Below are 56,111 nucleotides of genomic sequence, written 5' to 3' on the forward strand. Positions count from 1 at the left end.
TCCGGTCCCGGAAGTGCCGCTTGACCTCACCGGTGATGGTCGGCACCGCGTAACTCTCGAAGGCACCCCGCGAGGGATCGAAACGGTCCACGGCCCTGACCAGACCGAGCGCGGCGACCTGGCGCAGGTCCTCGATGTTCTCGCCGCGGTCCCGGAAACGGCCGGCGATGCGATGCGCCATGGGCAGCCAGGCGGCCACCAGTTCGTCGCGCAGGGCGTCCCGTTCGGGACCGTCTTCCAAAGCGGCGAGCCGGGCGAAGAGGGACGCCGTGTCGGGCGCGTCGTCGTGGCCGTGCCGGGACGCCGGACGAACGGCGTGCGTGGGGTGGCCGGGGGTACGGGGGCGGCTGTTCGACAAGTCGGTGAGCATGCGGAATCGCTCCTGAACTGTGGGCTCCAGGGCATCACCGGAACGGGGTTCCGGGAGTCGACCCGAACTGCGGTGTCAGAGTCGCCGCGGGAGCACCGCCCGGACCGCTCTGCGGGCCGGGGGGCGAGAGAACCGCTCCCACTGGCGCGCGCCTCCGGTCCGAAGCACGACAGTCCGCCTGCCCCTTGGTTCTCGACGCAAACACACCGCGAGGAGAACTTCGGCTCGCCGGGTCAGCTCAGCGACACGACCGCGGTGATCCGCTTGCCCCCGCGGGGCAGTCCGGCGACCTCCACGTCCCGGGCCAGCCGGCAGACGATGGGCCAGCCCCGGCCGCCGGGCCGGTCACGCCCGTCCGGGACCTGCTCGGCCACGGGCAGAGCGTCACTGCGGTCACTGACCGACACGCGTACCGCGCGTCCGTCGACGTCCACGTCGAAGCCGGTGATCCCGCCGCCGTGCAGGATCGCGTTGGTGGTCAGTTCCGAGGTGACGAGCAGGGCGTCGTCCAGGGCCCCGGCGGCGATCGGCACGGTCTGCCGGGCGACCGCGCCGCGGACCGCACTGCGGGCGTCGGCAGGCAGCAGGAACGGCCGGCGGGAGTCGGGTGGTACCACTACTGATTCGGTCCGGAACTTCTCGCGCATCCCTTCGCTCCCTGAATGGTGGACCGGCGCTCCCTGAATGGTGGACCGGTCGGGTCGACCGGCCCGTCCGCACGGGTCTCTTCCTTTCGCCTCACCGGTCGGGGCGCTGCCAAACGCATCGAGGGGCGGCAAGGGCTTCCCGGAGTGAAACGGGTCACGTAGCCTGTTCCCGGGTACCGGAAACGACCGCGGATGGTTTAGCGTTCATCCACAAGTGGTCGAGGAGTTGACGTCAGGTCCTCCCCGGGCCACCGTTTGACGGCCCTGGCTGGCCTCCCCCGTCCAGCCAGGGCTTTTTCATGTCCGGACGGGTGCGGGCACGCGGTTCTCACACTCTTCGAGGTGCCCGGCGCGGCGCCAGCGGCTGAAATGGGCGTAGGGAAAGCCCCCGTACCCTCGCCGGCGAGGAGCCCCGCGCCATGACCAAAGCCATCAAACTGCTGACCGCCCTGCCGCAGGCGCAGCGCGCGCGCCTCATGGAACTGGCGGAGGAGGTCTCCTTCCCCGAGGACACCCGCATCTTCGAGGCCGGCGGCACCGCGGACCGCTTCTGGGTGATCCGCTCGGGGGCGGTCAACCTGGACCAGGAGGTCACGTCCCGTAAACGGGTCACCGTCGCCACCCTGGGCGCCGGCGACCTGCTCGGCTGGTCATGGCTGTTCCCGCCGTACGCCTGGGACTTCGGGGCGGTGGCCTTCAGCCAGGTGCGGGCCTACGAGTACGACGCCGCGGCCGTGCTGGCGCTGTGCGTGGAGGATCCGCTGCTGGGGCTCTCGCTGGTACGGACCGTCGCCGAGATCCTCGCCAGCCGGCTGGAGGCCACCCGGGGCAAGCTGCTGGACGCGTACGTGGGGCGGCGGCCCGCGTAGGGGGTCAGACGCGGTAGCGGCGCAGCGCGGGTGCGGCCGCCGCCAGCACCAGCATCACGGCCACGACCAGCAGTCCTCCGCCCGCAACGGCCGCCCGCGCTCCGAACACGGACCCCATGGTGCCGTGCAGGACGTCGGCCAGGCGCGGGCCGCCCGCGACCACCACCGTGAACACGCCCTGCATCCGGCCGCGCATCTCGTCGGTCGCGGCGGACAGCAGGATCGCGCCCCGGAAGACCATCGAGACCATGTCCGCGACCCCGGCCGCGGCCAGGAAGGCGACCGCCACCCAGAGGTTGCGGCTGAGCCCGAACCCGGCGACGGCCGCTCCCCAGCCTACGACCGCGCCGATCACCATCCAGCCGTGCCGGCGCGCCCGCGAGAACGTGCCGGAGAAGAGCCCGCCGAGCACCGCGCCGACGGGGATCGCCGCGAACAGCAGACCGAGCGCCAGCCCTTCGCCGTAGGAACCGTAGGTCTCGGCGGCCAGCTGCGGAAAGAGGGCGCGGGGCATGCCCAGGACCATCGCGATGATGTCGGCCAGGAACGACAGGAGCAGCACCTTGTGCATCGAGATGTAGCGGAACCCCGCCACGATCTCCCGCAGCCCGGCCCGGCGTGCCACCGCGCGTGCCAGCGGCGGCAGCGCGGGCAGCCGGTAGACCGCCCACACCGTCACGCACAGCGCCAGCGCGTCGATCAGATACAGCTCGGGCAGGCCGATGACCGGGATCAGGGCACCGGCCAGCAGCGGGCCGATCACCTGCCCGGTCTGCATGACCGTCGAGCCGAGGGCGTTGGCCGCGGGCAGTTGCCCCTCGGGGACCAGCCGGGCTATGGAGGCCGTGCGGGCCGGGGCGTTCAGTCCCCAGAACGCCTGCTGCAGGGCGAGCAGGACCATCAGCGCGGCCACGGATTCGAGACCGGTGACGGCCTGGAGCCAGAACAGCAGCGAGGTGACGGCGATACCGCAGTTGGTGATCAGCAGCAGCTTGCGGCGGTCCATCGCGTCGGCGACCGCGCCGCCCCAGAGCGCGAACACGACGAGCGGCAGCAGTCCGGCGAGGCTCGCGGCACCCACCCAGGCCGAGGACCCGGTGATGTCGTAGATCTGCTTGGGCACGGCCACCGCCGTGAGCTGGCTGCCGACCGAGGTGACGATCGTCGAGGTCCACAGCCGGCGGTAGGCCGGGACGGCCAGCGGGCGGGTGTCCATCGCCCACCGGCGCCAGCCTCGCCGGGGCGGGGGCAGGGGCGCCGTGGTGTCCTCGGGGGGCTGTATGCCGGACTGGGTGCCGCTCTCGCTGGTGTCCACGGAGTTCCTGGTGTCCTGGTCCTCTTGGTGCTCGCTACATCTTTCGACCGCGGGATCACTATCCCAGCAACTTCTGTGACCGCCGAACCGGCTGTCTCAGGATGCGGCCGCAACCGGGTTCGGGGACGTCAGGATCCGGCCACGAGCATCAGGCCGAGCCCCACCATGGTCAGGGCCACCAGTGCGTCCAGCACCCGCCAGGCGGCCGGCCCGGCGAGGTACCGGCCGAGCAGCCGGCCGCCGAAGCCGAGCGCGGCGAACCAGCACAGGCTCGCCAGGGCGGCGCCCAGACCGAAGGTCCAGCGCAGGTCGCCCCGGTCGGCGGCGAGGGAGCCGAGCAGGAACACGGTGTCCAGGTAGACATGCGGGTTCAGCCAGGTCATGGCGAGGCAGGTGAGCACGGCCCGGCGCCGGGACCCGGCCGTCTCGCCCTCGGTGCGCAGACCACCGGTGCCGGGCCGCAGAACCCGGCGGGCGGCCAGGACGCCGTAGCAGAGCAGGAAGGCACCGCCGACCAGGCCGACCGCCCGCACCGCGCCCGGCCACGCCACCACCAGCGCGCCCACCCCGCCGACGCCGAGGGCGATGAGGGCGGCGTCGGACAGGGCACAGATGCCGACGACGACCAGGACCGCGTCCCGGCGGACCCCCTGGCGCAGGACGAAGGCGTTCTGGGCGCCGATGGCGACGATGAGCGAGAGGCCGCTGCCGAAACCGGCGGCAGCGGCGGCGAGAGTGCTGGACATGTCCTCGACGGTAGGAAGGCGATCTCCGTACGTACAGCTAAAGATTCTTACGTACCCTTAGCGCGACTGCAGACGGGAGCGGAACGGTGGAACTACCTCTCGACCAGGTGCGGACGCTGCTGGCGGTGGTGGACGAGGGGACGTTCGACGCGGCGGCCGTGGCCCTGCACGTGACACCGTCGGCGGTCAGTCAGCGGGTGAAGGCGCTGGAGCAGCGGACGGGACGGGTCCTGCTCCAGCGCACCAAGCCGGTGCGGCCGACCGAGTCGGGCGAGGTACTGGTGCGGTTCGCCCGGCAGCTGGCCCGGCTGGAACGCGACGCGCGCGGCGAACTGGGCATGAGCGGCGCCGGGGAGCCGACCCGGGTGTCGGTCGCGGTCAACGCGGACTCGCTGGCGACATGGTTCCTGGAGGCGTTGACCGGTCTTCCCGACGTCTTCGTGGAACTGCGCCGGGAGGACGAGGAGCACACGGCCGCGCTGCTGCGGGAGGGGCTGGTGATGGCGGCGGTGACCTCGTCGCCGGACGCGGTGCCCGGCTGCTCCGTGCGGGCGCTGGGACGGATGCGGTACCTGCCGGTGGCCGCCCCGGTGTTCGCGGCGGCGCACCTCACCGGGCCGCTGCCGGACGCCCTGGCCGCGGCACCGGTGATCGTGTTCGACCGGGTGGACGACTTCCAGGACGCGTTCCTGCGACGGCTGGGCCGGGACGGGGCCAGTTCGCTCCGGCATTACGTGCCCACCTCGGAGGGGTTCGTGGAGGCGGTGACGGCCGGGCTGGGGTGGGGGATGGTGCCGCGGGCGCAGGCGGAGCCGCGGTTGCGGGAGGGGCGACTGGTGCGGCTCGCGGGGCCGAGGCTGTGGGTGGACACGCCGTTGTACTGGCAGCAGTGGAAGCTGGACTCGCCGGCGCTGGGGGCGGTGGCGGAGGCGGTGGTGAGGACGGCGAGGGGTGCGTTGCGCCGGCCGTAGCGGGTCAGTTCACCGGACGGCGGCTGCGGGTGCGTGGGGGCCGCTTGCGCGAGTCCCCGCGCCCCTGACGGGGCTCTGCACTCACCAGGAGCATCTCCAGTGCTGTCGGATAGGCACTGGTCACCATGCGTTTCGCCAGAAGGGGGGCCGCTTCCGCGATGCGCGGGTGCGTCGTGGGCGACACCTGGGCATAGGTCGACTGCCACTTGGCCTCGTCCGCCCGCTGGGAGTCCGCCGGCAGGGTCAGCGAGGCCGCGTCCAGGGCCGCGAAGGCCAGGGTCTGGTCGATGAAGGCGTGGTAGACGCGGACCGTCTCCGGCAGCGAGAAGCCCGCCGTGCGCAGGACGTCGAGGATCGCCTCGTCCGCCGCCAGCTCCTGCGCCCGGCCCGTCACCCGGTTCGCCGTCAGCAGGGCCGCCTGCGGATGGGACACGTACCGCGCGTGGATGCGCAGGCCGATCGCGCGCAGGTCCGTGCGCCACTCCCCCGTCGGTGCCCAGCCGGCCAGCGCCTCACCGATGAGGGCGTCGCCGATGGCCAGGGTCAGCTCGTCCATGCCCCGGAAGTAGCGGTAGAGGGTGCTCGGGTCGCAGTCGAGGGCGAGGCCCAGACGGCGGGCGGTGAGACCCGCGCTGCCGTGCTCGCGCAGCAGCCGCAGGGCGGTGTCGACGATCAGCCGCTCGGACAGCACGGTGCCGCCGCGGGTCGGGCGGCGCCTGCGCCTCCTGTCCTCCGGCACGACCTGTTTGGGCACCGCGCTCTCCCTTGTCCGTTCTTATGCCAACGCCATTGACCTTATGCGACGGCCGGGCGTTTGATTCCGGCCAAGGCGCCCCGTACCCGACCCCGTGTTCTGTTCGAGAAGGAGATTTGGCCATGCGTGTACTGCTCGTGGGAGCCGGAGGTGTGGGCACCGCCGTCACCCGGATCGCGGCCCGCCGTCCGTTCTTCGAGGTGATGGTGGTCGCCGACTACGACCCGGCCCGCGCCGAGGCGGCCGTGGCCGCCGTCGGCGACGACCGGTTCCTCGCCGAGCGGGTCGACGCCGGTGACGAGAGGGCCGTGGCCGGCCTGCTGGCCCGGCACGGCTGCGACGTGCTGCTCAACGCCACCGACCCGCGCTTCGTGATGCCGCTGTTCCGGGCCGCCCGCGCGGCCGGTGTCGGCTACCTCGACATGGCGATGTCGCTGTCCCGGCCGCACGCCGAGCGGCCCTACGAGGAGTGCGGGGTGAAGCTGGGCGACGAGCAGTTCGCGCGGGCCGGTGAGTGGGCGAAGGCCGGCGCGCTGGCGCTGGTCGGGATGGGTGTGGAGCCGGGGCTCTCGGACGTGTTCGCGCGGTACGCGGCCGACGAACTCTTCGACGAGATCGAGGAGATCGGCATCCGCGACGGTGCGGACCTGACCGTGGACGGCTACGCCTTCGCGCCCTCGTTCAGTATCTGGACCACGATCGAGGAGTGCCTCAACCCGCCCGTCGTGTACGAGAAGGAGCGTGGCTGGTTCACCACCGCCCCGTTCAGCGAGCCGGAGGTGTTCGACTTCCCGGAGGGCATCGGACCGGTGGAGTGCGTCAACGTCGAGCACGAGGAGGTCCTGCTCGTGCCCCGCTGGGTGAACGCGCGGCGGGTCACCTTCAAGTACGGGCTCGGCCGCGAGTTCATCGACACGCTGAAGACGCTGCACCTGCTCGGCCTCGACAGCACCGCGCCGGTGACCGTGCCGGGCGCCGACGGCCCGGTCGCGGTCTCGCCGCGGGACGTGGTCGCCGCCTCGCTGCCCGACCCGGCGACGCTGGGCGACCGGATGCGCGGCAGGACCTGTGCGGGCACCTGGGTGCGCGGCGTCAAGGACGGGCAGCCGCGCGAGGTGTATCTCTACCACGTTGTCGACAACGAGTGGTCCATGACGGAGTACGGTAGTCAGGCCGTGGTGTGGCAGACGGCCCTCAACCCGGTCGTCGCCCTCGAACTCCTGGCCACCGGCGCGTGGTCGGGCTCGGGCGTCCTCGGTCCGGAGGCGTTCCCGGCCCGCCCGTTCCTCGACCTGCTGACCGAGTACGGCTCGCCCTGGGGCCTGCGCGAGCAGTGACCGCCCGCGATTTTCCCGGGACTTGGCCGTTTCGACGGCGCCCGCTCCGGTGACCCGGACCGGAGCACGCATACGAAACGGCAGAGTCGACTTGGATCGCAGGTGACTTCGATGGACGACTGGCGAGACCACGCCGAGTGCCGCGAGGAGGACCCCGACCTCTTCTTCCCGATCGGCACCACCGGACCTTCGCTGTACCAGACGCGGCGCGCGAAGGCCGTCTGTGAGCGTTGTCCGGTCCAGGAACCGTGCCTGGACTGGGCGATGGACACCGGGCAGACCGTAGGCATCTGGGGCGGTACGACCGAGGCGGAGCGCCGGCTGCTGGCCCGGCGCAGGCAGCGGGCCGCGCGCCGGTTCAGCTGACGTCGGCCGGTACCGGGGCGGCCGGCAGCCGCAGGGTGAACTCGGCTCCCTTGCCCGGCTCGCTCGCGGCCTCGACGGTCCCGTCGTGGGCGGCGACCAGATGACGCACGATCGGCAGCCCGAGCCCGCTGCCGCCGGTCCGGCGGCTGCGGGACTTCTCGGCGCGCCAGAACCGCTCGAAGACGTGCGGCAGATCCGCGGGGGCGATGCCCTTGCCGGTGTCGGTGACGGTGAGCCGGACCTCGTCGCCGGCCCGGCGGGCGGCCAGCGTCACCGTGCCGTCGGCGGGGGTGTGCCGGATCGCGTTGGAGACCAGGTTGCCCAGCGCCTGGCGCATCCGCACCGGGTCGGCGTCGAGCCAGGCCGTGCTGTCGGCATCGGTCAGCAGGGTGACCCCGGCCGCGTCCGCGGCCACCCGGTGGGCGGCGGCGACCTGGTCGAACAGGTCGGCGGCGCCGACCGGTTCGCGGTGCATGCGCAGGGTGCCGGCGTCGGCGGCCGCGAGGTCCTGGAGGTCGTCGATGATCCGCTGGAGCAGCAGCGCCTCCTCGTGCAGCGAGGCCAGCAGCGCCGGGTCGGGGTCGACCACGCCGTCCCGGGTGACCTCCAGCCAGCCCCGGATGTTGGTGAGCGGGCTGCGCAGCTCATGGGCGATGTCGCTGACCATCGCCTTGCGCTGCTCCTCCAGGCGTTCCCGGCGTTCGGTGAGGTCGTTGAACGCCTCGGCCAGCAGCCCGGTCTCGTCCCGGGTCCGCACCGGCGCCCGCGCGTGCAGTTCGGGCGGCTGGCGTACCGTGACGGTCAGCGCGCGCAGCGGCCGGACCAGCCGGGTGGCGATCACGGCGGTGACGGCGACCGTGAAGGCCAGGACCAGCCCGGCCGCGCCGACGATCTTCGCCTTGTTGGTCCGGGACATGTCGAACCGGGGCACGGTCTGGTCGCCCAGGCCGAGGAAGAGTTCGGCCGGCGGGGCGGCGTACGGCTCCAGTTGGGTGCGGCGCGCGCTGGTGACGCAGTTCTTCGCGACCTGGTCCGTGTGCGCCTGGTCACGCCTGGCCTTCCTGGTGGTGACGACGAAACCGCCGGTGACCGGGTTGCGTCCGGTCTGGTCGAAGGTGAGGTACAGCTGTCCGGCGATGTCCAGGTCCTTGGCCTGCAGACAAGGGCGGACCAGGTCCGTCAGCGTGGCGAGGGCCTTCGTCTCGGTGCGGGTGACACCGAGGAACCCCTTCTTCATCGCCATGAGGGGATCGCCCAGCCCGCCGCAGCCGACCGAGCGGAACGCCGAGGCGTCCGTGCCGTCGTCGTCGACGAGGTAGGGCCGCCCGCTGGGCGTACGGGCGACGGTGGTGCGGATGCCGTAGGCGTTGTAGCAGGCCCGCTCCTTGTCCGCCACCGTGTCCAGCTCTCCGCGTTCCTTCGCCGTGAGCCGGTACGGGCCGACCACCCGCGGGTCGATACCGCTGAGCTGCGCGCCGGACTCGGTGTAGGTGTCGGTGTGCAGGGGGTCGATGGCGGCGGCCGGCCGGGGCGGCAGCCCGGTGCCCCGTGCCGCCGAGTCGGCGATCAGCGTGCGGTCGGCGGTGGTCAGCGCGATCCTGCGGCCGGTCTGCACGGCCAGCGTACGGACCGTGCGCTGCACCCCGCTCCAGTCGGAGTGGTCCGCCGCGTACCCGCTGAGCTGGGCGAGGATCTTGTTGTCGGCCGCGAGGTCCTGGCCCTGCTCCTCTTCCAGCGCGCTGGTGGTGGTCGTCACCGCGAGCCAGGCGGTGGCGGCCACCGAGCACGCGGCGATCAGCACCGAGGCGAACAGCAGCCGGACCAGCAGCCGCTTGCGCCAGGGTATCCGGGTTCTCACGGCCGGCCGCCGCTCAGCTTGTAGCCGACGCCGAACACGGTCAGCAGCCGTCGCGGCCGCCGGGGGTCGGCCTCGATCTTCCGGCGCAGGTTCATCACGTGGACGTCGACGGCCCGTTCGGTCGAGGCCCGGTCGAAGCCGCGGGTGCACTGGAGCAGCTGCCGCCGGGTGAACACCCGGTCGGGCTCCCCGGCCATGGCGAGCAGGATCTGGAACTCGGCCGGGGTCACCTCCACCGGCGCCCCGTCGCAGCGCACCTCGTGCCGCACCGGATCCACACTGATCCCGGCCGCGGTCACCGCCGGTTCCTCCCGCACCGCCGTGACGCGCCCGCTGCGCCGCAGTACCGTCCGGATCCGGGCCATCAGCTCACGCGGGCTGTACGGCTTGGTCATGTAGTCGTCGGCACCCAGCTCCAGGCCGAGCAGCACGTCGTCCTCCTCGGCCCGGGCGGTGAGCATCAGCACCGGGATCTCCGGGTCGCCGCCGCGCAGCACCCGGCAGACGCCGAAACCGTCGATCACCGGGAGCATCAGGTCGAGGACGACCAGGTCGGGCCCGAGCCGCCGGGCCGCGTCCAGCGCGGCGGCGCCGTCGTGGACGACCGTCGCGGTATGGCCCTCGGCCAGCAGGGAGCGCCGGATCAGCTCGGCCTGCATCTCGTCGTCCTCGGCGACCAGCACATGTGCGCACACAGGTTCGGATCCTAAGCGGTCTTCCGGCGGCTACCGGGCGAGCCAGTCGGCGTACCCCATGACGACGACCGGATGCCGGTCCGGGTCCAGGGTGCGCAGCAGCTGCCTCATGTGCGCCTTGGCGACGCTGACACAGGCGTGCGTCGGACCGCCGTGGTCCACGTGCAGCCAGACACCGCCGCCGCGCCCGGCTCCCATGGGGCGGGTCCAGTCGAGGGGCGAAGTGCCGGGCTGCCGGTTGTAGTTGATGGCGACGACGTAGTCGAAGGAGCCTTCCAGCGGCTCGCCCTCGAAGCCGGTGCCGGGTGAGCGGAAGCCCCACCCGTGGTCGTACGGCAGCCTGCTGCCCGGGTCGGCGAGCAGGCCTCCGGCGTCGGTGAGCCCGTACACGCCGACGGGCGAGCGCAGGTCCCCGGCCATGTGGTGCTCGCTCCAGCCGTCCTTGCCGTTGTGTGCGGGCCAGGTGGCGCCGGGCTGCCAGACGTCGTCGTCGCGCTCGTACAGGACGACGCTGGAGACGGGCGAGTTCCTGCCCCGCCCCCGGGCGACGACGACCTGTTCGGCCCGCTCGGGTATCGCCGCCGCGGTCCGCGGACCCAGGCCCGGTATGCCGGTGGGCCGCGGGCTGCTGCTCTCGGATGCGGGGGCAGCCGCCGCCCGTGCCGGCCGGTCGTCGTCCGACCGGCTCGGCGCGGCCTCGGCGCCGCCCCCGCAGCCCGAGAGCAGGAGGGGGGAGGCGAGGAGGGCGACAGCTGTTCTGCGATGGATCATGAGACCGACTCTGGCCGAAAATTGTAAGAAACTCGTCAGCTTCAGATCCCCGTTGGTGGAAGCGCGCCGAAGGGGCGCTGGGGGTACCCCCGGCCGAAGGCTGGGGGAGGAACTGCGCGACAAGCCTCCTGCCGGCCCGCACTCAATTCCCTACGGCTTGCCCTTCTTGTACAACCACGTCTGGAACAAGGACCCGAGATCCTTGCCCGACTGCCCCTGCGCGAGCTTCACAAACTCCGCGGTGGTCCCGTGCCCGTACCGATGCCCACTCGCCCAGACCCGGAGAATCCGGAAGAACACCGCGTCCCCCACGGCCTTGCGCAGCTCGTGCAGCGCCATCGCGCCCCGCGCGTACACCGGCGTGCCGAAGATGTTCGCGCCACTGCCCGGGTCGGCCGGCGGATACGCCCACAACTCGTTGCTCGCCGGCTTGGCGTACAGCGCGTCGAAGGTCTTCTGCGCGCTGTCGCCCCCGTGCTGCTCCTCGTAGAGCCACTCCGCGTAGGTCGCGAAGCCCTCGTTGAGCCATATGTCCTTCCAGGAGGTGAGCGAGACGGAGTCACCGAACCACTGGTGGGCGTTCTCGTGCACCAGCGTGTCGAGGTCGGGCGCGGAGTCGTAGATCGGCCGGCCCTGCGTCTCCAGGGCGTAGCCGACGTTCGGCGCGTGGTCGACGATCGCCCCGGCCGAGCGGAACGGATAGGGCCCGAACAGCCTGCTCTCCCACTCCAGGACCGACGGCAGCTTCTTCAGCACGGCCGCGGACCCGCTCCCCTCGCGCGGGTCGACCGCGTTGTACACCTTGATCCCGTCGCGGGTGGTGTACTGCTGCACCTTGAAGTTCCCGACAGTGGCGGTGGCCAGGTAGGCGGCCATCGGCTCGCTCTGCCGCCAGCGGAAGGTGGTGCGGCCGCCCGAGGTGTGCTGCCCGAGAAGGACTCCGTTGGCGACGGCGGTGCGCCCCTTGGGGACGGTGATCGTGAAGTCGTACGACGACTTGTCCTTGGGGTGGCTGTTCGCCGGGAACCAGGTCATCGCGCCCTGCGGCTCGCCGGCGACGAACGCGCCGTCGTCGGTGCGGATCCAGCCGTCCGGCGAGCCGTCGGGGTCGGTGACCTGCTTCGGGGTGCCGTTGTAGGCGACCGCGACCCGGAACTGACGGCCCTTGGCGAGCGGGCGCGACGGCGTGACGACCAGTTCCTGCCCGCTGCGGCTGAATCGGGCGGTCCGGCCGTCGACGGTGACCCGGGTGACCTTCAGGCCGCTGAGGTCCAGGTCGAAGCGGGTGAGCTTCTGGGTGGCGCGGGCCGTGAGGACGGCCTTGCCGTCCAGATGGCGGGAGGAGGTGTCGTAGCGCAGCGTCAGGTCGTAGTGGCCGACGTGGTAGCCGCCGTTGCCGCTGAGCGGGAAGTAGGGGTCGCCCGCGCCCGCGGCGCCTGCCGTGCTCGCCGAGGCCGTGCCGGCGGCGGCGAGCAGAGCCGCCACGGCGACCGGGACGGTGGCGAGGACCGCCTCGCGGCGGAGGACTGCGGTACGTCTGCTTGCACCCTGCACCTGCACAAGCGCTCCTTCGGACGGTGGCCGATGATCAGTGGCCCACAGACTAGGCGCGCGGGCGTCCGTGTTTCCCCCTCATTCTGGTCAAGCCGCGTCGCGTCGGCAGCCGGTGGGGCGGACCCGCCGCTACCCTCGCGGGACCGTCACCGAGCCGAGGGGCGCCCGACCGTGAGTGTGCGTGTCCGCAGGATCTATGAGAGTCCCGAGCCGGACGACGGGGTGCGGGTCCTGGTGGACCGGCTGTGGCCGCGCGGGATGGCGAAGGCGGACGCACACGTGGACGAGTGGCCCAAGGCACTGACGCCCTCGAACGAGCTGCGCCGGTGGTTCCACGACGGCGGTTCCTACGAGGAGTTCACCCGCCGCTACGAGGCGGAGCTGGCCGCCCCCGAGGCGGCCGGACTCCTCGACGGCCTGCGGGAGTCGGCGAGCAGGGGCCGGGTGACCCTGCTCACCGCGTCCAAGTCCCCGGACGAGAGCCACGCCACGGTACTGGCACGGCTCCTGTCCGCGTAGGGCCTGTCCGGCGGACCGTGCGGCGGACGCACCAGACCCCGCTCACCGGCGGCGACGAGGCGCCGTCGGCCTCTCGCGACCCGACCCGCCGGACAGACCCTAGGCGGTCTGCCTGGCTGCCGCGCGGCCCGCCGCGCGGCCCGAGAACAGGCAGCCGCCGAGGAAGGTGCCCTCCAGCGCGTTGTAGCCGTGCACGCCGCCGCCGCCGAAGCCGGCCACCTCGCCGGCCGCGTAGAGCCCCTCGATCGGCTGCCCGTCGGCGCCCAGGGCGCGGGATTCCAGGTCGGTCTGGATGCCGCCGAGGGTCTTGCGCGTCAGGACGTGCATCCTGACGCCGATCAGCGGTCCGGCGGCCGGGTCGAGGATGCGGTGCGGGGAGGCGACCCGGCCGAGGCGGTCGCCGATGTAGCGGCGGGCGTTGTGGATGCCCTGGATCTGGGAGTCCTTGCTGTAGGAGTTGCCGATCTGCAGGTCGCGGGCGACGATCTGGCGGCGCACCTCGGCCGCGTCCAGGAGCGCCTTGCCGGTGAGCCCGTTCATCTTCTCGACGAGCTGCTCCAGGGAGTTCGCGGTCACGAAGTCCGCGCCCTTGTCGACGAAGGCCTGCACCGGGCCCGGGGCGCCCTTGCCGAGCAGCCGGTCGCGCAGCACGGCCTTGCGGTCCTTGGCGGTGATGTCCGGGTTCTGCTCGGAGCCGGAGAGCGCGAACTCCTTCTCGATGATCTTCCGGGTGAGGACGAACCAGGAGTGGTCGTGTCCCGCGATGTCCTCGGTGGTGCGCAGGTACTTCAGGGTGCTGAGGGTGTCGTATCCCGGCAGGCAGGGGTCGGGGAGCCGGCGGCCGAGGGCGTCCAGCCAGATCGAGGACGGGCCGGGCAGGATGCGGATGCCGTGGCCCGGCCAGACGGGGTTCCAGTTCTGGATGCCCTCGGTGTAGTGCCACATGCGGTCGCGGTTGACCAGGCGGACGCCTGCCTCGGCGCTGATGTCGAGCATGCGGCCGTCCACGTAGGCGGGGACGCCGGTGACCATCTCGGCCGGGGGTGTGCCGAGGCGCTCGGGCCAGTAGCGGCGGACGATGTCGTGGTTGGCGCCGATGCCTCCGGTGGTGACGACGACGGCCTGGGCGGTGAGTTCGAAGTCGCCGATCCGGTCACGGCCGGAGGCGACACCGCGCGGCGAGTCGTCGGGGGCGAGGACCGTGCCGCGCACGCCGCGTGCCGCGCCGTCCTCGACGACGAGTCCGTCCACCCGGTGGCGGTGGTGGAAGGTGAGCAGTCCGTCGCGGGCGGCCTGCCTGGCGTACCGGACGAAGGGTTCGACGACGCCGGTTCCGGTGCCCCAGGCGATGTGGAAGCGGGGTACCGAGTTGCCGTGCCCGGTCGCGCGCAGGTCGCCGCGTTCGGCCCAGCCGACGGTCGGCAGCAGGCTGATGCCGTGGCTCTGCAGCCAGGGCCGCTTCTCCCCGGCCGCGAACTCCACGTAGGCCCGCGCCCAGCGCACCGCCCAGGAGTCCTCGTCGTCCTCGCGGTCGAACTGGGCGCTGCCCCGCCAGTCGTTCCAGGCCAGGTCGAGGGAGTCCTTGATGCCGAGGCGGCGCTGCTCGGGCGAGTCGACGAGGAAGAGCCCGCCGAAGGACCAGAACGCCTGGCCGCCGAGGTTGGCCGCGTTCTCCTGGTCGACCAGGGCGACCCGGCGGCCCGTGCTGGTGAGTTCGTGCGCCGCGACCAGGCCGGCGAGGCCCGCTCCGACGACGATGACGTCCGCGTCCATGGCGACCGTTGCCTTTCTCATACGGGGTGGGTGCTGCCGTCGGTCAGCAGCGCGGTGAGCAGTTGCTTGAGCCAGGCCCTGGCCCGGTCGACGTCCTTGTCGAGGAGCAGTTGGGTGCTCACGCCGTCGTACGCGGCGACCACGGCGTGGGCGGCGCCGTCGACGCCGCCGAGCACGGCGGGGACCGGGGTGTGGCCGCCGGCCCGGAAGAGCCGGTCGGCGACGGCCTGCCGCAGCCGGGCGCGGTGGTCCAGGAGCGCCTCGGCGACGGCCGGGTCCCGGGCGGCGTGCACCAGGAAGTCGGTCTTCACCAGCAGCCAGTCCACGTCGAGGAGCAGCACGTCGGTGACCCGGTCCACGGAGGCCGCCACGTCCAGGTCCGGGCGGTCCAGGGCGAGGGCGTCGGCGACCTGCCGGGCGATGAGGTCGGCGCGGTCCCGGTAGAGGGCGAAGAACAGCTCGTCGAGGGTGGCGAAGTTGGAGTAGAAGGCGCCTCTGCTGAACCCGGCGGCCTCGCAGACCTCCTCGATGGAGACGCGCCCGAACCCCTTGGCCGCGAACACGGTGAACGCGGCGTCGAGCAGCCGGGCCCGGGTCCGGACCCGGCGCCGGGTGACCCGCCTGGTCGCGCCGTCGGCATCCATGTCCCGACCTCCGTTCGATACAGGAACGTATCCGATACATGAACGTATCGAAAGACCTCGGCCGGAGGTCGCGCGAGACCGCAAGATCGAATGGGAACACACTTTCGATTAAGGAGTACGCTGGCTCCATGGCCACGCACCTCCAGGGCTCCCTGTTCGACCAGACCGACGAGCTGCGGCTCAACACCCTCGACGGCGTCGGCCGCACCGAGCTGGGCTCCGGCGCCTGGATCGACGTGCTGCCCGGCTGGCTGAGCGGCGCCGACGCCCTGTTCGAACGGCTGGCGGCGGACGTCCCCTGGCACGCCGAGCGCCGCACGATGTACGACAGCGTCGTGGACGTACCGCGGCTGCTCGCCTTTTACGGCTCCGCCGACCCGCTCCCGCACCCCGTCCTCGCCGAGGCCCGCACGGCGCTCACCCGCCACTACGCCGACGAGCTGGGCGAGCCGTTCAGCACGGCGGGACTCTGCTACTACCGCGACGGCCGGGACAGCGTCGCCTGGCACGGCGACCGGATCGGCCGGGGTTCACGGGAGGACACCATGGTCGCGATCCTCTCCGTGGGCGCCCCACGCGACCTGCTGCTGCGCCCGATGCGCGGCGGTCCCTCGGTCCGGCGCCCGCTGGGCCACGGCGACCTGATCGTGATGGGCGGCTCCTGCCAGCGGACGTGGGAGCACTGCGTACCGAAGACCGCGCGGGCCGTCGGTCCGCGCATCAGCATCCAGTTCCGGCCGCACGGGGTGCGGTGACCAGGGTCCCCGTCGGCGGTCACCCAGCCTCGTCTGGTTGGCTGTCCTCCGGTTCGGTCAGGATGCTGCGGGAACGTCGGAGAGATCATGCGCGCAGAGGTACACGAAGTCGGCAAGGGCATCTACCTGGTGCACGGACAGCACACCAACTGGGTGATCCTCAAGGACGGCGACGCCGTCACCCTGGTGGACACCGGCTACCCCGGTGACCGGCCGGGGCTGCTCGGCTCCCTGGCGGAGGTGGGCAGTTCACCGGAGGCGGTCGCGGCCGTCCTGATCACCCACGCGCACAACGACCACCTCGGGTCGGCCGAGTACCTGCGCGACACCCACGGCACCCAGGTCTACCTGCACGAGGCCGAAGTGCCGCACGCGCGGCGGGACTTCCTCCAGCAGGTCTCGGTGGGGGCGGTGCTGAAGAACGCCTGGCGGCCGGGTGTGGTGCCGTGGCTGGTGCACGTCCTGCGGGTCGGCGGCACCGAGCAGCACCCGGTGACGGCGCCCGAGGCGTTCCCGGTCACCGACGGCCCGCTGGACCTGCCCGGCCGCCCCGTCCCGGTGCACACGCCCGGCCACACCGACGGGCACACCGTCTACCACCTGCCCGACGCCGGGATCGTCATCTCCGGCGACGCCCTGGTCAGCGGCCACGCCACCGCGCGTCTCACCGGCCCGCAGCTGCTGCCCGACATGTTCCACCATGAGCGCTCCCGGGCGGTGGACTCGCTCGGCGTCATCGAAACGCTCGACGGCGACGTACTGCTGCCCGGGCACGGCCCCGTGCACCGGGGATCCATCGAGGCGGCCGCCCGGCTGGCCCGCGAACGCGCCGTCTAAAGTCGGGCCATGGCTTTGCAGATCAGCGCCACCAACCCGGAGCACCCCGCGCTCCTGCTGGAACTCCCCTGGGACGTCCCGCTGGAGGAGTGGCCCGAGGAGTACCTCGTACCGCTCCCCCGCGGCATCTCACGGCACGTGGTGCGCTACGCCCGGGCCGGTGACGAGGTCATCGCCGTCAAGGAGCTGGCGGAGCGCCCGGCGCTGCGCGAGTACGAGCTGCTGCGCGATCTGGACCGGCTCACCATCCCCGCGGTCGACCCGCTCGCGGTGATCACCGGACGTACCGACACGGCGGGTGGGCCGCTGGAGTCGGTGCTGGTCACCCGTCACCTGGGCGGCTCGATGCCGTACCGGTCCATGTTCGAGACGACCATGCGGCCGGCCACCATGCACCGCCTCATGGACGCCCTCGCCGTGCTGCTCGTACGGCTGCACCTGGCCGGCTTCGCCTGGGGCGACTGCTCGCTGTCCAACACGCTGTTCCGGCGGGACGCGGGCGCCTACGCGGCCTACCTGGTGGACGCCGAGACCGGCGACCTGCATCCGCAGCTCAGCAACGGCCAGCGGGAGTACGACCTCGACCTGGCCCGGGTCAACATCAGCGGCGAGCTGCTCGACCTGGAGGCGTCGGGGGCGCTGCACCCGTCGCTGGACCCGGTCGAGTTCGGGTTCGAGATCTGCACCCGGTACGGCGAGCTGTGGCAGGAACTGACCCGCACCTCGGTGTACCCGGCCGGCAAGTACCACTACATCGAGCGCCGGATCCGGCGGCTCAACGAGCTGGGTTTCGACGTGGCCGAGATGCAGATCGAGCACTCCTCCAACGGCGACAGCGTCACCTTCGTGCCCAAGGTCGTCGACGCCGGGCACCACCAGCGCCAGCTGCTGCGGCTGACCGGCCTGGACGCCGAGGAGAACCAGGCCAGGCGGCTGCTGAACGACCTGGAGAGCTGGATGGCCACCCAGGACGACTACGCGCCCGGCGACCCCCTCGCCGCCCGGCCCGAGGTACTGGCCCACCGGTGGGTGCGGGACGTCTTCCGCCCCACCGTGCGGGCCGTGCCGCCGGAGCTGCGCGGGTCCATGGACCCGGCCGAGATCTACCACGAGCTGCTCGAACACCGCTGGTACCTGTCGGAGCGGGCGCAGCACGACATAGGCCTGGACAGCGCGGTCGAGGACTACATCGCGAACGTGCTGCCCAAGGCGCGGGAGACCCTGGAGCCGGTCACTCCGGAATGACCCGGTCGTGCGGCACCACGGCCACCGGGCAGTCGGCGTGGTGCAGCACCCCGTGCGCGACCGAGCCGATGCGGGCGCCGACCGCCGTGCGGTGGGCGCGCCGGCCGACGACCATCAACTGGGCCCGTCCGGCCACCGACAGGAGCACCTGGCCCGCGCTGCCCATCTCCACGTGCTCGGCCACCGGTACGTCCGGGAACCGCTCCCGCAACGGCCGCACCGCCTCGGACAGGGCCTTCTTCTCGTAGGGCTCCAGACCGCCGGTCTCGTCCAGCAGCTTCAGCGAGCCCGGGCTGTAGGCGAAGACCGGCGGCAGGGTCCAGGCCCTGACCACCAGGACCGTCGCGCCCCGGGCCGCCGCCGTCCCGAACGCGAACTCCAGCGCGTCCGCACTGTCCTCGGGGCCGCCCTGCTGGCCCACGACGATCTCCCGCCCGGCGGCCTCGGTCGCGACCCGGTCCCCGGCGCGCACCAGGACGACGGGCCGGGCGGCCTCCGCGATCACCTGCTGGCCCACCGAACCCAGCAGGAACCCGACGACCGGACCGTGCCCGCGCGAGCCCAGGGCCAGCAGCTCGGCCCCCGCCGCCGCCTCGACCAGCACCTCGACCGCCGCGCCCTCCAGGACGTCCACGCTCACCTCGAGCTCCGGATACCGCCCGGTGACGGTCCGCACCGACTCGGTCACCCCGTCCGACACCCAGCCGCGCTGGGTCTCCCGGTCGCCGCCCAGCCCCTCCTGCTCCTCGTGGCGCCAGGCGTGCACCACCCGTAGCGGCAGACCGCGCCGCACCGCCTCCCGGGCCGCCCAGTCCAGAGCGGCGAGGCTCTCCTCCGTACCGTCGACCCCTGCCGTGATCGGGCGTGTCATGCACCGGCCTCCTCGTCGGTTCCGCGTCTGCGTGAGCAGTCTTCCGCACTGACGGGTGCCCGCTGTGCACCGGCGTACCAGAGCGGAGGCGGGCGATCGAACATACGATGGACGGGTGCGGTGGCAGCGCTCCCCCCGGAGGGCCCGCCGTACCGACGAACCAACGGCTCGGGGTGGGAGACGTATGGCACAGGCTGCCGACGCAGCACGGACCGTCATCATGACCGTGGACGACGACCCGGGGGTCTCCCGTGCCGTCGCCCGCGACCTGCGGCGCCGCTACGGCGCGTCGTACCGGATCGTGCGCGCGGAGTCCGGGGAGTCGGCGCTGGACGCGCTGCGGGAACTGAAGCTGCGCGGCGACCTGGTGGCGGTGATCCTGGCCGACTACCGGATGCCGCAGATGAACGGCATCGAGTTCCTGGAACAGGCCCTGGACGTGTACCCGGGCGCACGGCGCGTGCTGCTGACGGCGTACGCGGACACCAGCGCGGCGATCGACGCGATCAACGTGGTCGATCTGGACCACTATCTGCTCAAGCCCTGGGATCCGCCGGAGGAGAAGCTGTACCCGGTCCTCGACGACCTGCTGGACGCGTGGCGGTGCAGCGCGTACAAGCCGGTGCCGGCCACCAAGGTCGTCGGGCACCGCTGGTCGGCCAGGTCCTCGGACGTGCGGGAGTTCCTCGCCCGCAACCAGGTGCCCTACCGCTGGTACTCGGTCGAGGAGCCGGAGGGCCGGCGGCTGCTGGCGGCCGCCGGGGCCGACGGACAGCGGCTGCCGCTGGTGATAACGCCGGACGGCACACCCCTGATCGAGCCGGAGGCACCCGAACTGGCGGCGCGGGTGGGGCTCGCGACCACACCGACGGCGGACTTCTACGACCTGATCGTCATCGGCGGCGGGCCGGCCGGGCTCGGCTCGGCGGTGTACGGGGCGTCGGAGGGGCTGCGGACCGTGCTCGTGGAGCGGGCGGCGACCGGCGGGCAGGCCGGGCAGAGTTCCCGGATCGAGAACTACCTGGGCTTCCCGGACGGGGTGTCGGGAGCCCAGCTCACCGACCGGGCCCGGCGGCAGGCCGCCAAGTTCGGCGCCGAGGTGCTGACCGCCCGCGAGGTCACCGCGCTGGAGGTCAACGGGGCCGCGCGGGTGGTGCGGTTCGCGGACGGTTCCACGATCGCGGCGCACAGTGTGATCCTGGCGACCGGTGTGCAGTACCGGCAGCTGGAGGCCGAGGGCTGCCTGAACCTGACCGGCTGCGGGGTGTTCTACGGTTCCGCGCTGACCGAGGCCGCCTCCTGCCAGGGCCAGGACGTGTACATCGTCGGTGGCGCCAATTCGGCGGGCCAGGCGGCCATGTACCTGTCCCGTTTCGCCAAGTCCGTGACGCTGCTGGTGCGCGGCGCCGACCTGTCGGCCTCGATGTCGTACTACCTGATCCAGCAGATCAGCGAGGCCCCGAACATCTCGGTACGCGGCCACACGGTGGTCGACGCCGCGCACGGGACCGGCCGGCTGGAGCGGCTGACGCTCCGTCATTCAATGAGCGGGGAGACCGAGTCGGTCGAAGCGCAGTGGATGTTCGTGTTCATCGGCGCGGCCCCGCTGACCGACTGGCTCGGCGACACCGTGCTGCGCGACCGACGCGGCTTCATCCTGGCCGGCCCCGACCTGACCGTCGACGGACGGCCGCCGACTGCCTGGGAGCTGGACCGGCCGCCGTACCACCTGGAGACCAGCGTGCCCGGGGTGTTCGTGGCGGGCGACGCGCGTGCCGAGTCCGCCAAGCGGGTCGCGTCCGCCGTCGGAGAAGGAGCCATGGCCGTGATGCTCGTCCACCGTTACCTGGAGCAGTCATGAGCGGTCAGCTGATGCCGTGCAGTCCGCAGGAGGTCGGCGCGCTCTTCCTCTTCGAGAAGCTGGAGCCGGAGCAGCTGGGGCGGCTGTGCGCGGCGGGCCGGGTGGAGCTGTTCGAGCCCGGTCCGGTGTACACGGAAGGCGAACCGGCCACCTGTTTCTTCGTGATGATCGAGGGCACCGTGGTGCTCTCCCGGCAGGTCGGCGGGGACGACGTCGAGGTCACCCGGACCTCGCAGCCCGGGGTGTACGCGGGTGCCATGCAGGCGTACCTCGGGGACCGGGTGCGGCAGGCGTACAACAACTCGATGCGGGTGACCGAGCCGACACGGTTCTTCGTGCTCCCCTCGGACACGTTCGCGGAGATCATGCAGGACTGGTTCCCGATGGCCGTGCATCTGCTGGAGGGCCTGTTCTTCGGTTCGAAGAACACCCAGGCGGCGATCGGGCAGCGCGAACGGCTGCTGGCGCTCGGCTCCTTGTCCGCCGGACTCACCCACGAGCTGAACAACCCGGCCGCGGCGGCCGTCCGGGCCACCGCCACGCTGCGCGAGCGGGTGGCGAAGATGCGGCACAAGCTCGCCGTCATCGCCGAGAGCCCTTTCTCCCGCGAGCAGTTGGCCGCCCTGATCGATATCCAGGAGCGCACCGCCGAACGGGTCGCCAAGGCACCGACCCTCACGCCGCTGGAGGTGGCCGACCGGGAGGACCTGCTCACCGACTGGCTGGAGGACCACGGCTGCGACAACGGCTGGCAGGTCGCGCCCACCTTCGTACAGGCGGGACTCGACGTCGACTGGCTGGACCAGGTCGCGGCGGCCGTGGACGAGGAGATCCTGCCGAACTCGATCCACTGGCTCAACTACACCATCGAGACCGAGCTGTTGATGAACGAGATCGACGACTCCACCACCCGGATATCGAACCTCGTCGACGCGGCCAAGCAGTACAGCCAGCTGGACCGGGCGCCGTACCGGGTCGTGGACGTGCACGAACTCCTGGACAGCACGCTGCTGATGCTGTCCGCGAAGATCGGGCAGGACATCCAGGTGGTCAAGGAGTACGACCGTACGGTCCCGCCGGTCCCCGCCTACCCCGCCGAGCTCAACCAGGTGTGGACCAACCTGGTCGACAACGCCGTCTGCGCGATGAAGGACGGCGCCGGGGCCGGGCGGGGCACGCTGACGGTGCGGACCGCGCTCGACCACGAACAGCTGCTGGTCGAGTTCCGGGACACCGGGGCCGGGATCGCGCCGGAGATCAAGGACCGGATCTTCGACCCCTTCTTCACGACGAAGCCCGTCGGGCAGGGTACGGGTCTCGGTCTGGACATCTCGTGGCGGATCGTCGTGAACAAGCACCACGGAACCATGCGGGTGGAGTCGGTGCCCGGGGACACCCGTTTCCAGGTACTGCTTCCGCTGACCGCAGAGGTGACCGAGACACAGACCCCCCGAACATCCGAGGAGACGGTATGAGTGCCGACACCGCGATCGACCCGAACGTTCCACCGAGCGGTGCCGGGTGCGTGGAGTGCGACAAGGCGGGGGGTTGGTGGTTCCATCTGCGGCGGTGTGCGCAGTGCGGGCACATAGGGTGCTGCGACGACTCGCCCGCGAAGCACGCGACGGCGCACTTCCGTGACACCGGGCACCCGATCATCCGCAGCTACGAGCCGGGCGAAGGCTGGTTCTGGAACTACGAGACGGACGAAGTGTTCGAGGCCGGACCGGAGTTGGCGCCGCCGGAGTGCCATCCCGCGGACCAGTCGGTGCCGGGTCCCGCGGAGCGGGTGCCGGAGAACTGGGCGCAGGTACTGCGGGGTTGAGCGGGGCGCCGCGTGCCAGGATGGGGCACGTGTCGCAGAGATCGTTCACCACCACCGAGCTGATCGGGCGGGACGACGAACTGGCTCGTCTGGCCGCGGTGGTCGCTCGTGCCGGGAGCAGCAGCGGGCAGGCCGTGCTGGTCGCCGGGGACGCGGGGGTGGGGAAGACCCGGCTGCTGGACGAGGTGACGGCCCGGGCGGCCGCGGCCGGGGCCACCGTCGTCACCGGACACTGCGTCGATCTCGGTGACGTGGGACTGCCGTACCTGCCCTTCACCGAGGTCCTCGGGGTGCTGGCCGCGGATGCCCGATTCGCCGCGGTCGTCTCCGCGCATCCCCCCGTGGACCGGCTGCTCGGGGCCGGGTCGGACTCCGCCCGGGACGCGGACGGCCGGCTGCGGCTCTTCGAGGGGGTCGTCGGCCTGTTCGCGGATCTCGCCGCGACCGCGCCGCTGCTGCTGGTCCTGGAGGACCTGCACTGGGCCGACCAGTCCTCCCGGGACCTGTTGCGGTTCCTGCTCAGCCGGGCCGGGATCGCCCGGGGTCTCACCGTGCTGGCCTCCTACCGCGCGGACGACCTGCACCGCCGGCATCCGCTGCGGCCGCTCCTCGCCGAGCTGGTGCGGCTGCCCGCCGTGGAGCGCCTTGAGCTGCGGCCGCTCGCCGACGCCGAGGTGACGCGGCTGGTACGGGCCCTGACCGACCGGCCGCTGTCGGACACGGCCGTGCGGGGCATCGTCGAGCGGGCCGAGGGCAACGCCTTCTACACCGAGGAGCTGGTGGCCGCCGCCGCCACGCAGGGCATGCCGGACGGGCTCGCCGATCTGCTGCTCATCCGGGTCGAACAGTTGCCGGAGACGGCCCAGCAGGTGCTGCGCACCGCCGCGGTCGCCGGTCGCCGGGTGGGGCACGAGCTGCTGCGGGACGCGGTCGGGCTGCCGGAGGAGGAGCTGGAGTCGGCGCTGCGCGAGGCCGTCGGCCGCCGGCTCCTGGTCCTGGGCGACGGGGACACCTACGCCTTCCGGCACGCCCTCGCCCGGGAGGCGGTCTACGCCGACCTGCTGCCGGGGCAGCGGTCGCGGCTGCACGGCACCTTCGCCAGGCTGCTCGCAGTGGGCGGGGGCGGCGCGGCCACGGCGGCCGAGCGGGCCCACCACTACCGGGAGAGTCACGACCTGCCCGAGGCACTGGCCGCCTCGCTGGAGGCGGCCGACCACGCCCGCCGGGTGCGTGCCCCCGCGGAGGAGCTGCGGCAGCTGGAGACGGCGCTGGACCTGTGGCCGGCCGTGCCCTGCGAGGAGCGGCCCACCGGTGAGGGGCTGGACCGGGTGACCCTGACGCTGCGGGCCTCGGCGGCGGCCGCGCACGCCGGTGACGCGCACCGGGCGGTGTCCCTGACCCGGTCCGCGCTGGCCGGCACCGGACAGGACGCGGATCCCGAACTCGCCGCCCGGGTGCGCTACACACTCGCCGGGAACCTGATGACCGTCGACAACCTGGCCGCCGCGTTCGCCTACAGCAGCGAGGCGCTCGCGATGATCCCCGCGGATCCGCCCTCGCGGACCTGGGTGTGGGCGGCGGCCACCCACGTGGTGGCGGCCCGCCAGATCGGCGACGACGTCACCGCGCTGCGGGTGGCCCGGCAGGCTCTGGAGGTCGCCGAGCGGATCGGCGCCACCGCGGCCCGGGCCGACCTGCTGATCTCACTGGCCCGCCTCGAAGGCGGCCGGCACAGCCTGGAGGGGCGGGCCCGGCTCCGGGAGGCCCGCGAGCTGGCCCGGTCGGCCGGGGACGCTCCGGTGGAGATGCGGGCCCTGTTCACCCTGGCCATCGGATGCTTCGAGGCGGGTGAGTTCCAGGCGTGCCTGCCGTGGATCACCGAGGGACTCGACCGGGCGCGGCGCTCGGGCCTGCTGTCCTCGCCGTACGCCTCGGAGATGCGGTATCTGCGGCTGCTGGTGCTGTACACGCTCGGGCAGTGGGACGAGTGCGTGCGCTCGGCCGGCGCCGACCCGGTGCCCGGTTTCACCAGGGGGCCCGCCCTGTACGTGGCGCTGGCCCGTGGCGAGCCGGATGTCGTGGAGCGGGGCCGGGCCCTGCTCGGGGAACCCTTCGACTGGATGGGCCGGCTCGTCGGGGGCATCGTGCTCACCGACGCGGCGGCGCTGCGCGGCGACCCGGAGGAGGCGGTGGCGCGGATGCGGGACGCGGTCACGGCGCTGACCGACGAGTCGGGGCGGCCGCCCTACGTGACGGTCCGGCTGGCCGCGCTGGCGCTGGCCGCGGTCGCGGACCGGGCGGCCGAGGTGCGTGGCACCGGGGACGAGGGCCGCTGGAGGGACCTCGCCGGCGAACTGGTGGAGTCGGCCCGGGCCTCGGCCGGCCGGCAGGGTCCGGAGGGGCAGGCCTGGCTGGCGCGCGCGGAGGCGGAGCGGATCCGTGCGGTGTCCGGGCCGGACGTGGCGGCCTGGGAGAAGACGGTGGCCGCGTTCGCGCACGACGACGTCTACGAGCTGGCCCGGGTCCGGTTCCGGTACGCCGAGGCGCTGTCGGCCGGCGGCCGGCGCGCGGAGGCGGCGGAGCAGGTGCGGGCGGCGCGGGAGACAGCCGTGGCGCTGGGTGCCGGGCCGTTGCTGGAGCGGCTGGGCGCGCTGCCGGGCGGGGCACCGGAGGTCCGGGTCTCCCCGCTGACCGCGCGGGAGCGGGAGGTGCTGCGGCTGCTGGCGCTCGGCCGCAGCAACCGGCAGATCGGCGAGGCCCTGTTCATCACCGGCAAGACAGCGAGCGTCCACGTCTCCAACATCCTCGCCAAGGTGGGTGCGGCGAGCCGTACGGAAGCGGTGGCGATCGCCTACCGCGAGGGCCTGATCACCCCTGAGCCGACGGCCCAGGAGTGATCGGGCGCCGTGTGGGTCAGCGCGTGCAGGCGAGACTCGCCAGGTCGACGGAGTCGGCCATGGCCTGCATTCCCTTGTCGTTGGGGTGGATGTGGTCGCCGCCGTCCAGGAACGGCAGCATCCGCGCCTGGTCGTAGGGGCTGCGCAGGATCCGGTCGAAGTCGGCGGTCGCGTCGAACTCCCCGCTGGTGCGGATGAACCGGTTGACCTCCTGGCGTACGGCCTCGCCCGCGGTGTCCCACTCCGGCCAGCCCTCGAACGGGCCGACGGTCGAGGCGACCACGCACTTGCCGGCCGCGTGCGCCCGCCGGACGATCTCGCGGTACCCGGCGATCAGGCCGGCCGCGGTGACCCCGGTGTGGGCCTTGATGTCGTTGACCCCCTCGAAGAGGAAGACGGTACGGACGCCGGGCTGGCTGAGGACGTCGCGGTCCAGGCGGTGCAGGGCCGCCTGCCCGGCGCCGTCGGCGAGCACCTGGTTCCCGGAGATCCCTTCGTCGGCCACGCCCTCGACCCCGGTGTCCGCCTTCTGGAGGCGGCGGGCGAGGTAGTCGGGCCAGCGGCGGTTGAGGTCGCTGGTGGACGCCCAGCCGTCGGTGATGGAGTCGCCGAGCGCCACGACGGCCCCGGTGGCCGGGTTCGCCGGCCGTACGGAGACCGAGTCCAGGTACCACCAGGAGCCGGTGGTCCCGGTCCAGTTGGCGCCGCTCTCCTCGGCCGTGTGGTCGCCCTGGGTGACGTAGGAGGTCTGCATGGCCATGCCGTGGCCGGTGGCGGGACCGGCCGCGTCCGGGCTGTGCAGGCTCACGACCAGGTTGCTGCCGGCGGGCAGGCTGCCGGGCAGCGGGTCGCTCCAGGCGGTTGCGCCCGCCGGCACGGTGACCGTGCGGGCGCCGTCGAAGGTGAGCCGCCTGTTGCTGCCCGGTTCGAGGGCGGCGCCCTGGCGCTGCCGGCCGGCGTAGACGCTGTCCAGGGTCAGCGGCCGGTCGCCGAAGGCGTTGGACAGGCGGACCCGCAGACCGCTGCCGGCGGCGCTGGTGTGCACGACCAGCCGGTAGCCGCGGTCGGCGGCGCCCTGTCCCAGCTGGTCGGCGCTGGCTCCCCAGGTGACGACGTCGTGCCGTGCCGCGGCCGCCTGGGCCGGCCCGGTCTGGCAGGCGACCGTCGCGAGCAGGACGGCGGCGAGGCCGAGGAGCCGCCCGATCCGGCCGGTCACCGCGCGAAGTCCTTCAGGGTGACGGACCCGCCGGGCTTCAGCGTGATCGTCCGTGTCTTGCCGCCGTACGCCACGGTCGTCGTACGGCCGCCGACGCTGCGGATCCGGGCCTCGGTGGGCCGGCCGTCGCGCCAGCTCAGGTCCACGACGAAGCCTCCGCGCGCGCCCGCTCCGGTGATCTTGCCGGAGGCGGCCCAGGCGGCGGGCAGGGCGGGCAGGAGCTCCAGATGACCGGGGCGGGAGTACAGCAACATCTCCGCGATCGCGGCCGGGGTACCGAAGTTGGCCTCGATCTGGAAGATGCCCCGGCCCTGCTCGACCTCGTAGATGTCGAAGAGGTTGGGTGAGGTGCCGTTGCTGCCGTTGCTGGACGGGCGGAGGTTCCTGACGACGAGCTGGTAGGCCTTGTCGGCGTCCTTCAGCCGCGCCCAGCACAGCGAGCGCCAGGCGTTGGCCCAGCCGAAGCTGTCCATGCCACGTGCGGTGAGCAGGGCGGTGGCGCCCTTGACGATGTCGGCGGGCGTGGAGCCGTCGGGGCGGATCCGGTCGCCGGGGAAGAGGTTGATCAGCGGCGAGAGGTGGCGGTGGGTGGTCTCGCCGAGGTTGTCCGGAGACATCCACTCCTCCAGCCAGCCGGTCTTGGGGCTCACCACCGGCAGGTAGAGGCGGTCGCGGAGCTCGCCGATGGTGCCCGCGTATCCAGCATCCCTCTTCAGCTCGGCGGCCGCAGTCCGGAAGTTCCCGAACAGCGTCCACACCTGTTCCTGGGCGTAGGTGATGCCCTTGGCGTCCAGCGGTCCCTGCTCCGGCGACCAGTCGCTGTCGGCGATCAGCACGTCCCTCCCGTCGTCCAGGGTGGTGGTCAGCAGCCGCGCCTCCCAGAACTCGCAGGCGCCCTTGAGGAGAGGGTAGATCTTCTCCAGGTGGGCGCGGGACCGGGTGAACTCGTAGTGCTCCCACAGGCTCTGGCAGAGCCAGGCGTTGCCCGCCGGGTGCCACCACCAGCCGCCTCCGCCGAAGGGGTTGGTGGAGATGGCGACGGTCCAGCCGGCCACCTTGCCGCTGGAGTTGCGGTAGCGGTTGCGGGAGTCCTGGAAGAGCCGCCGGGTCAGGTCGGTCCAGGCCGGGAGCTGGTCGACGCAGTAGTCGGTGTAGGCGTCGAAGCACTGCGACAGGCCCAGCCGGTCGGACATCCAGTAGTTCATCTGGATGTTGATGTCGGTGTGGTAGTCGCCCATCCAGTCCGGGTCGTTGCCGTCCAGCCAGAGGCCCTGCAGGCCCATCGGCAGGCTGTCGCGCGACCCGGCGATCATCAGATAGCGGCCGAACTGGGCGTAGGCAGCCTCCAGTTCCGGGTCGGGGTCGCCGGTGTCGGCGCGGGCCTGGATGCGCTCCCAGGTGTCGAGTTCGCGCTGGTCGGCCGTCGAGGTGCCGAGCGACAGGTCGAACTGCCCGAACAGCGCGCGGTGGTCGGCGGCGTGGGTGCGCAGCAGCGAGTCCGCAGAGTGCCGGGCGGCCGCCTTGACCTTGGTGCGGGCGAGCGCCCGCGGGTCGAGGGACGGGTCGCGGAAGCCGGCGGCGGCGTCCGGCGCGTAGTTCGTACCACCGCTGAGTACGACCGTCAGCTCCCGGCAGTCGGTGAAGGTGACGTGCGCGCCGCTCACGCGGACGCTGCCACCGCTGCCGTACGCGTTGACGGCGGCCCCGTACTCCAGCCCGTTGGCGAAGGAGCCGGCGAACGACTCGGCCGTGCCGCCGGTCTCGTCGTGGGTGCCTTCGAGTGTGATGGTGCCGGTGTACCGGCCGCCGCCCTCCTGGCTGAAGTGCAGCACGATCACGTCGTCGGGGCGGCTGGCGAAGATCTGCCTCCGGTAGGTGACCCCGGAGCGGACGTACGACGCCGAGACCACGCCGTTGTCGAGGTCGAGGTCGCGGCGGTAACCGGAGACGGCGCCCAGGTCGTGGTCGGGGATCTCCACGGTGAGCCTGGCGAGCAGGGTGAGCGAACCGAAGTCGGCGCGGCCGTAGGGGAACTGGCCGTCCGAGTCCAGGGTGTCGTTGAGGCCGCCGGTCCACAGGGTGGCGTCGGTGATCAGGAGGAGTTCACGACCGGAGTCGTTGCTCGCGAGGGCACCGAGCCGGCCGTTGCCGACGGGCAGGCCCTGCTCGATCATCGACCCGTCACCGGCGGGCGCCTGCCACCAGAGCCGGTGGCGAGGAGCGGTGAGCGGCTCCGAGGACCGGACCGGGGCGGCGGAGGCGGTGAAGGAGGGAAGCGCGGCGAGGGCCCCGGTGGCGGCGGCCAGGGCGAGGAAGCTTCGTCTGCTGGGGTGGTTGTCCATGGGGTTCCAATCCGACGTCCGTGAGGGAGTGCCCCTTCGGGGGCGCCGGGGGTACCCCGGCGCCCCCGAAGGCTGGGGGAGGAACTGCGCGACCGGCCCCCACCGGTCCGCAGTTCCCGAACGACGCACGTGCCGAGGTGACTACCGGGGCGACTTGGGAACGTCGATCCGGTCGACGTCCGGCGCGTACCCCGACCCGCTGTCGAAGCTGATCGTGTTGGCACCGGCCTTCAGGGTCACCGGGACGCTCACCGTGGAAACGGTTCCCCAGTCACCGGTGGACGGGAACTTGTGACTCGTACCGCCCCCGGAGTTGGCCGCGATCGTGGCCGGCCGGGAGTCACCGCTGACATAGGCCACCTTCACCAGGTACGTGCCGGCCTTGTCGACCACCACGTTGTTGAAGGTCAGCTTGCCGCCCTGGTACAGGTTTCCGACCTTCTTCTGTCCGGAGCACGCGCCGCAACCGGCCACCGACGCGTTGCCGCTCAGCGTGTTCCCGCTCGCCTCGGCCTCGTACCCGGTGGACGCCAGCGCACCGCCCTTCGGCGTCACGGTGAACAGCCGCGAGCCGTGCGCGGGCAGCGCCTGGGTGATCTTGTTCGTGTAGGAACCGAGGTTCTCGCTGTTCCACACGTCCCGCACCGAGGCCTTGCCGCTGAAGCCCAGCGCGGTCCAGTCGGCGGTGACGGCCGAGGGCGAGTCCGCGAGGTTGAACAGGGCCACCGTGTAGGTGCCGTCGGCGTTCTTCGCGGCCCACACCTGCTGCGGGTCGGACGGGGTGACGGGCCGGGCCGGCGGGTTGTCGCTCTGGTCGATCGCGATGACGTCGCGGTTGGTCAGCAGGGAGACGCCGTAGTCGTCGAGCTTGGTGAGGTCGTCGCCGGTGAACAGGGGGGACTTGGCGATGGCCCAGAGGGTGGCGTAGCTCTGCCGTTCGGCCTTGGTGAGGCCGTCCATCGCGCCGTTGCCGACGTCGAGGGAGTCCAGGTCGTTCCAGCCGCCGGGGCCCGCCTTGCCGGTCCAGGCCGGGGTGTCGTCCCAGCGGTCGTCGACCGAGTTCTCCCAGCTGACCAGGGTGTTGCAGTAGCACTCGACGTCGGTGTCGATGCGCCAGCCGTTGGTGTACTTCTGCCAGTCGGCGGCGTGCCCGAAGTCCAGGGACCAGGAGGCCTCCAGGTGGATCGGGCGGCCGGTGGCGGCGATCGCCTGGTGCCAGGCGGCCACGTCGGCGACGTTGTCGTACTGGTCGCCGCTCTTGCCGGAGCCGGGGCCGACGCCGTCGAGCTTGAGGAAGTCATAGCCCCAGCCGGCGATCAACTGGGCCTGGGAGTCTATGTACTTCTGCGCGCACGGCTTGTCGAAGTCGATCTTGTACGAGCTGTCCCAGCCGTTGGTGGTGCGCAGGTCGTCGTAGACGATGTCGGCGGTGGTGCAGCCCTCGGCGTTCCAGATCGGCGTCTTGCCGTCGCCGTAGGCGCCCTTCTCCAGGCCGGCCGGGAGGTAGATGCCGGCCTTGAGGCCCTTGGCGTGGATGTGGTCGGCGACGGCCTTCATCCCGCTCGGGAAGCGGGCGGAGTCGGCCTTCTGGCGGCCGTACTGGTCGTACCCCTGCTTCCAGTTCCAGTCCATCCACCAGCCGGCGTCGATGTTGACGTAGTCGTAGCCGTACTTCTTGAGCTTGCCCGCCAGGGCGTCCGTCTGCTTGAGGACGTTGGCCTCGGTGAGGTAGCTGTAGTCGCCCTTGTCGTTCAGACCGGGGTACTTGGACGACTGCATGCTCCAGCTGGACCAGCCCATGTAGGGCTTGGCGGCGATCGGGGCGGTGGCCCCGTCGGGAGTCCGGGCCTGGGCGGCCGGCACGGCGGCCGCGAAGGCGGCGGTGAGTGCCAGCACCAGGACTGTTCTCAGTCCGCGTGCGGGCAGGACGGAGTACGAAGGTGACCGCATGGGCCCTCCTGGGTTCGGGGTCTCGGGCGGCTCAGCCCTTGCCCGTTGGGGTGGGAGAAGAGGTGATGAAGGACTGGATCGCGGTGGCCGCGGCCCCGCGCGCCCACTCCTCGAAGGGGAGCGGGCGGGTCTGTACGTCGCACTGCGCGGCGGAGCCGAAGGCGGCCGCGGTGAACGAGTCGAGGATCTGCTCGGCGAAGAGGTCGTAGGCGGCGAGTCCCTCACCGGAGATGATCACGCGTTCGGGGCCGAAGAGGTTGGCCACGGTGGCGATGCCCCGGCCGATGGCCTCGCCGGCGTTCGCGTACACCTCCCGCGCTCCGGGCACGCCTTCGTGGGCGAGGGCCACCGCTTCGGCGGAGTCGGCCACCTGACGGCCGGTCACCTCGCGCATGCGGGCGACGATCGCGGCGTCCCCGGCGATCGCCTCCACACAGCCGCGGTTGCCGCAGTGGCACAGGGGCCCGGCCGGGTCGATGGCGACATGCCCGATCTCCCCCGCCACCCCGTGCGCGCCCGCGACCAGCAGGCCGTGGATCACCAGACCGCAGCCGATGCCGGCACCGACGGTGACCACGGCGAAGTCGGAGAGCCCGACGCCGGCCCCGAACCACTGCTCGGCGACGGTCAGGGCACGGACGTCGTTGTCGACGACGACCGGCAACCCGGTGGTCATGGCGGCGATTTCGGCCAGGGGCACGTCCCGCCAGTCGAGGAAGGGCGAGTAGCGCACGGTCCCTTCGGCGCGGTCCACGTCGCCGGAGACGGCGATGCCGAGGCCGAGGACGGGGGCGCCGAAGTCCTCCGCCTCGGTGCGCAGTTCGTGGGTCAGTTCGGCGATGGAGGTCAGGACGGCCTTGGCGGCGCGGTCGGTGACCGGCAGCCGGCGGCCCAGCCGGATCCGGCAGCACAGGTCGGTGAGGACGGCGATGACCTCGTCGCCGGTCACCTTGACCCCGATGAACAGCGCCCGTCCACCGTCGACCCGCACCAGGTTGGCGGGGCGGCCGAGGGCCGGCCGGGCCTCGCCGTCGGCGTCCTCCGCGAGATACCCGGCCGCCAGCAGCGGCCGGACGGCCTTGGTCACGGCCGCCGCCGACAGGCCGGCCCGGCGGGCCGCCTCCAGCCGGGTGAGGGGGCCGTGGGACAGGACCGTGGTGAAGATCTGCGAGGCGGCCGGCGTGTGGGCCGGGAACGTCTCGGTACGGGAGGTGGAGCGCATGGCCGGGAACTTAGGTGGCTTATTTTCCGCTGTCAATAAAAGAAACAGGAATCACCCGAAGGTTGACTGCGAGGCTGCCGTGGCCTTCAAATGGCGGGTGACGTGGGGGCGTTGCCCCCTGTTCCACCGGCGGCTGCGACCCGTTCGCGCCGGGGGGACCGATCCGGGTGCCCGGCCCCCCGACAGGGCACCCGGATCAGCGGTGCGGCGTGCCCGTCAGTGGCGGGCGGCCGGCGTGTCGGCCTCGGTGACATTGACCGCGGCCCAGGCCTGGTCGACCGTGCGGTACTCGACGCCGCTCGCGCCGTAGAGGTCCCTGGCGGCCTTCAGCGTCGCGGTCCGCGCGTCGTGGAAGTCGGTCGAGGAGACCATGTACCGGGTCAGGGCACGGTAGAAGATCGCCGTGGCCTTGGCGCGGCCCATGCCCTTGACCGTGGAACCGTCGTAGGTCGGCGAGTCGTAGGTGGTGGCGCCGACCTTCTTGCGGCCGCTGCCCTCGGCGAGCAGGTAGTACGCGTGCGAGGAGACACCGGAGCCCGCGTGCACCTCGGCGTCCGCCACCTCGGGCGACCAGTAGTCGACCGCGCCTTCGAGGCGGTCGAGCGAGGGGTGGTCGAGACGGCGCAGGAACTTCTGCGCCAGGCCGAGCTTCTCGCCGAGCAGGTAGTTCGGCGGGTTCTTCGGGCTGTTCGCGGAGAACTCCACGTTCGAGCCGAAGATGTCGGCCAGCGACTCGTTGAGGGCGCCCGGCTCGCCGTACTGGTTGCCGTCGTCGTCGACACGGGTCGGTTCGAGCTTCGCGGTCGCGTCCACCACGCCGTGGGTCAGCTCGTGGCCGGTGACGTCGAGGACGACCAGCGGCTTCTTGATCTCCTGCCCGTCGCCGTCGCCGTACAGCATGCAGCCGCAGTCCGAGTCCCAGAAGGCGTTGCCGACCTTCCGTCCCCAGTGGACCATGGCGCGGGCGGGCTTGGAGTTGTTCGCTATGCCCTTGCGGCCGAAGGTCTTCTTGTAGAAGTCCAGGGTCTTGGTGATGCCGTACTGGGCGTCGGCGGCGGCGCTGCCCCGGCTGCTGGTGGCGCCGTTGCCCCAGTTGTCGGTGGTACTGGTGAACCTGGTGCCCTGGGCGAAGCTCTCGGTCTCCTTGCCCTTGGCGTCCCGGGTCTCGGTGCCGTACCGGGTGGGGTCCTTGAGCAGGAAGCTCTTGCGGGCGGTCTGCGTGGTGGTGAGCGGTACCTTGCCGACGAAGAGCGACCTGCCGAAGCCGTGCGCGGTCGCCGGGTAGCGGGCGGCGGCGGAGGCGGACGCCCCGGTGAGGGCCTGGGCGGCGATGCCGGTGACCGGGTCGAGGCTCTCGCCGCGCCGGCGCAGTGCCTCCAGCACCCTGGGCGAGAGGAACTCGTCGTTGTCCGGCGTGTTGCTCCGTACGGCGCCGGTCGTGGCGTCGACGACGACCGTCCGGGAGCCGTCCGCACCGTCGACCGTCACCTGGTAGGCGAGGGCGGAGACAGCGCCGCGGGCGTCCACCACGAGTGCGGCGGTACCCGCGTGGCCGTCGGCCGCGGAGGCGGCCTTCTCCTCGGCCTGGCGCCCCGTCAGCTTCGCCTCGGTGGCGGCGGGCGGGACGGCGTGGTCGGCCGCCCGGGTGACGCCGGTGTAGGCCAGCAGACGGGAAAGATGGACGACGAGATCGCCGCCGAGTACCGGCATCCCCCGGTGGGTGCGGACGAAACGGACATGACGTGCCCCCTCGGGGTCGATCATCACGTCCTGCGGCTGGAGTTCGTCGCCCGCGCCGACACCGGTCGCCGAGGCGTGGGCGAAGGCCGCGGTCCGCGCCGCGGTCACCACCACTCGGGCCGTCGTGGCGGCGGCCGCGGCCTGCTGCTCCACCCCCGTGGCGGGACCGGCGAAAGCCGTACCGGTCAGGCCCGTGGCGGCCGTCGTCACGGCGACGGCGACCGCCACGCTGCGTATGTGCGCGCTAGGCACTGATCAGGGTTCCTTACGTTCGAAGGCGGCCGGGATCGCTCACCGACCGCCTTGCGGCACGGCGCCGTCGAGGCGCCAAAGGGGCTGGTCGGGCCCCGGCCGCAACCCTTCCGGACGAGTCATGTCCATGTAAAGCGCAATTCACCGCTTTTCTTGCGCTTCCGGGCAATATTGTGCGAAGGCGCACCGCGTGGTGATCGCAGGGTGACCAACTGTGCGTCGACTGTGGAGAGGTGACGGGATGCGAGAGGGTTCCCCGAACCGAATGTGACCCATCTCGCATCGGAGGCAGACAGAGAGGAGCAGGGTCCTGATGGTCTCGGCAAAGGTGAGCAGAAGCGCGGTGCTCGGAGCGGTGGCGCTGTCACTGCTCGCGGTACCGGCCCAGGCGGCGCCCAGGAAGGCGGGAGCGGAGCCACGGCCGGCCGCCGCCATGCCGGCGCCGGACACCGCCGGCATGGCCGCGGTGCTGAACTCGGTGGTGGCCAAGGGGGCACCCGGCGCGATGGCGCGCATCGACGACGGCGCGAAGGTCTACAAGACGACACGGGGCGTCGCCGACCGGACCACCCGGCGTGCCATCATGACCGGCGACCGGTTCCGCGTCGGCAGTGTCACCAAGACGTTCTCGGCGGTCGTCCTCCTGCAACTGGCCGACGAGGGCAGGCTCTCCCTGGACGCACCGGTCAACCGCTACCTGCCCGGGCTGCTGCCCGACGACCGCGTCACGGTGCGGCACGTGCTCGGCCACCGCAGCGGGCTGTACGACTACACCAACGACATGTTCGCCGACAGCGTGTCGGGCTTCGAGACGGTCCGGAACAAGGTCTTCACCTACCGCCAGTTGGTGAACCTCTCCCTGCAGAAGCCGCGCACCAACGCGCCGGGCGCCGCCTACTCGTACTCCAACACCAACTTCGTGGTCGCCGGGATGCTGATCGAGAAGCTCACCGGGCACAGCGTGCGGACCGAGTACGAGAACCGCGTCTTCGAGCCGCTGGGACTGCGTGACACCTTCTACGTCCACCCCGGCACGAAGATCCCCGGGCAGCACGCCAGCGGCTATCTCACCGCGGACAGGGCGGGCGCGCAACCGGTCGACGCGACGGACCAGACGGCGTCCTGGGCGCAGAGCGCGGGCGCCATCATCTCCACCGCCCGGGACCTCGACACCTTCTACTCGGCGCTGGTCCGGGGCAGACTCATGTCGGCCGCGCGCCTAGCGGACATGGAGCGCTTCACCAGGGTCAACTCCACCACCTCCTACGGTCTGGGGCTGCGCCGCCGCGATCTGTCCTGCGGGATCTCGGTGTACGGCCACACAGGCGCCGTGCAGGGCTACTACACGTACGCGTTCACCACCAAGGACGGCAAGCGCAGCCTGACCGCGCTGGCCAACGCCTCCAACAACTCGGCCGTGCTCAACACGCTGGCGGACTCGCTGGAGCCGGCGTTCTGCGGCAAGCAGGCGGCACCGGCGAAGGGGACGCGGAGCGCCGCGACACCGCCGGAGCGGGAGGACATCGCACCGTCCGCACCCCGGGAGCAGTAGCGGCGGCCCCCGTCGGACAGCCCGGCAGCACCGGCCACGAGGCGCCGGCCACCCGTGCGGCGCCTCGGCCCGGTAGGGGAACCTCGTGCCCGGGCCGGACGTTCTACCGGCGACTTCCCCACCGGGCGCGGCGTTCGGCCCCTGACCTCACGGAGGCGGCGCGATGAGCGAGCTGGTCCCCGGGGGCAATCTGCCTCTTCCGGACGGCGCGCTGACGCTGCGGGTGCCCGGTCCCTTCGACGTCTCGGCACTGATCACCGGGGAGGGCGGCAAGGTCGGCGGCGACACCGACTTCGTCTTCTACAACCAGCCGGACGCGCCCGGTGTCCGGCTGCGCGGCGACACGCTGACCGTCGAGCCGGCCAGGCTGCGGACCGGCGCGCAGCGCGTGACCCTCACGGTCACCGGCGCCGAGCCGGGCACCCCGCTCGGCCGGCTGCCCGCCTCCACGCTGCACGTCACCGACCGCCTCGGCCGGACGCTGGCCAGGTTCGCCCCGCCGCGCCCGCAGACGGAGACCTTGCTGCTGCTCGCCGAGATATACCGCCGGGGCACCGGCTGGAAGCTGCGCGCGGTCGGACAGGGGTACGCCGACGGACTGGCCGGCCTGGCCCGGGACTTCGGGGTCGACGTCGTCGAGGACGGGCCGCCGGCCCCGGCGCCCCGCCCCACGATCCCCGCCCAGCGCACCGCGGCCGCACCGCCCCGGCCCTCGGCGGCCGCCCCCGCGGACCCGGACGGTCTGCTGGGCCTGGTCAACTCCGCGCGCGGCCGGGCCGGCCGGCCGCCCGTCGCCCCGGACGCCCGGCTCACCTCCGCCGCCCTCGCCCATGCCACCGCGATGGCCGACGCCGGCCGCCTGGTCACCGAGAGCCCCGACGGCGTCTCGCTCCACCAGCGGATCGGCCGCACCGGATTCGCGTACGTCACGGTCGGCGAGCATCTCGTCTCCGGCCCGCGCACCCCGGCCGAGTTCCTCGACCACTGCCTGCGCACCGAGGGTGCCCGGCGCACCCTGCTCGACCCGGCCTTCACCCATGCCGGCCTGGCGCACGTCCGGGGCCCGCGGGACGGGGACACCTACTGGACCGCACTGTGGGCCCGGCCCCTCACCCCGGCCGAACTGACCCGCACCCGTACCGAGGTGGCCGACCTCACCAACCGCGAGCGTGCCCGGGCCGGGCTGCGGCCGCTCACCGTGGACCCGCACCTGGCCACGGCCGCGCAGGCGTACAGCGCGGACATGGCGGCCCGGGACTTCTACTCGCACACCTCCCCCGAGGGCACCCAGCCCTGGGACCGGGCCGCCGCCGCGGGTTCCCGGCGGCGCACCATCGGCGAGAACATCGCCTGCGGTCAGCGCTCGGCAGCCGAGGTGGTGGACGGCTGGATGAACAGCCCCGGCCACCGGGCCAACATCCTCGGACCGGACTTCACCCACATCGGGACCGGCTTCGCGGGCGGCGGCCGGGCGGGCACGTACTGGACCCAACTCTTCGGTGCCTGAACCGATACGGTCCGTGATCTTGGCGGAACGGGTCCGTCCGGGACACCATGCCCGGCATGAAGGGTGATCTCTTTTCCAGTCAGCACGTGGTGGAGCCGGCCGGCGAGCCGGGCATGACGATCGAGAACGCCAAGTGCGTCCGGTACGCCGTGAACGGCGAGATGCTCGCGCGCCAGGGCGCGATGATCGCGCACCGCGGCAATCTGCGGTTCGAGCGCAAGGGCCAGGGCGTGGGCGGCATGCTCAAGCGCGCGGTCACCGGCGAGGGGCTGCCCCTGATGTCCGTACAGGGCCAGGGCGAGGCCTGGTTCGCGCACGAGGCACAGAACTGCTTCATCGTCGAGGTCGAGCCCGGCGACCAGTTCACGGTCAACGGCCGCAACGTCCTGTGTTTCGACGCCTCGCTGGCGTACGAGATCAAGACCGTGAAGGGGTCCGGCATCGCCGGCGGCGGCCTGTTCAACAGCGTGTTCACCGGACACGGCAGGCTGGGGCTGATCTGCGACGGCGATCCGCTGGTCATACCGGTGTCGCCGCAGGCACCGGTGTACGTCGACACGGACGCGGTGGTGGGCTGGACGGCCCAGCTCCAGACCTCGCTGCACCGTTCGCAGTCCATCGGGTCGATGCTGCGCGGCGGCTCGGGTGAAGCGGTCCAGCTGATGCTCCAGGGCCAGGGACACGTCGTGGTGCGCCCGAGCGAGGTGACCCCGCAGAAGGCCCAGCAGCACTGACACCCTCGCGCGGTGATCCACGCCACGCAGGCAACCCCGACGGCCGTACCGACGTCTTGATTCACAACAGTGAAGCCCTGGCCCCTGCGGTCAGGGCACATTTCGGGCGCACTATACACAGCATGTATACATGTCACGTATACACAGGGTGTATATGTGCCATGCGAGAGAGGCACGCATGTACGGCAAGGCATTCGCCCCGGAGTACCAGGGCGCGCTGACCTCCCTGTCCGTGAACTCCTCCCTGGTCGACGTGCTGACCGAGGGCGTCGAACGGCTGCGGGAGGCCGAGCGGTCCGGCCGTCTCGACGAGGAGGCGCGCTGCGGACTGGCCGTCGCCGAGGCACATCGGCGCCTCGGCCAGGTGGAGGACGCCGACCGGGCCTGGAAGGCGAGCTACCGTGCCGCGCGGGCGGCCGGGGACACGGCCGCGATGGCGTGGGCGCTGTGGAGCGGCGGCACCCTGGCCCGGCAGCGCGGCGCGTTCCCCTTGGCCCGGCGGCTGCTGGGGCTGGCGGCAGGCCTCGGCGAGCGGGGCGGGGACGTCGTCGTACGCGGCTACTCGCTGGCCGGGCTCGCCGAGACCGGCCGTATCCAGGGCGACTACGCGGCCGTGGGCCGGCTGCACGAGCAACTGCTCGCCGAGGCCCGGCGGCGCGGTGAGGCCCGGCACACCGTGTGGGCGCTGGAGGGCATCGCGCAGATGCATCGCAACACCGGCTCCTACGACCGGGCCTACGAGCTCTTCGAGGAGGCGGCGGGGATAGCGGCGCGGGCGGAGGACCGGCGCGGGCACGCCTGGGCGCTGCGCGGGCTCGCGGACATCGTGTCGGTGCGGGACGGCGACAGCGAGCGGGCCCTCACTCTGCTGTCCGAGGCGGAGCGGTCCTGCCGGACCATGAACCTGTCCAGCGCGCTGGCCTACAACCACAAGATGCGCGGCAACGTCTACTACCGGGCCGGGCGTTACGCCGAGGCGCGGACGATGTACGAGCTCGCGCTCACGGAGTTCCGCGCGATGAGCGAGCCGCGGGGGGAGGCGCTGTCGCGGCTCGGCCTGGCCAAGTCGCTGGCCCGGCTGGGCCGTGACCGCGCCGAGACGGCGGCCGAACTCGCCGACCTCGCGGACGTGCTGGAGCGGGCCGGTCTGCGGCACGCCCGGGAGATGGTGACCAGGGCCCAGGCCGAGTTCGGCGTCGCGACGGAGGCCGTCCGATGACCGTGCTCGCGCCCGTCACCGCTCCCCCGCAGGTCCTCGTCCGCTGCCGGGATCTGGTGCGGCCGGCACTGGCGACGGCGGTGGGACGGCTGCACCCCTGGGTCGGCGAGATGGCGGGGTACGCGTTCGGCTGGTGCGAGGCAGGCGGCTCCCCCGCCGCCGCCCCCTCCGGCAAGGGCGTCCGGCAGGCGCTGGCGGTGCTCGGCGCGGAGGCGGCCGGCGCACCCGCCGAGCGCGGGGTTCCGGCGGCCGTCGCGGTGGAACTGGTGCACGCCTTCTCGCTGGTGCACGACGACATCATGGACGGCGACGCCACCCGGCGCGGCCGCCCGGCCGTCTGGCAGGCGTACGGCACCGGAGCGGCCGTACTGGCCGGTGACGCCCTCTTCGCCCTCGCCGTCGAGACCCTGGCCGGCGCTCCCGGCGGCCCCGGGCCCCTGCGGCTGCTGTCGGCCGCCCTGACGGACCTGGTCCACGGGCAGGCGGACGACCTGCTGTTCGCGGCGCGGCCCTGGACCGACGTGTCCGTGCGGGAGTACCGGACGGTGGCCGAGCGGAAGACAGGCGCGCTGCTGGGGTGCGCCCTCGCGCTGGGCGCCGCGCTCGGCGGCGCGCCCGACGCCACGGTGGCCGCGCTCGACATGGCCGGACGCCATCTCGGCGTGGCGTTCCAACTGGTCGACGACGTCCTGGGCATCTGGGGCGACCCGGCCGTCACCGGCAAGCCCGTGCACGGCGATCTGCGGGAGCGGAAGAAGACGTATCCGGTGCTCGCCGCGCTCGGATCGCCCGCCGGAACCCGGCTCGCCCCACTTCTCGACACGCCGGCCCGCGCCGCGGAGGCGGCCGTGTTGATCGAGGAGGCGGGCGGGCGCGCCGCCGCGCTCGCCGAGGCCCGCCGGCACACCGCCCGGGCCGAGGCGCTGCTCGCCGGGCCGTCGCCCGCGTCGGCCGAGTTGCGCGGCCTGCTGGACTTCCTGGTGCGCAGGGACCTCTGAACCGTGTTGACCTGCGCCGTGTCCTCGGGTCAGGGTGCGAGTGGCGCGGTCTCCACCCCCGCGCCGGAAGGGTGAACCACCTTGATCGGCATCTCGGACATCGAAGCCGCGGCACAGCGCATCGCCGGGCACGTCGTACGCACGCCCACCGTCCCGAGTCCGGGGCTGACGGAACTGCTCGGCGTCCCGGTGACCGTCAAGCTCGAACTCCTCCAGCGGACGGGCTCGTTCAAGGCGCGCGGGGCCACGGCGAAACTGCTGTCGCTCACCGAGGCCGAGCGCGCGGCGGGTGTGGTGGCCGTCAGCGGCGGCAACCACGGCATCGCCCTCGCGGTGATGGCCGCGGCCCTCGACGTGAAGGCGACCGTGGTGATGCCCCGCACGGCGCCCGCCCGGTCGATCGGGCTGGTGGAGGAGGCGGGGGCGTCGGTGCGGCTCACCGACGGCATGAGCTCGGCGTTCGAGCTGGTGACGCGGTTGCGGGACGAGGGGCTGACCCTGGTCCACCCCTTCGACGACCCGGTGGTGATCGCCGCGCAGGGCACGGTGGGCCTGGAGTTCGCCGAGGACGCTGACGAGCTCACCGATGTGCTCGTCAGCATCGGCGGCGGGGGACTGATCGCGGGGGTGGCGGCGGCGCTGCGCGCCCGGCGTCCGCACGTCCGGGTGTGGGGGGTGGAGACGGAGGGTTCCGAGACCCTGTCCGAGGCGCTGGCGGCGGGCGGCCCGCTGCCGGTCGCGGTGTCGTCGATCGTGACGACGCTCAGTGCCCCGTCGGCGTCCCGGTTGACGTACGACCATGTGTCGGCGCTGGTGGAGGACGTGCTGGTGGTCCCGGACCGGGAGGCCGTGCGGGGCAGTCTGCACCTGGCCGAGCACGCCAAGGTGTGGGCAGAGCCCGCCGCCGGCTGTCTGCTGCCCGCCGCCCGGCAGGTGCTGGAGCGGGTCGGTGACGGCGCCCGGCTCGGCCTGGTGGTGTGCGGGGGCAATGTGACCCATCGCGAGATCGCGGAGTGGAGCGACCGCTTCGGGCTGCGCTGAGCGGCGGACCGCAGCCGGGCTTCTACCGTCGGTTACCCGCAGGTCGCAGACCGGCCACCGGCCGTTTTCCTCAAGTCCCGGGTAGGGGACGCCAATTGAATAAAAGGCAAGAAGGGACTTCGAGTTGCAGATTCTTTGAACAAACCCGGGCGGCTCCCGCGTACCACTGGGCAAAGACGAGGCAGGGGTTCCAGCGAGGGATGACGATGGTCAAGGCGCATGTCTCCGCACAACAGTTGGCCGCCGGCCGGTACCGGCTCCTCGAGGTCGCCGACCGCGAGCCGAACCGCATCAGCTGGTACGCGGAGGACGTGCAGACCGAACGTCCACGTCTGGTGACCCAGACGGTGCTCCCCGACGCCCTCACCGACGACGTGGTACGCCGGACGACCTCGCGCATCCTGCGGACCTCCGAGGTCCTGGGCGCGCTGCGGCCGGGCCGGGTCGCCATGGTGATCGACGCCTTCGTGGAAGCGGGCACGCTGTGGACGGTCACGGAGCTGATCGACGGCACACCGCTCAGTGAACTGCTCGTCCGGCAGACCCCGTTCGGCTTCGCGCAGGCCGCCCGGATCACCCTCGACGTGCTCGACGTGCTGGACGGCGCGCACGGCGAGGGCTACACGCACGGCGAACTCAGCCCCGGCCAGATCTTCGTCCGGGACGAGGGCCCGGTGGTGATCACCGGGTTCGGCCTGGCGGGCACGACACTGGCCCCCCGGGTCACCGCACCGTCGTACGCCTCGCCGGAGCAGGCCAGGGACGAGCGGATCGGCCCGGCCGCCGACCTGTGGGCGCTCGGCGCGATCCTCTACACGATGGTCGAGGGGCGGCCGCCGTTCCGGGACCGCGGCCGGTCCGACGCCACGTTGAAGGGCGTGGACCGGCTGCCGCTGCGCACACCGCTGCGGGCAGGTCCGCTGACCCAGGTCGTCCAGGGGCTGCTGCGCAAGAACTCCCGTGAGCGGCTGAGCCGGCCGGTGGTCCGCCAGGCTCTGACACGTGTGGTGAACGACGACCCCGGCGCGATCGGGGAGCCCGCCCCCGTGCCCCGGCTGCGCGGCGCCTATGTGGCGGCGCGGGCGTCGGGGTGGAGCCGGACCACGATGATCGGGGGGACCGCGCTGGCCGTGGTGACCGTGTCGGTCGCGGTGCTCGCCGCCACCCAGGGACTCCCGGGCGTGGACTCCTCGGGCGGCCCGGCGCCGAGCGCCACCGCGACGGCCCCGGACCCGGGCAACCGCACGGACGGCAACGCCCCCGCCGCGTCGCCCTCCCCTTCCGCCCGCGCTTCCGCACCCCCCTCCCCCTCGAAGACGGCGCCGTCGCCCTCCCCGTCGGCCACGGCCGGCGCCCTGCCCGCCGGGTTCCGCCGCTACACGGCCCCGGAGGGCTTCTCCGTGGCGCTCCCGACCGGCTGGAAGCGCCTCGACACCGCCCGGGACGACGTCGCCTATCGCGTCACCTTCGGCCCGGGCGGTGACGACCCGCGGACGCTGGCGGTCACCTACAGCACCCAGGCGGGCCCGGACCCGGTCGCGATCTGGCGGGACGACGTGGAGCCGGGGCTGGAGCAGCTGGACGGCTACCGGCGGATCGGCGGGATCGTCGCGACCGCCTACCAGGGGTACAAGTCGGCGGACATGCAGTGGCTCACCGGCACGGGCGCCGACCGGGTGCGCACCTTCGGCCGGGGCTTCCTGCTGGGCGGCGGCCGCAGCTTCTCGCTGAGGTTCACGGCCCCCGCCGCCACCTGGAACGACGCCGCGACCACCCTGGCGCAGAAGACGTTCCTGGCCACGTTTGCGCCGATATAGGCTGCCCGTCGGTACTTCAGCCCGGCAGCTTCCAGGAGTGTCCTCCGTGACCCTAGCGATCGACCCGTCCCGGACGTCCAGCGCGTCCCCGGCTCCCCTGTCCGACCTCGTGGCGCGGGACGCCCGGGAGTTCGGCGCCTATGTGCGCACCGGAGGCTGGACGTTCGGGCTGATGGTGGCCCGCAGTGTGCGACCGGGAGGGCAGGGCGCGGACGAGACGCCGAAGGTGTCGGCCAAGGAGTTCGCCGAGCTGGCCGGCTGTTCCCCGGAGCGCGTGATGCGTTACTACAGGGCCTGGGACAGGGCCGCCGACGACGGTGTGGTCCCGCACTTCGAGGCTCTCGCCCCGGGCCAGGAGGCCGAACTGCCGGACTCCGACGTCTGGCTGGACTACTACGTCTCCCGCAACAGCGCGACGTCCGAGCGCGGCACCGCGATCAGCCAGGCCGCCGAGGCCGAGGGCATCCGGCCCACCAAGGCCCTGGAGGTGGCCGAGAACCCGACCGCTCTGCGGGCCGCGATCCTCGCCGACCCCTCCACCGCCCGCGCGGCCCGCTCGGCCCTGCTGGACCGCATCAAGGAGGACCCGGACCTGCAGACGGTGCTGGCCCGTGACGTGGTGCGCACCGCCGACCTGAAGAAGGCCGTCGCCTCCGAGAGCCGCTCGGCCGACCGCATCGGATACGTCCGCCAGATCGCCGAGTCCGGACAGATCAGGACGCCCGCCGGGCAGACGGTCGAGGCCCCCGTCGAACTGCGGCAGGAGGCCGAGCGCCATCTGTCGCTCCTCGACGAGCTGGACGAGGACGAGGACACCGGCGAGTGGGCGACCGAGGCCTACGACACCATGAAGAACCTGGTCGTCGAGACGGTCGAGACGGACCCCGAACTCCGCGTCCAGGAGCAGCGCACCCGCTTCTACAGCGGTCTGCAGAAGGCGACCAGGGCGTTCGAGGAGCTGACCTTCGACGACGCCCAGGACTTCTACGAGGACGACATGGTGCGGCGCCTGGAGGAACTGCAGCGGGCCATCGGCTCCTGTCTGGCCGCACTGCGCGGAGGCAAGGGCCCCTCCTCGGTGGATTCCACAGCGGATTCCGCCGCGGAATCCGCTCACGATTGAGCGATTCTCATGTGAGAGGGGTACTAGAGGGCACCAAGCCGATCGTTCTCGGAGGTCTCTCGCGTGAACCCCATCGTGCACAGGACCCTGGTGGTGCAGCTACGCGCCGAGGGCACGACCCGCTGCCCCGTCCTCGCCCATCTGTCGTACGACGCCGAAGACCCGTTCGCCGTCACCGCGCTGTTCACCCTGGACGGCCGGGTGCTCGCCCGATGGCGACTGGACCGGCAGATGCTGAACGAGGGTCTGAGAGAGCCGGTCGGGGCCGGCGACGTACGGCTGCGTCCGGTACGGCAGGGGCGCTGGAGGGAAGTACGGATGGACTTCCTCGGCGATCCCCTGCCCGGCGGCGAACGGCACCACGCGGTGGTGTTCGCCTGGGCGCCCGCGCTGGCGTCGTTCCTGAGCGACACGTACATGGCCGTCCCGCCCGGGCGGGAGGAGATCCGCGTGGACGACCTGCTGGCGGAGATCCTCGCCACCGGCTGAGCAACCACGGTGCCCGGCTGAGTAGGCGTACTCATGCCCGGGCCCGCACGCCGCGGCCACGATGGTGCTCCCACGAGGAGGAGTCCGCCATGACCGCAGTGCACCCCGTCCCGCGCCCCGTCCCGCACCGTGTGCCGCGCCGGGTTCCGGCCGCCCTGTACGCCGGGGTGGTGGTGGCCGGCATGACCGTGTCGGCGTGGGGCGCCCGGGACCGTACGACCTGGTTCCTGGAGACGGTGTGGGTGCTGGTCGGCCTGCCGCTGGTGGCGCTGACCCGGCGGCGCTTCCCGCTGACGGGACTGCTGGCCGGGCTCCTCACCGCGCACGCGCTGGTGCTGGCCGTCGGCGGCCACTACACCTACGCCGAGGTGCCGGTGGGCGACTGGGTGCGCGACACCTTTGAGCTGTCCCGTAATCCCTACGACCGCTTCGGCCACCTCATGCAGGGTTTCGTACCGGCGGTCCTGGTCCGTGAGCTGCTCAGCCGTACCTCACCGCTGCGCGGCAGCCGCTGGCTGGCCCCGCTGACGGTGTGCACCTGCCTCGCCTTCAGCGCCTTCTTCGAGCTGCTGGAATGGCTGGCCGCCGTGATCGGCGGGCACGGCGCGGACGCCTTCCTGGCCACCCAGGGCGACGTCTGGGACACCCAGTGGGACATGTTCTGCGCACTGGTCGGGGCCACGGTGTCGGTGCTGCTGCTGAGCCGGGCGCACGACCGTCAGCTGCGGGCCCTGGAGGCGGCTCAGCGGGTGGTGTGACGGTGCCGGGACCACAGCGGCAGGCCGTACCAGCACACCAGGTACCAGGCGACGACGGCCGCGACCACCCAGGTCACATCGCTGCCGCCGGTGGCGACCCGAAGGATCAGCACCAGCGCGGAGGCCATGGTGGTCAGCAGCAGGAACAGCCCGGTCTGGGTCAGCCCGGAGGCCAGCCGCACCGCCTGCGGCTTGACCTTGCGGCCGGCGACCAGCCGGTGCAGGGAGACCGGGCCGATGAGGGCGCCGGTGGCCGCGGCGCCCAGGACGACGGTCACGATGTAGATCGTCCGGTCCACGTCGGAGAGGTCGGTGTACTTCTGCTGGAACACCACCGTGAGCAGGAAGCCGAAGAGGATCTGCACGCCGGTCTGGGCGACGCGCACCTCCTGGATGAGGTCGCCCCACATCCGGTCGGCACGCTCCTCCTCGCTCTCGTCGCGCCCCTGCCGCCGCTCCTGGTCGGTCATGGGGAGCGTGTAACCATCGGGCCCGCCGTTCAAACCGGCGGGCCCGTCGTCCCAATGACCCGGTCCGGGCTACCAGCGGCTCTCGACCTGGTCCTTGATCCGGCGGTCGTAGAGGTCGCGGATGGCGGTGACCGTCTGTGCCGGCAGCTCCGGGAGCTTGGCGGCGGCCGCGTTGCCGCGGGCCTGCTCGGCGTTGCGGGCGCCCGGGATCACCGTGGTCACACCCGGCTGCCCGATGATCCAGCGCAGGGCGAGCTGAGCCGGGGTGTACCCCTCGGGGGCGAGTGCGGCGAACTCCGCGGCGGCCTCGACGCCCGTCGTGTAGTCGACGCCGGAGAAGGTCTCGCCCTGGTCGAAGGCCTCGCCGTGCCGGTTGTAGGTGCGGTGGTCGTCGGCCGCGAAGACGGTGTCCTTGGTGTACTTGCCGGACAGCAGACCGGAGGCGAGCGGCACGCGCGCGATGATGCCGACGCCGGCCTCCTGGGCGGCCGGCAGCACCTCGCGCAGCGGCTTCATGCGGAACGGGTTGAGAATGATCTGGACGCTGGCCACGCCCGGGCGGGCGATCGCGGTGAGCGCCTCCGCGCAGGTCTCGACGCTGACGCCGTAGGAAGCGATGCGTTCCTCCTCGACCATCGTGTCGAGGGCGTCGAACACCTCGTCCGAGGAGTAGACCGGGGTCGGCGGGCAGTGCAGCTGGACCAGGTCCAGCCGGTCCACGCCGAGGTTGCGGCGGGACCGGTCGTTCCACGCGCGGAAGTTGTCCAGGACGTAGTTCTCCGGGATCTGGTCGACCCGGCGCCCCATCTTGGTGGCCACCATGACATGCAGATCGGGCCTGCCGCGCAGGAAGGCGGCGATGGTCTGCTCGCTGCGCCCGTCACCGTAGACGTCGGCGGTGTCGAAGAACGTCACCCCCGACTCGGCCGCGGCCTCCAGAACGGCCAGGGCCTCCTTGTCGTCCACGTCGCCCCAGTCGGCGCCCAGCTGCCAGGTGCCGAGGCCGACGACGGATGCCCACTGCTGCGACCTGCCGATTACACGTTCGTCCATGCGGCCAGTCTGCCACCCACCGCCGACAACGGTGTCAGGGGTCTGCTCTGCCTGGCGGAACCCGGGTCTCGGGCCGGTCACGGACCTCCCTCGCCGGCCGCTCCGCGGACCCTGACCAGGGCGTCAACTGGGCCTGGACGGCCGGGCCGTAGCGGTCGGCGAGGTCGTCGATCGCGGAGTCGCGCAGCCTTGGGCCGCGGGCTATGCCGTACATCACGCCGAGGCCGATGAGCTGGGCGACGGCGAGTTCGGCGCGCAGTCCGGCGTCGGGGCCGGTGAGCCGGGCGGTCACGCGGTCGACCACCTGGGCGCGGAAGTTGGCGCGCAGCACGTCTCCGTGGTCGCCGTGCAGGGGGGCGAAGACGATCCGCAGCAGCGGGTCGGCGCCCCGGTCGCGCTGGCCCTCCAGGACGTGCCGGACCATGTGCCGGCCGAGGTCGTCCAGGGGTGCGTCGAGCAGGGCGGCCGCGTCGGTGTCGAAGGACATCACGCGGGCGAACAGGCTGTCCTTGTTGCCGAAGTACTTGAGGATCAGGGGCGCGCTGACCCCGGCGCGTTCGGCGACGTCCTTGAGCGTGATGTCGGCGTGCGCACGCCGGGCGAGGAGGTGGCGGGCGGCCTTGAGGATGGCGGCCTTGGTGGCCTCCGCGTCGCGGCGGGCGGGGGCGGGCGCGGAACCGGCGCCGGCGTCGGGTCGGGTGCTCACGGCACTCATGCTCCCTCCAGCGCGTCGTCCCGGGCGCCCCGGGTGCGGGCCTTGGCGCGCAGGGCGTCGTCCGTGGCCTTGTCCCCGGGTATGGACAGGGCTGCGGCGCTGGCGGCGAGGGCGATGACGCCGGCCATCGCGAACGCCAGCAGATAGCCGTGCAGCGTGGGCAGCTGGGCACCGCCGACGAGGCTGGTGTGATGGGTGAGGACGGCGGCCACGGCCGCGCTGGAGGTGGCCTGGCCGATGGTCCGCATGAGGACGTTCACGCCGTTGGCGGAGGCGGTCTGGCCCGCCGGGACGGCCCGCAGGATCAGCGTGGGCAGCGCGGAGTAGGCGAGGGTGGTGCCGGTGGCGACGACGGTGGCGCCCAGGATGATCATCCAGAGGTCGCGGCTGTCGGCGATGCGCACCGCGTAGCCGCAGGCGATGACGGCGGCACCGAGGGCGAGGGTGACGCGCGGGCCGCGCGAGGCCGAGATCCGGGCGGAGAGCGGCGAGAACAGCAGCATGGTGATGCCGCCGGGGAGCAGACACAGGCCGGTGGCGACGATGGACAGGCCCAGGCCGTACCCGGTGGCCTTCGGCGCCTGCACCAGCTGGGCGGTGACCAGGGAGTTGGCGTAGAAGGCGAACCCGGTGAGCAGCGCGGCGACATGGGACAGGCCGACCCGGGGCCGGGAGACCAGATGCAGGTCGACCAGGGGCTGCTCGGTGTGCAGCTGCTGCCACCACCACAGGGCCAGGACGAGGACGGCGGCGGCGAACAGTCCGAGCACCCGCGGGCTGCCCCAGCCCCACTGGCCGCCCTGGGAGACGCCGAGCAGCAGGCAGGTCAGCGCGACGGCCAGGCCGAGCGCGCCGAGCACGTCGAACCGCCCGGGTTCGCGCACCGGTGACTCCCGCACGGCCCACCACACGGCCGACACGCCCAGCGCCCCGAGGAGGCTGGTCAGCCAGAACATGGTGTGCCAGTCGTAGTACTGCACCACCAGCGCGGCCAGCGGCAGGCCCAGCGCGGCGCCGATGCCGACGGTGGAGCTCATCAGCGCCACCGCCGATCCCCGCCGCTCGGGCGGCAGTTCGTCGCGCAGGATGCTGATCGACAGCGGTACGACGGAGGCGGCGGCGCCTTGCAGGGCGCGGGCGACGATGAGCACCGTGATGTCGGACGACAGGGCGCACATCACGGAGCCCACGGTCATCAGCGCGAGGGCCCCGGTGAGCACCCGGCGCTTGCCGTACATGTCGCCGGCCCGGCCGAGCACCGGGGTGAGCACGGCTCCCGCGAGCAGGGTCGCGGTCACCATCCAGGAGACCGCGCCGGCCGAGGAGTGGGTGAGCCTCGGCAGGTCCGGGAGCAGGGGGACGACCACCGTCTGCATGACGGCCATCAGGATCCCGCCGAAGGCCAGTACCGGGATGGTCAGCCGCTCCCGCAGCCGGGGCGGTGCGAGGGACGAGCCCGAGGGGCCGGCTGTCGGGGCGGGGTGGTCCATCGGCGCTCCTGCGTGCGGCACAGATATGAAGGTGAATACGAATTCACCCTATCGAGTGAATCGCCTTTCACCAACTCGTGCCGCCCTCAACGGGCCGCCGCGGCGCGCGCTCAGGACCGGGAGTGCAGGGCGCGCGCGGCGCGTGGCCCGGCCCACCTCTTGAACCGGCGCAACACCTCCAGCCGTCCGGCCGCCTTGTCGATCCCGTAGTAGATCTGCGGGGGCACGTACGGCAGCAGCGGCGAGTGACGCTGACCGAGCAGGGCGAACATGCGGTGCGCCGGGAGGTCGATGTAGCGGGGCAGGTTCTCGTACCACTGGGCGCTGAGCCGGGCGGCGCTCTGGGCGGAGACCAGTTCGGCCCTGCGCTGCCGTTCGTAGGCGACGAGGGCCTGCGGTACGGCCCCGTGCCTGCGCAGGGCGTCGGCGAGGCACATCGCGTCCTCCAGCGCGAGGGTGGTGCCGGCGCCGATGGAGTAGTGGGTGGTGTGGGCGGCGTCGCCGAGCAGGACGAGGTTGCCGTGGTGCCAGGTCCGGTTGGTGACCGTGCGGAAGGTGGGCCAGGCGGTCGCCGAGGAGCCGCCGATCAGCGGCCGGCCCTCCAGGATGCCGGCGAACAGCTTCTCCAGCAGGGCCAGTTGGTCGGCCTCGTTCAGAGTGTCGAGGCCGAGGCCGGTGAGGGTCCGGGGGGCGCACTCGATGACGCAGGTGCTGTGCCCGTCGTCGTAGGGGTAGCCGTAGCACCAGACCCAGCCGTGCTCGGTCTCGGCGAAGGCGAAGGTGAAGGAGTCGAAGACCTTGGCGGTGCCGAGCCACACGTAGTGGTTGCGGCCCTCGGTGGCCTCCGCGCCGAGGGCGTCGGCGTGCCGTGCGCGCAGGGCGCTGTGGATGCCGTCGGCGGCGACGACCAGGTCCGCCTCGGGGAGGTCGTCGGGCGTGATCTCGCTCTCGAACTCCAGTCGTACGCCGAGGGACCGGGCGCGGGCGGCGAGGATCTCCAGGAGGCGGTGGCGGCCGATGCCGTGGCCCGGGTCGCCGGGCCGCCGGGTGACCTGGTCGCGGACGTGGGCGACGCCCTGGTTCCAGCGCACCGAGCTCTCCTCGACGGCACGCGCCGACTCGGGGTCGTACGTGTGCAGCCGGTCCATCAGGGCACGCCAGCAGGTGACGCCCCAGCCGTAGGTCGAGCCTTCGGGGTTGCGCTCATGGACGGTGATGTCGTGGGACGGATTCTGCCGCTTGAGCAGGATTGCCAGATACAGGCCTGCGGGCCCGCCTCCGACGCAGACGACCTTCACACGCACCCCTGGAAACTACCGAATGTGTTTAATTGGCACCGCAGGGTAGCAGCGGAGGCGGGTCCGGCCGGGTTTTCGAATCACGCCAGATTGACGGCGTGAGCCACGCCACCCGGGCAGTGGATCGTTGCGAAGGATCACCGGAAACACCCTCGACCCGGCAAGGAATTCCCCGTTCCGGTACGTGTGGCCCACCCATCGCAGCAAGATCATCTTTGTTAAATCTTGTATGACATGTAGTCAATTGTCCTGATCATGGCCAACCCGGTCCGGGCGATTTCTCCCGCTCGGAAATCCGCGGATAGGCATACGGAGTCATCACCCGCACCCAGCACAGGAGCATCCGTATGCCCGAACTCACCCGGCGTCGCGCACTCACCGCCGCGGCCGCCCTCGCCGCGGCGGCCGGCACCACGGCCCTGATCGCCCCCGGCACCCCGGCCGCAGCTCACCCGCAGGAGGGAGCCCTCGAACCCTTCGACGAGGTCTACAAGGGCCGCCGGATACAGGGCCGTCCGGCGGGCACGGACGGCACGGGCGGCATGGGGAACATGGGCGGCATGGGCGGTCACCACCACGGACACGGCGCCGGCTACGTGGTGTCCGTGGACGGGGTCGAGCTGCACGTCATGCGGAATGCGGACGGCAGCTGGATCAGCGTGGTCAGCCACTACGAGCCGGTGCGCACCCCGCGTGCCGCCGCCCGCGCCGCGGTGGACGAGCTGCAGGGCGCGCCGCTGCTGCCGTTCCCCGCCAACTGACCACCCGCGCAAGGACTTCCGGAGTTCCGAAGCACATGACCATACGCAAGAACCAGGCCGGTCTGTCCGCCGACGAGAAGCGGTGTTTCGTCGCCGCCGTCATCGAGCTGAAGCGCAGCGGCCGGTACGACGACTTCGTGCGCACGCACAACGCCTTCATCATGTCCGACACCGACGAATCGGAACGCACCGGCCACCGTTCGCCGTCGTTCCTGCCCTGGCACCGCAGATTCCTGCTCGACTTCGAGCAGGCGCTGCAGTCGGTGGACTCCTCGGTGGCACTGCCCTACTGGGACTGGAGCACCGACCGCACCGTCCGTGCCGCGCTGTGGGCGCCGGACTTCCTCGGCGGCACCGGGCGCAGCTCGGACGGACGGGTGACCGACGGGCCGTTCGCCGCGGCGGGCGGGAAATGGCCGCTCAACGTCCGGGTGGACGGGCGTACTTATCTGCGCAGGGCGCTCGGGACGGGCGTGCGGGAGCTGCCCACCCGGGCCGAGGTCGAATCGGTGCTGGCCATGCCGACGTACGACATGGCGCCCTGGAACAGCGCCTCGGACGGCTTCCGGAACCATCTGGAGGGCTGGCGCGGGGTCAATCTGCACAACCGGGTCCACGTCTGGGTCGGCGGGCAGATGGCCACCGGGGTCTCTCCCAACGACCCGGTGTTCTGGCTGCACCACGCCTTCATCGACAAGCTGTGGGCCGAGTGGCAGCGCCGGCATCCGCAGTCGGCCTACGTGCCGGGCGGCGGGACGCCGGACGTCGTCGACCTGAACGAGACGATGAAGCCGTGGAACGACGTGCGGCCGGCGGACCTGCTCGACCACACGCGGTTCTACACGTTCGACGCCTGAGCGCCTCTGATCAGGCGTCCGCCGTTCGGCACTCCGGGTGGCCCCAGCTCTGCCCGTTCTTCGCGATCGGCTCACCCGCCGCGTAGGAGCGGCCGCACAGGCAGCGGCCGGGGAACTTGGCCTTGATGGTGCGCGACGAGGCGCCGCCGGCGGCGCTCCTGCGCGGTGCCGCCTTGCGGCGCGGGGCACCGGCGGAGGAGGCGGAGGTCGGCGAGGGCGGCGGTACCGGGGAGCCGAGGGCGCTGCCCGCGGCCTCCTGGGCCGTCGCCGCCTGGCTGGCCGCGCGGTCGGCGAAGTCGTTCAGCGGGTCGCCGTCCACCTGGTGGGCGGGCACGTACCGGAAGTCGACCGTGCGGCCGTCGAGGAGCGCGTCGATGCGGACCACCAGGTCCTGGTTGGCGACCGGCTTGCCCGCCGAGGTCTTCCAGCCGTTGCGCTTCCAGCCGGGCAGCCAGGCGGTGACCGCCTTCATGGCGTACTGCGAGTCCATCCGCACCTCGAGCGGCACGTCCGGGGCGACGGCCGTCAGCAGCCGCTCCAGCGCGGTCAGTTCGGCCACGTTGTTGGTGGCCTTGCCGAGCGGGCCGGCCTCCCAGCGGTCCGGAGTCGCCGCGTCGTCGGACACCACCCAGGCCCAGCCGGCCGGTCCCGGGTTTCCCTTTGAAGCCCCGTCGCACGCGGCCACCACTCGTTCACGCATGGGCCCGATCATGCCACGGCCGGCCGGGGCCCCCGGCCGTGGCCCGGGTCCGCCCTGGTCAGACGTCCTTGACCGAAGGCTGCTCGCCCTCGGTGGTGGTGATGTCGATCACGGAGAAGTTTGCGCCCTGCGGGTCGGTGAGCGCCGCGAACCTGCCGAAGGGGCTGCTCATCGGGCCGAAGCGCAGCACCGCACCCTGCTTGACGGCCTTGGCGACGGCCTCGTCGCAGTCGTCGACGGTGAAGTAGACATTGACGTACGAGGGCACCTCGGGCGGGAAGTCGTCGGTCATCCCCATCCGGCCCAGGACCGTGTTCCCGCCCACGTCGAACATCCGGAAGTCGACGTTGTCGTCCTCGACCTGCCGGGCCGTGTAGGAGAAGACGGCGGTGAAGAAGGCGTCGGCCTTCGCGGGCTCGCGGGTGAAGACCTCCGCCCAGCAGTAGGCGCCGGGCACCGCCGTGGCCTCGAAGCCCTCGTGGACGCCGCCCTGCCAGATGCCGAACACGGCGCCGCTGGGCTCGCGCGCCAGGCACATCGTGCCGAAGTCGCCGACCTGCATCGGCTCCATCAGCACCTCGCCGCCGTTCTCCCGGATCCGCGCGGCGACGGCCGCCGCGTCCGGCGAGGCGAAGTACAGACACCACTGCGACTGTCCCTCCTGGCCGGGCATGGGCGGTACGACGGCGGCGACGGCCTTGCCGTTCGCGTAGGCCCGCGTGTAGTTGCCGTACTCCGACGCCGACTCGCCGAACGTCCAGCCGAGGACCTCCCCGTAGAAGCTCTCGGCCCCCTCCAGGTCGCTGAACATGGCGTCGGCCCAGCAGGGGGTTCCTTCAGGTTGTACCGCCATGCCCGCGGCCCTTCCGATCGCACGGATTCTCCCCGGTTCCTCACGCTAGCCATCCGGCGGACCGCCCGCGCGCCGAACACCGGACTCCGGCGGACACTGGGAAGGACGACCGGGTGGCCTTCGGCGGACGGGGCACGGCATGGCGGACGTGATGCGGGCGTGGACGGTGGAGCGGCCCGGACCGGTGGAGGCGGATCCGCTGCGCCTGGTCGAGCGTGCGGTACCGGCCCCCGGGGCCGGTGAGCTGCTGGTCCGGGTGCGCGCCTGCGGGGTGTGCCGGACCGATCTGCATGTCACGGAGGGCGATCTGCCCGTCCACCGGCCCGGGGTGACGCCCGGGCACGAGGTGGTGGGCGAGGTCGCGGGCCTGGGGACCGGGGTGGCGGACTTCGCGGTGGGCGACCGGGTGGGGGTGGCCTGGCTGCGGCGCACGGACGGGACCTGCGCCTACTGCCGGCGAGGCGCCGAGAACCTGTGTCCGCACTCGGAGTACACCGGCTGGGACGCGGACGGCGGCTACGCGGAGTACACGACCGTGCCGGCGGACTTCGCCTACCGGCTGCCCGGCGCCGTGGACGACGTGGCGCTCGCCCCGCTGCTGTGCGCCGGGATCATCGGCTACCGCGCGCTGCGCCGGGCCGCGCTGCCGCCGGGCGGCCGGCTCGGCTTGTACGGCTTCGGGGGCAGCGCCCACCTGTGCGCGCAGGTGGCGCTCGCGGAAGGCGCGACCGTGCATGTGCTGACCCGGGGTGCCGAGGCCCGCCGGCTGGCCCTGGAGCTGGGCGCGGCCTCGGCCCGGGGTGCCTCCGAGGCGCCGCCCGAGCCGCTGGACAGCGCCGTCCTGTTCGCACCGGTCGGCACTCTGGTGCCGGTCGCGCTGCGCGCCCTGGACCGGGGCGGGGTGCTCGCGGTGGCGGGCATCCACCTCAGCGACGTACCGGCGCTGAACTACGAGCGGGAGTTGTTCTACGAGCGGGAGCTGCGCAGCGTCACCTCCAACACCCGGGACGACGGGCGGGAGTTCCTGGCCCTGGCCGAGCGGCACCAGGTGCGCGCGACCACCCACGCCTACCCGCTGTCCGAGGCCCCGCGGGCCCTGCGGGACCTGAAGGCCGGGCGCTTCGACGGGGCCGCGGTGCTGGTCAACGACCTTTCCTGAGTCCAACCCGCGCCGCACCCGAGCACCGGAGCGATCAACGGCGCACGATCAGGAGACACCACCTTTTCCACCCCGGACATCGGGTTTGCACAACCAAGGCGCGCAACCGCCCCTTTCACGCCGTACCCGTAGATCACCGCGGCTGTTTGGCTGGTCCTTGCGCGGCGCCACCTCGCACACCACCGACCCTCCGGGTCACCTCTGTTCGCCTCTCTGCTGGAGGGAATGTGTCCACACCGGACAGCGTCATCGGTTCCGCCGTCGACGAGCCCGAGCCGGATCCGACCACCGACGCGGAGCTCACCAGTCTGAGCACCCGGGCGGCGCGTCAGCTCGCCACGACCACCAAGTCCGAACCGCAGATGCAGGCCATCACCTCACGATGGCTGCTGAAGACGCTGCCGTGGGTGGACGTGAAGGGCGGCGCCTACCGGGTCAACCGGCGTCTCCAGCTGCGCACCGGACGCGGCCGGGTGAGCTTCGAGCAGAACGGCGGCGACGACATCCGGGTCATCCCGGGAACCCTCACCGAGCTGCCCGTCCTGCGGGGTTACGACGACCTGGACGCGCTGACCCAGATCGCCGAGCGGTTCCAGCCCCGCGAAGTACGTGCCGGCCAGGTGCTGTTCGAGGCCGGACAGCCGGTCACCGAGACCTACCTGGTCGTGCACGGCCGCTTCATCCGGTTCGCCACCGGCAAGTACGGCGAGGAAGAGGTCGTCGGAGTCGTCACGGACGGCGACCAGATGGGCGACGAGGCGGTCGGCCAGACCGACCCGCTCTGGCTCACCTCGGTCCGGGCCGAGACGGCCGGGGTGGTGCTGGCGCTGCCCTGGACGGTCGTCGAGGAGATCATGGACCGGGTGCCGTCGCTGGGCGCGCATCTCCAGGCGTACGTCGACCGGCAGCGGCTGCCGATGAACCGCAAGGGCGAGGCCGAGGTGCCGGTACAGGCCGGCCACCGGGGCGAGCCGACCCTGCAGGGCGGCTTCGTGGACTACGAACTCACGCCGCGCGAGTACGAGTTGTCGCTCACCCAGACCGTCCTGCGGGTGCACTCCCGGGTCGCCGACCTCTACAACAACCCGATGGACCAGACCCAGCAGCAGCTGCGCCTCACGGTCGAGGAGATCCGTGAACGCCAGGAGTGGGAACTGGTCAACAACCGGGAGTTCGGGCTGCTGCACAACATCGACTACGGGCAGCGGATCAGCTCCTTCACCGGCCCGCCGACACCGGACGACATGGACGAGCTGATCTCCATGCGCCGCAAGACCAAGGTGATCCTGGCGCATCCCAAAGCGATCGCGGCGTT

50 protein-coding genes (1 of these 50 running past the window's edge) are annotated in these 56,111 nt (G+C 72.3%); 26 read left to right on the forward strand and 24 right to left on the reverse strand.

Features of this window, described 5'->3' with window-relative positions; translation table 11 throughout:
• Both ACZ4O3_RS10830 and ACZ4O3_RS10835 read right to left on the reverse strand, forming a co-directional pair.
• Positions 1 to 370 (reverse strand): sigma-70 family RNA polymerase sigma factor (locus ACZ4O3_RS10830; protein ID WP_467721922.1); only part of this gene is annotated, 370 nt, incomplete at its 3' end.
• Between the two features lie 233 nt (positions 371 to 603).
• Positions 604 to 1,017, reverse strand: coding sequence for an ATP-binding protein (locus tag ACZ4O3_RS10835; RefSeq protein ID WP_467721923.1), 414 nt, complete (start codon positions 1,015 to 1,017; stop codon positions 604 to 606).
• Between the two features lie 419 nt (positions 1,018 to 1,436).
• Here ACZ4O3_RS10835 and ACZ4O3_RS10840 point away from each other — a divergent pair, with 419 nt between their 5' ends.
• Entirely contained in the window at positions 1,437 to 1,886 is a 450-nt protein-coding gene (locus ACZ4O3_RS10840) for a cyclic nucleotide-binding domain-containing protein (RefSeq protein WP_362729953.1), read from the forward strand.
• A gap of 4 nt (positions 1,887 to 1,890) precedes the next feature.
• Here ACZ4O3_RS10840 and ACZ4O3_RS10845 read toward each other — a convergent pair whose 3' ends face one another.
• Both ACZ4O3_RS10845 and ACZ4O3_RS10850 read right to left on the reverse strand, forming a co-directional pair.
• Positions 1,891 to 3,201, reverse strand: a complete 1,311-nt coding sequence (locus ACZ4O3_RS10845; protein WP_467721924.1) for an MFS transporter — start codon at positions 3,199 to 3,201, stop codon at positions 1,891 to 1,893.
• Between the two features lie 128 nt (positions 3,202 to 3,329).
• The gene (locus ACZ4O3_RS10850) at positions 3,330 to 3,947 is read right to left on the reverse strand and encodes a LysE/ArgO family amino acid transporter (RefSeq protein WP_384999899.1); all 618 of its coding nucleotides are present in this window, start codon (positions 3,945 to 3,947) and stop codon (positions 3,330 to 3,332) included.
• Positions 3,948 to 4,033: 86 nt separating this feature from the next.
• Here ACZ4O3_RS10850 and ACZ4O3_RS10855 point away from each other — a divergent pair, with 86 nt between their 5' ends.
• Positions 4,034 to 4,918, forward strand: a complete 885-nt coding sequence (locus tag ACZ4O3_RS10855) for a LysR family transcriptional regulator ArgP (protein WP_467721925.1) — start codon at positions 4,034 to 4,036, stop codon at positions 4,916 to 4,918.
• Between the two features lie 4 nt (positions 4,919 to 4,922).
• Here ACZ4O3_RS10855 and ACZ4O3_RS10860 read toward each other — a convergent pair whose 3' ends face one another.
• Entirely contained in the window at positions 4,923 to 5,672 is a 750-nt protein-coding gene (locus ACZ4O3_RS10860) for a TetR/AcrR family transcriptional regulator (RefSeq protein ID WP_467721926.1), read from the reverse strand.
• A 122-nt stretch (positions 5,673 to 5,794) separates the two neighbouring features.
• Here ACZ4O3_RS10860 and ACZ4O3_RS10865 point away from each other — a divergent pair, with 122 nt between their 5' ends.
• Together ACZ4O3_RS10865 and ACZ4O3_RS10870 are read left to right on the forward strand one after the other, a co-directional pair.
• Positions 5,795 to 7,009 carry a saccharopine dehydrogenase family protein gene (locus ACZ4O3_RS10865; RefSeq protein ID WP_467721927.1) on the forward strand — a complete coding sequence of 405 codons (1,215 nt, stop codon included), beginning with the start codon at positions 5,795 to 5,797 and terminating at the stop codon, positions 7,007 to 7,009.
• A gap of 111 nt (positions 7,010 to 7,120) precedes the next feature.
• Positions 7,121 to 7,375: a WhiB family transcriptional regulator gene (locus ACZ4O3_RS10870; protein ID WP_467721928.1), complete on the forward strand. Its 255-nt coding sequence runs from the start codon at positions 7,121 to 7,123 to the stop codon at positions 7,373 to 7,375.
• On the opposite strand, the gene ACZ4O3_RS10875 is transcribed toward ACZ4O3_RS10870, so the two are convergent.
• From ACZ4O3_RS10875 to ACZ4O3_RS10890, 4 genes are all read right to left on the reverse strand, one after another.
• Positions 7,368 to 9,233, reverse strand: coding sequence for a HAMP domain-containing sensor histidine kinase (locus tag ACZ4O3_RS10875; RefSeq protein WP_467721929.1), 1,866 nt, complete (start codon positions 9,231 to 9,233; stop codon positions 7,368 to 7,370). The genes ACZ4O3_RS10870 and ACZ4O3_RS10875 overlap by 8 nt on opposite strands.
• A complete protein-coding gene (locus ACZ4O3_RS10880) occupies positions 9,230 to 9,928 on the reverse strand; it encodes a response regulator transcription factor (RefSeq protein WP_362730597.1) in 699 nt (232 codons plus the stop codon). The genes ACZ4O3_RS10875 and ACZ4O3_RS10880 overlap by 4 nt, the downstream gene beginning before the upstream one ends.
• A 30-nt stretch (positions 9,929 to 9,958) precedes the next feature.
• Positions 9,959 to 10,699, reverse strand: a complete 741-nt coding sequence (locus ACZ4O3_RS10885; RefSeq protein WP_467721930.1) for a hypothetical protein — start codon at positions 10,697 to 10,699, stop codon at positions 9,959 to 9,961.
• A 150-nt stretch (positions 10,700 to 10,849) separates the two neighbouring features.
• The gene (locus tag ACZ4O3_RS10890; protein WP_467721931.1) at positions 10,850 to 12,253 is read right to left on the reverse strand and encodes a M1 family metallopeptidase; all 1,404 of its coding nucleotides are present in this window, start codon (positions 12,251 to 12,253) and stop codon (positions 10,850 to 10,852) included.
• Positions 12,254 to 12,424: 171 nt separating this feature from the next.
• Between ACZ4O3_RS10890 and ACZ4O3_RS10895 the strand changes: the two genes are divergently transcribed.
• A complete protein-coding gene (locus ACZ4O3_RS10895; protein ID WP_467721932.1) occupies positions 12,425 to 12,772 on the forward strand; it encodes a DUF488 domain-containing protein in 348 nt (115 codons plus the stop codon).
• Between the two features lie 99 nt (positions 12,773 to 12,871).
• Here ACZ4O3_RS10895 and ACZ4O3_RS10900 read toward each other — a convergent pair whose 3' ends face one another.
• Both ACZ4O3_RS10900 and ACZ4O3_RS10905 read right to left on the reverse strand, forming a co-directional pair.
• Positions 12,872 to 14,545 carry an FAD-binding dehydrogenase gene (locus ACZ4O3_RS10900; RefSeq protein ID WP_467722179.1) on the reverse strand — a complete coding sequence of 558 codons (1,674 nt, stop codon included), beginning with the start codon at positions 14,543 to 14,545 and terminating at the stop codon, positions 12,872 to 12,874.
• A 17-nt stretch (positions 14,546 to 14,562) separates the two neighbouring features.
• Positions 14,563 to 15,189: a TetR/AcrR family transcriptional regulator gene (locus ACZ4O3_RS10905; protein WP_467721933.1), complete on the reverse strand. Its 627-nt coding sequence runs from the start codon at positions 15,187 to 15,189 to the stop codon at positions 14,563 to 14,565.
• A 128-nt stretch (positions 15,190 to 15,317) separates the two neighbouring features.
• Between ACZ4O3_RS10905 and ACZ4O3_RS10910 the strand changes: the two genes are divergently transcribed.
• The 3 genes from ACZ4O3_RS10910 (at position 15,318) to ACZ4O3_RS10920 (ending at position 18,026) form a co-directional block, all read left to right on the forward strand.
• Positions 15,318 to 15,944, forward strand: coding sequence for an alpha-ketoglutarate-dependent dioxygenase AlkB (locus ACZ4O3_RS10910; RefSeq protein ID WP_467721934.1), 627 nt, complete (start codon positions 15,318 to 15,320; stop codon positions 15,942 to 15,944).
• An 87-nt stretch (positions 15,945 to 16,031) separates the two neighbouring features.
• Positions 16,032 to 16,781, forward strand: coding sequence for an MBL fold metallo-hydrolase (locus ACZ4O3_RS10915; protein WP_467721935.1), 750 nt, complete (start codon positions 16,032 to 16,034; stop codon positions 16,779 to 16,781).
• A gap of 9 nt (positions 16,782 to 16,790) precedes the next feature.
• On the forward strand, positions 16,791 to 18,026 hold the full coding sequence (locus tag ACZ4O3_RS10920) for a DUF4032 domain-containing protein (protein WP_362714969.1): 1,236 nt from the start codon (positions 16,791 to 16,793) through the stop codon (positions 18,024 to 18,026).
• Here the strand turns inward: ACZ4O3_RS10920 and ACZ4O3_RS10925 are convergent.
• Entirely contained in the window at positions 18,013 to 18,897 is an 885-nt protein-coding gene (locus ACZ4O3_RS10925; protein WP_362714972.1) for a universal stress protein, read from the reverse strand. The genes ACZ4O3_RS10920 and ACZ4O3_RS10925 overlap by 14 nt on opposite strands.
• Before the next feature lie 184 nt (positions 18,898 to 19,081).
• Here ACZ4O3_RS10925 and ACZ4O3_RS10930 point away from each other — a divergent pair, with 184 nt between their 5' ends.
• From ACZ4O3_RS10930 to ACZ4O3_RS10945, 4 genes are read left to right on the forward strand one after another with little or no spacing between them, the layout of a single operon-like run.
• Complete coding sequence (locus ACZ4O3_RS10930; RefSeq protein ID WP_362714975.1) at positions 19,082 to 20,758, forward strand: NAD(P)/FAD-dependent oxidoreductase; 1,677 nt, start codon at positions 19,082 to 19,084, stop codon at positions 20,756 to 20,758.
• Complete coding sequence (locus tag ACZ4O3_RS10935; protein WP_362714978.1) at positions 20,755 to 22,233, forward strand: ATP-binding protein; 1,479 nt, start codon at positions 20,755 to 20,757, stop codon at positions 22,231 to 22,233. Before ACZ4O3_RS10930 ends, ACZ4O3_RS10935 begins: the two co-directional genes overlap by 4 nt.
• Complete coding sequence (locus tag ACZ4O3_RS10940; RefSeq protein WP_362714981.1) at positions 22,230 to 22,583, forward strand: UBP-type zinc finger domain-containing protein; 354 nt, start codon at positions 22,230 to 22,232, stop codon at positions 22,581 to 22,583. The genes ACZ4O3_RS10935 and ACZ4O3_RS10940 overlap by 4 nt, the downstream gene beginning before the upstream one ends.
• Positions 22,584 to 22,603: 20 nt before the next feature.
• Complete coding sequence (locus ACZ4O3_RS10945; protein ID WP_467721936.1) at positions 22,604 to 25,480, forward strand: helix-turn-helix transcriptional regulator; 2,877 nt, start codon at positions 22,604 to 22,606, stop codon at positions 25,478 to 25,480.
• A 16-nt stretch (positions 25,481 to 25,496) separates the two neighbouring features.
• Here ACZ4O3_RS10945 and ACZ4O3_RS10950 read toward each other — a convergent pair whose 3' ends face one another.
• From ACZ4O3_RS10950 to ACZ4O3_RS10970, 5 genes are all read right to left on the reverse strand, one after another.
• Positions 25,497 to 26,696: an SGNH/GDSL hydrolase family protein gene (locus tag ACZ4O3_RS10950; RefSeq protein WP_384999852.1), complete on the reverse strand. Its 1,200-nt coding sequence runs from the start codon at positions 26,694 to 26,696 to the stop codon at positions 25,497 to 25,499.
• Entirely contained in the window at positions 26,693 to 29,038 is a 2,346-nt protein-coding gene (locus ACZ4O3_RS10955; RefSeq protein WP_467721937.1) for a glycosyl hydrolase family 95 catalytic domain-containing protein, read from the reverse strand. The genes ACZ4O3_RS10950 and ACZ4O3_RS10955 overlap by 4 nt, the downstream gene beginning before the upstream one ends.
• A gap of 141 nt (positions 29,039 to 29,179) precedes the next feature.
• On the reverse strand, positions 29,180 to 30,988 hold the full coding sequence (locus ACZ4O3_RS10960; RefSeq protein WP_467721938.1) for an alpha-galactosidase D: 1,809 nt from the start codon (positions 30,986 to 30,988) through the stop codon (positions 29,180 to 29,182).
• 31 nt (positions 30,989 to 31,019) lie between these two features.
• Positions 31,020 to 32,210: an ROK family transcriptional regulator gene (locus tag ACZ4O3_RS10965; protein WP_467721939.1), complete on the reverse strand. Its 1,191-nt coding sequence runs from the start codon at positions 32,208 to 32,210 to the stop codon at positions 31,020 to 31,022.
• 216 nt (positions 32,211 to 32,426) lie between these two features.
• Positions 32,427 to 34,202, reverse strand: coding sequence for a M4 family metallopeptidase (locus ACZ4O3_RS10970; protein WP_467721940.1), 1,776 nt, complete (start codon positions 34,200 to 34,202; stop codon positions 32,427 to 32,429).
• A gap of 313 nt (positions 34,203 to 34,515) precedes the next feature.
• Between ACZ4O3_RS10970 and ACZ4O3_RS10975 the strand changes: the two genes are divergently transcribed.
• The 10 genes from ACZ4O3_RS10975 (at position 34,516) to ACZ4O3_RS11020 (ending at position 45,440) form a co-directional block, all read left to right on the forward strand.
• Complete coding sequence (locus ACZ4O3_RS10975; RefSeq protein ID WP_467721941.1) at positions 34,516 to 35,754, forward strand: serine hydrolase domain-containing protein; 1,239 nt, start codon at positions 34,516 to 34,518, stop codon at positions 35,752 to 35,754.
• Positions 35,755 to 35,917: 163 nt separating this feature from the next.
• Complete coding sequence (locus tag ACZ4O3_RS10980; RefSeq protein WP_467721942.1) at positions 35,918 to 37,261, forward strand: CAP domain-containing protein; 1,344 nt, start codon at positions 35,918 to 35,920, stop codon at positions 37,259 to 37,261.
• A gap of 56 nt (positions 37,262 to 37,317) precedes the next feature.
• On the forward strand, positions 37,318 to 37,995 hold the full coding sequence (locus ACZ4O3_RS10985; RefSeq protein ID WP_467721943.1) for an AIM24 family protein: 678 nt from the start codon (positions 37,318 to 37,320) through the stop codon (positions 37,993 to 37,995).
• Positions 37,996 to 38,173: 178 nt separating this feature from the next.
• Positions 38,174 to 39,214 (forward strand): tetratricopeptide repeat protein, encoded by a 1,041-nt coding sequence (locus ACZ4O3_RS10990; RefSeq protein WP_467721944.1) that lies wholly within the window; start codon positions 38,174 to 38,176, stop codon positions 39,212 to 39,214.
• Entirely contained in the window at positions 39,211 to 40,212 is a 1,002-nt protein-coding gene (locus ACZ4O3_RS10995; protein WP_467721945.1) for a polyprenyl synthetase family protein, read from the forward strand. The genes ACZ4O3_RS10990 and ACZ4O3_RS10995 overlap by 4 nt, the downstream gene beginning before the upstream one ends.
• A gap of 81 nt (positions 40,213 to 40,293) precedes the next feature.
• Positions 40,294 to 41,253 carry a threonine/serine dehydratase gene (locus tag ACZ4O3_RS11000; protein ID WP_467721946.1) on the forward strand — a complete coding sequence of 320 codons (960 nt, stop codon included), beginning with the start codon at positions 40,294 to 40,296 and terminating at the stop codon, positions 41,251 to 41,253.
• Positions 41,254 to 41,453: 200 nt separating this feature from the next.
• Positions 41,454 to 43,070 (forward strand): serine/threonine protein kinase, encoded by a 1,617-nt coding sequence (locus tag ACZ4O3_RS11005; protein ID WP_467721947.1) that lies wholly within the window; start codon positions 41,454 to 41,456, stop codon positions 43,068 to 43,070.
• Between the two features lie 46 nt (positions 43,071 to 43,116).
• A complete protein-coding gene (locus ACZ4O3_RS11010; protein ID WP_467721948.1) occupies positions 43,117 to 44,193 on the forward strand; it encodes a hypothetical protein in 1,077 nt (358 codons plus the stop codon).
• Positions 44,194 to 44,256: 63 nt separating this feature from the next.
• Positions 44,257 to 44,682 (forward strand): SsgA family sporulation/cell division regulator, encoded by a 426-nt coding sequence (locus ACZ4O3_RS11015; RefSeq protein ID WP_467721949.1) that lies wholly within the window; start codon positions 44,257 to 44,259, stop codon positions 44,680 to 44,682.
• Between the two features lie 89 nt (positions 44,683 to 44,771).
• Positions 44,772 to 45,440 (forward strand): DUF2238 domain-containing protein, encoded by a 669-nt coding sequence (locus tag ACZ4O3_RS11020; RefSeq protein WP_467721950.1) that lies wholly within the window; start codon positions 44,772 to 44,774, stop codon positions 45,438 to 45,440.
• On the opposite strand, the gene ACZ4O3_RS11025 is transcribed toward ACZ4O3_RS11020, so the two are convergent.
• From ACZ4O3_RS11025 to ACZ4O3_RS11045, 5 genes are all read right to left on the reverse strand, one after another.
• Positions 45,425 to 45,910, reverse strand: a complete 486-nt coding sequence (locus tag ACZ4O3_RS11025; protein ID WP_362727301.1) for a DUF6328 family protein — start codon at positions 45,908 to 45,910, stop codon at positions 45,425 to 45,427. The two genes, ACZ4O3_RS11020 and ACZ4O3_RS11025, sit on opposite strands and share 16 nt — an antisense overlap.
• A gap of 69 nt (positions 45,911 to 45,979) precedes the next feature.
• Positions 45,980 to 46,963 carry an aldo/keto reductase gene (locus ACZ4O3_RS11030; protein ID WP_362727304.1) on the reverse strand — a complete coding sequence of 328 codons (984 nt, stop codon included), beginning with the start codon at positions 46,961 to 46,963 and terminating at the stop codon, positions 45,980 to 45,982.
• Between the two features lie 34 nt (positions 46,964 to 46,997).
• Positions 46,998 to 47,678, reverse strand: a complete 681-nt coding sequence (locus ACZ4O3_RS11035; RefSeq protein ID WP_467721951.1) for a TetR/AcrR family transcriptional regulator — start codon at positions 47,676 to 47,678, stop codon at positions 46,998 to 47,000.
• Positions 47,675 to 49,168 (reverse strand): MFS transporter, encoded by a 1,494-nt coding sequence (locus ACZ4O3_RS11040; RefSeq protein WP_467721952.1) that lies wholly within the window; start codon positions 49,166 to 49,168, stop codon positions 47,675 to 47,677. The genes ACZ4O3_RS11035 and ACZ4O3_RS11040 overlap by 4 nt, the downstream gene beginning before the upstream one ends.
• Positions 49,169 to 49,278: 110 nt before the next feature.
• Positions 49,279 to 50,472, reverse strand: coding sequence for an FAD-dependent monooxygenase (locus ACZ4O3_RS11045; RefSeq protein ID WP_362721984.1), 1,194 nt, complete (start codon positions 50,470 to 50,472; stop codon positions 49,279 to 49,281).
• Between the two features lie 341 nt (positions 50,473 to 50,813).
• On the opposite strand from ACZ4O3_RS11045, the gene melC1 reads away from it, so the two are divergent.
• Both melC1 and melC2 read left to right on the forward strand, forming a co-directional pair.
• A complete protein-coding gene (gene melC1, locus ACZ4O3_RS11050) occupies positions 50,814 to 51,227 on the forward strand; it encodes an apotyrosinase chaperone MelC1 (protein WP_467721953.1) in 414 nt (137 codons plus the stop codon).
• A gap of 35 nt (positions 51,228 to 51,262) precedes the next feature.
• Positions 51,263 to 52,084 carry a tyrosinase MelC2 gene (melC2, locus tag ACZ4O3_RS11055; RefSeq protein WP_467721954.1) on the forward strand — a complete coding sequence of 274 codons (822 nt, stop codon included), beginning with the start codon at positions 51,263 to 51,265 and terminating at the stop codon, positions 52,082 to 52,084.
• A gap of 10 nt (positions 52,085 to 52,094) precedes the next feature.
• Here the strand turns inward: melC2 and ACZ4O3_RS11060 are convergent, their stop codons facing one another.
• Both ACZ4O3_RS11060 and ACZ4O3_RS11065 read right to left on the reverse strand, forming a co-directional pair.
• The gene (locus ACZ4O3_RS11060) at positions 52,095 to 52,796 is read right to left on the reverse strand and encodes a ribonuclease H family protein (protein WP_467721955.1); all 702 of its coding nucleotides are present in this window, start codon (positions 52,794 to 52,796) and stop codon (positions 52,095 to 52,097) included.
• A 46-nt stretch (positions 52,797 to 52,842) separates the two neighbouring features.
• Positions 52,843 to 53,637: a VOC family protein gene (locus tag ACZ4O3_RS11065; protein WP_467721956.1), complete on the reverse strand. Its 795-nt coding sequence runs from the start codon at positions 53,635 to 53,637 to the stop codon at positions 52,843 to 52,845.
• 151 nt (positions 53,638 to 53,788) lie between these two features.
• On the opposite strand from ACZ4O3_RS11065, the gene ACZ4O3_RS11070 reads away from it, so the two are divergent.
• Entirely contained in the window at positions 53,789 to 54,796 is a 1,008-nt protein-coding gene (locus ACZ4O3_RS11070) for a zinc-binding alcohol dehydrogenase family protein (RefSeq protein ID WP_467722180.1), read from the forward strand.
• 227 nt (positions 54,797 to 55,023) lie between these two features.
• Positions 55,024 to 56,111 carry the 5' portion of a family 2B encapsulin nanocompartment shell protein gene (locus ACZ4O3_RS11075; protein ID WP_362718638.1) on the forward strand. Its footprint extends 355 nt past the window's final position, so only the first 1,088 of its 1,443 coding nucleotides appear in the window; the start codon lies at positions 55,024 to 55,026; its stop codon lies off the right edge, out of view.

The organism is Streptomyces sp. NPDC026515, from assembly GCF_055567595.1.

What these genes read in the sequence shown, in the direction of transcription:
- ACZ4O3_RS10835 (WP_467721923.1), bottom strand. Translation starts at nt 1,017, where the DNA reads ATGCGCGAGAAGTTCCGGACCGAATCAGTAGTGGTACCACCCGACTCC.
- ACZ4O3_RS10840 (WP_362729953.1), top strand. Translation starts at nt 1,437, where the DNA reads ATGACCAAAGCCATCAAACTGCTGACCGCCCTGCCGCAGGCGCAGCGC.
- ACZ4O3_RS10850 (WP_384999899.1), bottom strand. Translation starts at nt 3,947, where the DNA reads ATGTCCAGCACTCTCGCCGCCGCTGCCGCCGGTTTCGGCAGCGGCCTC.
- ACZ4O3_RS10865 (WP_467721927.1), top strand. Translation starts at nt 5,795, where the DNA reads ATGCGTGTACTGCTCGTGGGAGCCGGAGGTGTGGGCACCGCCGTCACC.
- ACZ4O3_RS10870 (WP_467721928.1), top strand. Translation starts at nt 7,121, where the DNA reads ATGGACGACTGGCGAGACCACGCCGAGTGCCGCGAGGAGGACCCCGAC.
- ACZ4O3_RS10885 (WP_467721930.1), bottom strand. Translation starts at nt 10,699, where the DNA reads ATGATCCATCGCAGAACAGCTGTCGCCCTCCTCGCCTCCCCCCTCCTG.
- ACZ4O3_RS10900 (WP_467722179.1), bottom strand. Translation starts at nt 14,545, where the DNA reads ATGGACGCGGACGTCATCGTCGTCGGAGCGGGCCTCGCCGGCCTGGTC.
- ACZ4O3_RS10905 (WP_467721933.1), bottom strand. Translation starts at nt 15,189, where the DNA reads ATGGATGCCGACGGCGCGACCAGGCGGGTCACCCGGCGCCGGGTCCGG.
- ACZ4O3_RS10910 (WP_467721934.1), top strand. Translation starts at nt 15,318, where the DNA reads ATGGCCACGCACCTCCAGGGCTCCCTGTTCGACCAGACCGACGAGCTG.
- ACZ4O3_RS10915 (WP_467721935.1), top strand. Translation starts at nt 16,032, where the DNA reads ATGCGCGCAGAGGTACACGAAGTCGGCAAGGGCATCTACCTGGTGCAC.
- ACZ4O3_RS10920 (WP_362714969.1), top strand. Translation starts at nt 16,791, where the DNA reads ATGGCTTTGCAGATCAGCGCCACCAACCCGGAGCACCCCGCGCTCCTG.
- ACZ4O3_RS10925 (WP_362714972.1), bottom strand. Translation starts at nt 18,897, where the DNA reads ATGACACGCCCGATCACGGCAGGGGTCGACGGTACGGAGGAGAGCCTC.
- ACZ4O3_RS10930 (WP_362714975.1), top strand. Translation starts at nt 19,082, where the DNA reads ATGGCACAGGCTGCCGACGCAGCACGGACCGTCATCATGACCGTGGAC.
- ACZ4O3_RS10935 (WP_362714978.1), top strand. Translation starts at nt 20,755, where the DNA reads ATGAGCGGTCAGCTGATGCCGTGCAGTCCGCAGGAGGTCGGCGCGCTC.
- ACZ4O3_RS10940 (WP_362714981.1), top strand. Translation starts at nt 22,230, where the DNA reads ATGAGTGCCGACACCGCGATCGACCCGAACGTTCCACCGAGCGGTGCC.
- ACZ4O3_RS10945 (WP_467721936.1), top strand. Translation starts at nt 22,604, where the DNA reads ATGGGGCACGTGTCGCAGAGATCGTTCACCACCACCGAGCTGATCGGG.
- ACZ4O3_RS10955 (WP_467721937.1), bottom strand. Translation starts at nt 29,038, where the DNA reads ATGGACAACCACCCCAGCAGACGAAGCTTCCTCGCCCTGGCCGCCGCC.
- ACZ4O3_RS10960 (WP_467721938.1), bottom strand. Translation starts at nt 30,988, where the DNA reads ATGCGGTCACCTTCGTACTCCGTCCTGCCCGCACGCGGACTGAGAACA.
- ACZ4O3_RS10965 (WP_467721939.1), bottom strand. Translation starts at nt 32,210, where the DNA reads ATGCGCTCCACCTCCCGTACCGAGACGTTCCCGGCCCACACGCCGGCC.
- ACZ4O3_RS10975 (WP_467721941.1), top strand. Translation starts at nt 34,516, where the DNA reads ATGGTCTCGGCAAAGGTGAGCAGAAGCGCGGTGCTCGGAGCGGTGGCG.
- ACZ4O3_RS10980 (WP_467721942.1), top strand. Translation starts at nt 35,918, where the DNA reads ATGAGCGAGCTGGTCCCCGGGGGCAATCTGCCTCTTCCGGACGGCGCG.
- ACZ4O3_RS10985 (WP_467721943.1), top strand. Translation starts at nt 37,318, where the DNA reads ATGAAGGGTGATCTCTTTTCCAGTCAGCACGTGGTGGAGCCGGCCGGC.
- ACZ4O3_RS10990 (WP_467721944.1), top strand. Translation starts at nt 38,174, where the DNA reads ATGTACGGCAAGGCATTCGCCCCGGAGTACCAGGGCGCGCTGACCTCC.
- ACZ4O3_RS10995 (WP_467721945.1), top strand. Translation starts at nt 39,211, where the DNA reads ATGACCGTGCTCGCGCCCGTCACCGCTCCCCCGCAGGTCCTCGTCCGC.
- ACZ4O3_RS11005 (WP_467721947.1), top strand. Translation starts at nt 41,454, where the DNA reads ATGACGATGGTCAAGGCGCATGTCTCCGCACAACAGTTGGCCGCCGGC.
- ACZ4O3_RS11020 (WP_467721950.1), top strand. Translation starts at nt 44,772, where the DNA reads ATGACCGCAGTGCACCCCGTCCCGCGCCCCGTCCCGCACCGTGTGCCG.
- ACZ4O3_RS11025 (WP_362727301.1), bottom strand. Translation starts at nt 45,910, where the DNA reads ATGACCGACCAGGAGCGGCGGCAGGGGCGCGACGAGAGCGAGGAGGAG.
- ACZ4O3_RS11030 (WP_362727304.1), bottom strand. Translation starts at nt 46,963, where the DNA reads ATGGACGAACGTGTAATCGGCAGGTCGCAGCAGTGGGCATCCGTCGTC.
- ACZ4O3_RS11035 (WP_467721951.1), bottom strand. Translation starts at nt 47,678, where the DNA reads ATGAGTGCCGTGAGCACCCGACCCGACGCCGGCGCCGGTTCCGCGCCC.
- ACZ4O3_RS11040 (WP_467721952.1), bottom strand. Translation starts at nt 49,168, where the DNA reads ATGGACCACCCCGCCCCGACAGCCGGCCCCTCGGGCTCGTCCCTCGCA.
- melC1 (WP_467721953.1), top strand. Translation starts at nt 50,814, where the DNA reads ATGCCCGAACTCACCCGGCGTCGCGCACTCACCGCCGCGGCCGCCCTC.
- melC2 (WP_467721954.1), top strand. Translation starts at nt 51,263, where the DNA reads ATGACCATACGCAAGAACCAGGCCGGTCTGTCCGCCGACGAGAAGCGG.
- ACZ4O3_RS11060 (WP_467721955.1), bottom strand. Translation starts at nt 52,796, where the DNA reads ATGATCGGGCCCATGCGTGAACGAGTGGTGGCCGCGTGCGACGGGGCT.
- ACZ4O3_RS11065 (WP_467721956.1), bottom strand. Translation starts at nt 53,637, where the DNA reads ATGGCGGTACAACCTGAAGGAACCCCCTGCTGGGCCGACGCCATGTTC.
- ACZ4O3_RS11070 (WP_467722180.1), top strand. Translation starts at nt 53,789, where the DNA reads ATGCGGGCGTGGACGGTGGAGCGGCCCGGACCGGTGGAGGCGGATCCG.